Source organism: Mesotoga sp. BH458_6_3_2_1, from assembly GCF_003664995.1.
GTDB lineage: Bacteria > Thermotogota > Thermotogae > Petrotogales > Kosmotogaceae > Mesotoga.
This window is the reverse complement of record NZ_JFHL01000002.1, coordinates 230,687-288,357: the sequence shown is the minus strand read 5'-3', so window position 1 is coordinate 288,357 and position 57,671 is coordinate 230,687. Positions and strand designations below refer to the sequence as shown.

Here is a 57,671-nt window from a genome sequence, read left to right as displayed (position 1 = left end):
CATCAAGCTCTTGATACTCCTTATCGACTACACCGTATTCATCTATGGCTTCCAGATCAACGCTGCCAAGAAACTTTAGCTTGTTTTCGTAGTCGTCAAGCTCAACCTTGATTTCATGCAATTTCTCTTCAGAAAGGATCTGGACATCTCCAGCATCCTCGTCCAGTTCCTCTTTCACTCTCGAAAGCCTCATCTCACTCTCTTGAATATGCATCTCAAACTGATGAGCCTTATCTCTAAGCTTCTCTCTATCTCCTTTCATTTTGTTTATCTCTTCTTCCGCTTCCTGAAGCGACGACAGTCTCTGCTCCTTTCCCTCTCTCTGATTTCTTATACTTGAAAAGAGATTCTCTGTTTCTTTCTTTACTGAAGTCAATTCGCGTTCTTGATCACCCACTTGCCTTCTAAGCCTCTCAGTTTCAGACTCAACCTCAACCACTTCTCTTGAAAGCAGGTCTATATTCTCCTTATCAACCTTCTTCTTCTGAATCAAAGAAGAATGTTCTTTTGTATACTGCTCATGCTTCTCATACAGCGTTGAAAGCCTTAATCTTGTATCTACTATTCTCTCTTGAAGATGTTCCAGAGCCTTCTTCTGTTTCTTGAGCTCTTCTGACTCTGCTTCAACCGTTCTCTCGAGATTCAGGCGCTCTTCCTTCAATGAGGACTGCTCTCCGACGAGGATCTCCTTTTTTCTCGAATTCTCTTCCATTCTTCTTGTATACTCGTTTTCAAGTTTTGTCAGCTCAGATATCTCTTCCTCAATCTCCTGAGCAGATTTCAGAAGCTCGCTTATCATTCTGTTGATTGCAGCTCCTTTAGAAGCCAACTCATTCAACTCTTCCTGTAGAGCTTTGAGATACCCCCTTACTTCCCTTATTTCGTCCTTGAGCCTTTCGATCTGTCTATGGCCTAATTGAATCTGCTTTTCAAGTTCTGCCTCTCTTTCCATTAGCTGTTGAATCCTTCTCTTCCTTGAAAGCAGATCGGTTCGTGTCTCTTCACCAATGAATCCGCCCGTAATGGATCCACCGGCACTCAGCAACTGGCCATCAATAGACACTATTCTCCCCGAAAAACCGACGGCCTTTCTAATATCGATCGCATCATCTAGAGTTGCCACAACTATAGAGTTTCCGAAAAGGTATATAGGCAGCTTTTCAAAACCACTTGGAATATCTACAAGTCTCGCTGCATAGTTTATGAAACCCGGATGCGACTCTACTTTGGAAAAGCTTCTGAAATTGCCTTCTATCATGTCCATCGGAAGCAATGTTACTCGGCCTATCTTATATGATTTTAAAAATTCTATGATTCTCTTTGCCGTGATTGAGTCGTCGACGACGATATCCTGCATTCTGTATCCTAGAAGAATTGTTATTGCAGTCTCGTATGACTCAGGAACACCAACGAGATTTGCGACGACATCTCGCAGTCCTAAAAAGCTGTCCTTTCTTGAGAAAATCTCTCTGACAGCTTTTGAAAAACCCTGATACTCCTCTTGTTGTCTTTCCAGCAAACCTCTTTCCATTTGAGAGCTCCTCAACTCGCTCTCGTCTTTAGAGAGATTCTCTCTCGCCTTCTCTAAGTCAATGTCGAGCTCAGAAAGCCTTCCCTTCGATTCGCTCACATCGGCTTCAACTTTTCGTTGTTTCTCCGAGCTCTCTTTGCCTTGTTTTGCAAGAGACTCTGTTTCCTCCTTGAGGGTCTCAAATCGCTCTCTCTTTGACCCAAGCTGATTCTCTATAAGCCTGAGTCTCTTGTTGGTGTCTTCACGGCTGTTTTCAAGTCTCTCAAGCTCGTTTTCAATTTTGGAAAGCCTCTTGGAAATTGAATCAAAGGTCTCCTGATGTTTCAACCATTCGCGCTCTCTAGCGCTGTAGTTCTTTACGAGAGAGTCTCGCTCTTCCTCAGATGAAGACAGTCCGGTCTCTTCATCTGAGATCTGCTTTTCTAAAGTTTCGATGATCAGCTTGATTTCATCTTTTCTTTTGTCGAGATCCTCGATTCCCGATCTGAAGTTGTCTATCCTTGTTGATACTTCGATTAACCTGTTCTCTCTCTCGCTCAGTCTTCTGGTATACATCTCCTTGAGCTCCAGCAGATCGTTTTGACGCTTTTTGTACTCCTCAAGAAGCTTGGTGAACCCCTCAATTTCCTTGTCTACTTCTGAAAATTCAGCTCTCAAAGAAGACCACTTTGATTCACCTTCAATCAATTTCTTCTGCAAGTCCTTCAATTCGTCGCGCAATTTGTCAAAACCCGTACGCATCTCTTCAAGCTTCTCTTTCTCAAGCCTGGCAATATTTCCGTAAAAGAGATTCTTGAGCTCCTTCTGCTTTGCAGAATACTCAACAAACTTCTCTGCCCTCTTTGCCTTAAGGTAGAGTGATTTGCGTTGCTTGCCAAGTTCAAAGATTATGTCTTCCAGTCTGCTCAGGTTTTCTTCCGTCGATGCGAGTTTTCCAAGAGCCTCCTTCTTCCTCTCCTTATATACTGCGGTACCGGCTGCTTCTTCAATAAGTGCTCTCAATTCAAAAGGAGAAGCGGTTACGACTTTGTCAACTTGACCCTGGCCCACAATCGAGTAGATATCCATTCCCACTCCGGTGCCCTGGAATAACTCCCTTATATCTTTGAGTCTCGACTGTCTGTCGTTCACTTTGTACATCGATTGCCCATCTCTAGAAATCTCCCGAGCTATAGAAAAGGTCCCTTGTTCCGATTCAAACACTAGTTTCACTTCGGCAGAATTCGAAGGTGGAAACCTTTCCGAACCGTTGAAAATCACGTCCTCTCTGTTATCGGCTCTAATGTTCTTCATCGACTGCTCACCAAATATCCACCTTATTGCATCTACGACGTTCGACTTTCCACTGCCATTCGGTCCGACAACAGCAGTAATTCCAGATGAGACTTCGAATTTGGTAGGCATCGCGAAGCTCTTAAAACCTTTTATATAAACTGAGTTAAGTCTTAGCATAGGCTTCCCCCAGGATCTCTTCCCCGATAAGTTTCATATAAAAAGGTATATCAATATCTACTCCATCGTCACAGAAGTCTATCATAATCCCTTCTCCAGAAGCTCTTTCGAGGACAGCTCTTTTGTGACCCGTAAACCATTTTTTGTATTTCCTATCTAACTTAAGCGCATGCCGATCTATATCTTTAGAGCATCTCCTGATTACTTCAAGCATCAACCTGTCTCTGACTAACTCACCAAATGCCGGGTGGAATGGGCCTGCAACCACGTTTTCAATCTGCTCTCCGTAGATACAGATTCCCATCCTACTAACCTTCACATCTGCCAGCAAAATCAGTAAATACATCTTCCAAATGATCTCTATAGATTCCTGAAGTCCTTGGGGTGCAAATCTTCCATGTAAATACTCGTACTCAAGAAGCGATCCTTTCAAAACAACAAGAGGATGAATTCTTACGGATGATGCACCCACACGAATCGCTTCCTTTGTCGAATATATATCCTTCTCCTCGGAATCTCCCGGCAACCCTGTCATCAGATGAATTCCGAAATCAATTCCACTACTCCTTAACCGGTTGGCCGCTTCATACACTTCTCTGGACCCGTGATTTCTACGGCAATCTTTCAGCAGATCATCGTCAAACGACTGAACACCAAGTTCTATGAAACTGATGGAAGTTGATTTCAGAATAGCGATCATCTCTTCTGATATTTGTTCCGGTGAAGTGGAGAATCTGATCCCCTTAATAAGGCCTTTTTGAACAAGCTCTTCTGCAACATCTAGATACACTTGCTGGCGACCGGTTCCGGTGAATGTACCGCCATAAAAGGCCAGTTCTGTCTCCTCTGGATTCCTGAAATATCCTCTGTATCTTTTGACGGTCGACAAAACCCCTTCCTTATCAGGAAGCTTCCTGACTCCAGTTGCGGAGTATTCATTGCAGAATGTGCATCGCGTTCTGCAACCCTCATGTGGAACGAAAATAGGAACGATATTCATGTCTATATTATAAACCGAACGAGCGGTATTTATCAAAGAGCATTCAACAAATCTTAAACAGTTTGCTTTCTGTGTTACTTTCCAGGTGGTACAATCTATCATTCAGGAGGAAGAATTATGGTTAAAGCAGTCTCTGTTTCTAGAATTATGAAAGTCGATAATAATAGCTGGCCGGGATCGGTCAGTTAATCTTTGCGTTTAAGAAAGTAGAAGATTACAGGGCCGATGGAAAACCATCGGCCCTATTTTTTTGGAAGGGGTGAGAAAATGGAAAGCATAGGAAGAATGAGTACTAAAGTAATTGAACATCTTAGAGATCCTTTAGTGAAATCGGCAGTCAGGGTAAAGTCCGCAATAATGGGAGAAGCAGGCAATTTTCTTCGGGGAAAGGGATTTGTCGAACTACTTCCAACAATAATCTCACCGATTACCGACCCCCTGAATCATGAGGTCCACAACGCTAAGTTCCGTTATTACGATCAAGAGTATCGTCTAACCCAGTCGATGATATTTCACAAGCAATTGGCATGCAAAACATTCGAGAGAATCTTTATAGTCTCCCCCAATGTTAGACTTGAAACGTCGGAGAAGTCACTTACTGGAAGACACCTTTTTGAATTCAGCCAGATTGACCTGGAAATCCGAAACGCAAAGAGAGATGAGGTAATGTCACTGGTGGAAGGCCTCATTACTAAGCTTATTGCAGAAGTAAAAAGTAGTTGCAGGGAGGAACTGGAATTGCTTTCTTCGAACCCTTCCGTACCAACAACGCCCTTCGCAAAAGTAAAATTCATGGACGCTTACGAGCAGTATGGAAAGGACTTCGAGACCGTCCTATCTTCGAGCTTCAAAGAACCGTTCTGGCTGATAGATTTTCCCGTATGGGAAAGGGAATTCTACGACCTGTTGTCTCAAGACGAGAGAACGCTTAAGGACATGGATCTGATTCTTCCAGACGGTTTCGGGGAGACTCTCTCGGGGGGAGAACGAGAGTGGGAACATCAGAGGATCATTAACAGAATGGAGTTCAAGGATAATGATCCGGAAGAGCTTGCGTGGTACATGGAGATAGCGGAAGCCGGTGAGCTTGTGCCTACAGCGGGTTGCGGAATTGGCGTGGAAAGACTAACAAGGTATGTCTGCTCTCTTGACAGTGTTGCTAGAACCAGACTCTTTCCCAAGGTCCCTGGTCAGAGCTGGATATAGAAAAAAACTCCCCTTAACTGGGGAGTTCTGGCTCCAGCGGAGGGACTCGAACCCCCAACCGTCCGGTTAACAGCCGGATGCTCTGCCATTGAGCCACGCTGGAACACATTGATTATTGTAACTCGAATCAAAGTTTATTTCAAGTAGCCAATGCTACTGATTGGAAGTTTCGTTTCTTCCAACTGGTCGAGTAGCGACAAGTGAAGTTCCCTCACCGTCGATGTCATCTATCAAGACGTCCCCGATCTCCACAGGCGCCTCAACGGCAATTTTGCTTATTAAACTCATCTTTTCAAGTATTAGGGCTCTGTCAATTGGGCCTGTGGTCTTCGCTGAAGCTAGAGGGAGTGTTCCGTTCAAAACCTTCACGCTAGTTGCAAGTATTCTTTTCGGCATTACGAGTTCATTGAGTGCATATTCCTTTCCCCTAGAACATTTATTGCCCGTAATAGAGTATTCTTGACCAATCTTTTTCACCGAAATCCTACAGCCAACTGGACAGATTACACATGTGATGTGTCCTTCCATCAGCGCACCTCCACTGTAAGCCGACCTGCACTAAAGAGAGGCGCCAGCTTTTCTTTGTTTATTACTATTTGAATCATCTCGCTGGGTACACCATAAGAGAAAGCTTTTTCGAAGTCGAGCTCTTTGAGGACAACCGTGCCCTCATTCATTGGCTTCCTTAACCTAATATACAATCTCAAGTGCTCCTCCATGTCGACTATTCCCGGAACAAGAACTCCCACATTCTCACCCCTGAGGACGGGTACCCTGTCCCCTGAAGTGCTTTCTCCGAGGGCGAACAAAGCCGCGTGGCGCCCTGCTATCCAACCTTCAGCCGCCACATAATCCACAAGATCGAATATAGCCACATCGTTCCCCGCCGCAAAAACTCCCTCGATGCTGCTCTCACCTGTATTAGACACTAAGAATCCTTTGTTTATCGGATCAACTATCAAATCATTATCGAAATCTTCCACCTGTGGCAATAATCCCGCTGAGAGAATCAGTGTATCGGCTTTGAGACGTCTGGAGGTTCCGGGGATTGGCATGAATGATTCATCTACGTCTGAAATCTCTATCTCCTCAAGTCTTCCGTTGCCCATAACCTTCGTTACGGTTGTTGAAAGAAGAAGAGGAATTTCGTAGTCTTCAAGACACTGAACTATGTTCCTCGTTAGTCCACCTGGGTAGGGCATTCTTTCGACCACTCCAACAACTTCAACACCCTCAAGCGTTAGCCTCCTTGCCATTATTAATCCGATGTCTCCAGAACCCAGTACTACCGCCTTCCTTGAAGGAAGATAATTCTCAAGATTCACATATCGTTGTGCAAGTCCGGCTGGCATGATTCCAGATGGCCTATCACCTTGTATAAGAAGTGATCCAAATGGTCTTTCTCTGGCTCCTGTAGAAATCACAACAGCCTTTGATGAGATCTCGAAAGCACCAAGTGGTGACAAAACCATCGCCCTCTTTTTTATTACATCTATCTCTCGAACATATGATTCACCTATGACTGTCACTTTTTCTTGATTCATCTCGTTCTGGAGTCGAACAGCAAATTCCGGCCCTGTAAGCTCCTCTTGGTAGAACTGAAGACCAAAGCCATTATGGATGCATTGATTCAGTACGCCTCCCACCACAGGCTCTCTTTCAAGAAGGGTAACTTCAACTCCAGTCTTGGCCGCGCTTAGGGCACAAGCCATGCCGGCAGCCCCTCCGCCGATTACGAGCACATCAGTAATGAGTCTTTTCATTGCCTCACCTTCCCGTCAACCACCCAGCTTCCTTCGCTGTTCTGCCTAACGTCGCGCAAATCCTTATTCAACTCTCTGGCAATAATCTTTGCGATGTTCCAGCTACAGAAGCCTCCTTGACATCTACCAAAACCAGCTCTTGTTCTAAATTTGACTCCGTCAATTGTCCTTGCCCCGTCCCTGACTGCCTGAATTATCTCCGCTTCCGAAACTTCATTGCACTGACAGACTATCCTTCCATACTCGGGATGCCTTTTTATCAATTGCGAGACTCTTTCGAACGTGATATCCTTAATTCTCTCTCTTTCCTCCATGATTGGGACAAAATCATCCCTCTCAACAAGATTCACATCAGCTTCGGGAACGATATTTCTGACTACGTATTCGGCAATTGCGGGTGCCGCAGTCAAGCCCGGAGACCTTATGGCTCCCACTGTAATGAAATTCTTAATTTCCTCGGCTCTCTTTATGTAGAAATCCTTCTGATCAGTCTCCGGTCTTAGTCCAGCAAAGGACTTGATATACCAGCCTGGATTGTCTATTCCGGGAATCAGATACTCCCCGGAATCTCTAACAGAGACCAGCCCCTCAGCTGTAGTACTTAAATCTTCAGGTGTAAATCCCGGCAACTCGACCGAAGTGGGTCCAAGCAGAACGCCTCCGTCAACCGTTGGAACAACTAGTCTTCCTTTCCCTTCGGCAGTGGGGAGAGGAAAAACTATCCTACGAACAAGCGAACTTGCCTTCCTGTCCAGAAGTATGTATTCACCTTTTCTCAACTTAACTTTCGGTACATCTATCCCGAATCTTGATGCTACTTCTTCAAAGAAAAGGCCGGCTGCATTTATTACTAGATCGGACTTGATTCTTCTTCCTGAATGAAGGCAGACCTCTACAACCTTTCGCTCTACAATTCTTCCTCCGACAACCTCATCATTTATAATGACTTCCCCGCCATTTGACGCAAAGTTCATTGCCGAGGCAATAGCTACCATCCAAGGTTCGGTAACAGCAGCACTACCGCAAAAGAGAGCAAACTTGAAGTCGTCCGATATGTGCGGTTCCAGCTTCTTCAGCTCGCTCTTTCCAACTATCTTAAGATCTTGAACACCGTTTTTCACACCGTTTTCTAGAAGTTCCTTAAGCTTCGGCAAATCACCTTCGTTCTTAGCAACAACGATAGATCCAATTCGCTTGACAGAAAACTTAAGTTCCTCTGAGAGCTTTTTGAACATTGAATTTCCAGCTGCACAAAACCTAGCCCTAAGGGTGCCCGGCGGATCATCATATCCTCCGTGAAGGATCGCAGAATTCGCCTTAGTAATCCCTTGCCCTATGTCTTCCGATTTCTCAACCAGAATGACCTTCATTCTGTATCTGCTAAGCTCACGGGCTAATAGCGAACCGACAACTCCTCCTCCAACAACCACCGCCTGCATCCCGGCACCTCCAAAAAAAAACCACGCCACAAATGTATGGCATGGTTTTCTCATATACTCTACCACGTTCGGATAAATTATATCATAATCTAGATCCAGGCAAATAGCTGAAAACGGCTAGCTGAAGATCTTCTTTTCTCGCATCACTTTCATCAATTCTCTTCTCATAGTGTATCATCACTATATGGGAGGTAGTTTATGCTAAAGGGAATAATCGCAGCTTTATGGGACAGAAAGGAAAGACCTGAGTCAGTCATTCCGGATACAGTATTTTTCCTGAACGGTGGTCTCTTCGAAATTCAGGAGAGAATTGATCAATTCAAGAGTGCAGGGAAGAGAGTTTTCGTTGATATCGATTTCGTTTCAGGTTTATCAGGAGATGAAGATAGCGTTCTCTATCTTAAGAAGAGCGGGGTCGACGGCATCATCACCGCAAAGTTAAGGATCTTCAAGCAGGCCGTGAACGCGGGAATGTATGAAAGTCTTTTGAGATTCTTTGTGTTGGATTCAAGAGCAGTGGAAAAGGGCATTCAGCAAATCGTTTCTAATGGTGTAAGAAACATCGAAATATTACCGGGGATTGTATCAACCAAGATCGCTCCCAAGATAAGAGCTTATGCTCCGGACATAACAATTGTCGCAGCAGGATTGATTGACAGTGTCGATGAACTAGAAGTACTGAAGAAGCATGTGGATGGTGTATCAACGAGTTCCACATCTCTTTGGACTTACAGATGGTGATTACCTGTTAATTCTCGGATCCAGGACATCTCTAAGACCGTCTCCAAGGATGTTCAAGCTCAGAACAATGATTGCTATCATCAATCCGGGAAAAAGTACGATCCACGGTGCGCTTAACAGGTAAGATGTTCCCTGTCCAACCATCCCTCCCAACGTGGGTTCTGGTGGTGGCACCCCAAGACCTAGAAAACCGAGGGAGGCCTCAGTAAGTAGTGCTGTTGAAACGTTAGTGGTAAAAGTCACTATGAGCACAGAGGAGATGTTCGGGAGAATATCTCTTAACATTATCGAAATTTCCTTTTTTCCTAGAGCCTTAGACGCTTTCACGTAGAGACTGTCCCTAAGAGATAGGGTGGCTCCCCGAACAGTCCTCGCAAATATTGGCACGTATACGAGCCCTATAGCAAAGATGAGATTAGTCATGCTTGAACCAAAAAGCGCAATGATGAAAAGCGCTAGTATCAGAGAGGGAAAAGCGAAGAAACTATCCATAATCCTCATGATTATCAAGTCGGTTAGTCCGCTTAAGTAGCCCGATAAGAGTCCCAGCATGGTTCCGATTAGCGCTGAAATGGCAATCGCGCTGGAGGCAATGATTACACTCTTCTGAATCCCATACATTGATCGGGAGAAAACATCTCTACCAAACTGATCCCCTCCAAACCAATAACTGCCTGTTGGTCTGTTCATAAAGGCATCCATGTTCATCTTGTATGGATCGTATTGGGCAAAGACTCCGGGGAACAATGTCACCAGGATTACCACGAATATCACAATTATACTGACCGTGTAGATTGGATTTTTGATAAGTCTTCTCAAAACTCTAAGCAAAGTCGTTCACCCTACCGCAGTTCGACGCGAGGGTCGATTAGTGTGTATATTATGTCCACCACTATGTTCAACAAAACGATCAAGATTCCGATAAAAAGGACAATTCCCTGAACAACGGGATAGTCTCTTTCATTAACCACCTGCAAGAGCAACCTTCCCATCCCGGGAAGGGCAAACATATTTTCGATAACTATTGTACCCCCAAGAAGATAACCTAGCTGAATGCCGGAAAGCGTCACAACCGGAATAAGCGCATTTCTCAAAGAATGCTTAAGGATCACATTTCTTGTACTCACTCCCTTGGCTTTTGCAGTCCTTACGTAATCCTGATTAAGTACGTCCAACATCGAAGTTCGGGTAATCCTTAGAATCTGCGCTGCGACCATCAACCCCATTGTGAGTGAGGGAAGAAACATAACTTGGAGATTCGAAAGGAGATCGACTCCCGGCCTGACGTAGCCAAAGAGATTGAAATCTTGAAAGGCGCCGGAAAAAAGCACGATCAAAATCGCCCCCACCCAGAAGGATGGGGACGACAGGCCTATCAGACCAATTACCCTAACGAAGTTGTCGAGAAAGCCGTTCCGCTTTGTTGCAGATACTATTCCCATTGGAATCCCAAACAGAAGTGCGAAACTTAAGGACAAAATGGCCAACTCGAGAGTTATTGGGAATCTTTCTCTTATAAGTTCGGTTACAGGTCTTCCAGTTCTCAGAGAGGTCCCCAAATTAAAAGTGAAAAGATTCTTGACCCAGATTCCATACTGAACAATAAGCGGCTTGTCAAGCCCGTATTCCGAATAGAGCTCTTCAATTTGGCTTTCAGTAAGATAATTCTGAGTTCCCAACATGATATCCACCACATCACCCGGGACTATGTGAATTGCTATAAAAACCATGAATGTTACTAAAAGCACTGTTGGGACGGCTGAAAGCAGCCTCCTGAAAACGTATCCGAACTCCACTCTTCTTCCTCTTGCTACTTCTTAGATGTCTCTCTTAAGAAGATAAGGCTTTCATTCGCCAAAGATCTGAATCCCTCGACTGAATCATTGGAAGCGAATATAGTATTTGCTGAGTATAAGAAAATCATTGGAGAGTCTTCAACAAGCTTTTTCTGAAGTTCTTCATAAATTAGACGTCGGCTGTTAAGGTCGGACTCACTTCTTCCGCTGTCGAGCAGTTCGTCTACCTCAGTATTACTGTAAAGAAATACATTTGTGGATCCTCCAGTTCTGAAAGTCCTGTTGAACTGAATGTCCGGGTCTATAGAGCCACTGTTCATAGAAATGAATGAATCAAAGTCGCTTTCTCTCCATTTGCTGATAAAGATCCCCCATTCTACTATATTGATCTTGGCAGTAACACCGACCTCGGCCAGCTGAGCCTGAATTACCTGTGCAACTTTATCAAAATTATACCTCTGAGCAGCTACGATCTCAAATTCAAAACCATTTGGATAACCTGCATCTGTAAGCAACCGCCTGGCCTTTTCGGGATTGTAAGTGTACTCATCAAACTGGTCGGGCTGGATTGCCCAGAAATCCAGTTCCGGATTCAGCGGGCCAGTCACAGTTGCCTCGTCAAAAGCGACTGCCTTGACAATCATCTGCCTGTTTATAGCGTAATTTAGGGCATTTCTCACTTCCGGCTTGCTTAGGGCGCCTCTTGTTGTATTGAAGCCCAGTAGATAATAACTTAGAACTGGTGTTCTAAATATCTTGAATCTATCCGTCGACAACTGGTTCAAACTTAGTGGTTCGCCTATCTTAGCGAGATCAACATCTCCATTTCTTAGAGCAGATACTCTTGTAACCTCTTCTGGCATTATCATCATCTTTATCCCATCAAGATGCGGGAGTCCTTCAACAAAATAGTCGGAATTCTTCTTCAGTGAGATGTAATTGCCGGCTACAAACTCTTCCACATAAAATGGTCCAGTTCCATTAGTTACAAGCTGGAGATTTGCTCCAGACTGGACGAAACTCTTGGAAAGGATTGAGCTGTTGACTCCTGCAAAATTTGGAAGAAGAGAAGATGCCATGGGAATTTTCAACTTGAACTCAACCCTATTTCCTTCGAAAGATCTTATTGATTCTACTTCACCGTAATAACTTGCTGCGGGAGCCTTCACTTCAGGATCTCTTATCCTTTCAAATGTGAACAAAACGTCTTCGACAGTCAGAGTCTCTCCATTATGAAATTTCACTCCTTCTCTTATTTCGAAGACTATGGTATAAGGATCGACAACTTCGAAATCCTTTGCAAGATTCGGAACAAGGTTCATGTTCTCATCATACTTGAGAAGACCGTCGTAAACATTCTCCAGCACCCTGTGAGATGCAAAAGCAGTTACAAGTGTAGGATCGAACCCAACTGGTTCGGTTTCAATTGCCATTACCAAAACTTTGTCGCTGGCAGCAAAGATCAGTACTGACAAGGCCGCGACTAGAAGCACTGCAAAATACTTTCTCATAATCCACCTCCTATTGTGAGACTATTCATTCCTGCTCTCCAGTAAAACTGGATCGTTGGGTCTTTCTAAGTCGTAGATCAACATGCTGCTTCCTGACTTCACGACCAGTAGCTTTCCCGAAACCGAAATCTCATCGACCTGAGTAAGTTCCAGATCCCTCAGAACAACAGGCGATGATGGATCTCTAATGTCGACAATCGCAACTCCCTTATCTGTCGACGCATAAAGCAGGCTCCCTGAAACCTCTATTCTCAATACAATGTAGTATCTACCGACATTGCTCTTAAAAGACTCTTCGGCGTCTATAAGCTTTAGTCCACCGTCCATTCCCGCCTCTCCAGAAAAGACAACACCATCTTTTTCGGCAACTGCTCTCGAATATCCTTCGAGAGACACAGAGAAGCTTGAAGTACGATCAACATATCTTGCTCCATCTTTCTCAAGAATCTTTATTCCTGAAAGCGCGTCGGCCAGATAAATTCTTGAAAGATCCTTTGTCACGAACAAATCAACCGGTGTAGTCCAGTCCCTATAGACACTGTCAATACTTTCGGGAATTCCGCTCCTGTTAAGGGAGACTCTTATAACAGCTCCAGCACTCTTGGTATCTAGAATCCACAAATAGCCTCCCTCGAAAACCATCTTTTCTGGAGTAGTGTCAGTCAAGAGAGTGCCGACTACTTCCGCTCTACCAAAACTGGTATCAATAGCGGACAACCTTCCCGTTTCATCAATAACATAAAGGACATTGCCGTTCATTATCGGGGGAACTCCTCCATCGTACTGGTAAGGAATTTCAACGATCTCGAGGCCCGCGCTGCTAAGAGAGACGATATTGAAAGCCCCACCGAAATAGAGAACAGCTACGTCCCTATCTTCTACTGAGGTGGTTACCTCAGAAGATCTCGTAATGAACTGGCTAGCAGTCGTTGACGATAGGAGTCTTCCATCACGCCATAACTCGACTCTCCAGTAATAAGCTTTGTCGTTCTCAAGCTGACCTTGATATCGTAGCGAGTTGTCAGTCGTCGTTCCCAAAAGAGACATCTGCGACTGGGACTCGCCAAGAAATACTCTGTACTCTCCGCCGTTCATACCATCAGCTCGCCAGGTGAAAACGGGCGAAATATCGGAAGTTGACCCAGAAACCGGAGATACGGTCTCAAGATTAACCTGTCTGCTTATGGCATAGAAGGTTCTCATTTGGGAAGTAACTGAGTTCTTTTCGTCTGACGCTACAATATACCAGCGATAAGTCTCATCGATTAACAGACCGGATATTCTAATCTGATTTGTCTGCATAGATTCTCTGTATAGTTCCAGTTCAGGGCCCGTGCCAAAGTAAACCGAGTACGTCAACTGATCACCATCTGGGTCATAGGAAGACCAGACAAGGTCAACGTAAGACTGGATAACCGTTCCTCCATCGACTGGACTAATCAGGGATATTTCAGGGGGACTGTTATCGACAACAAATCCATAAGTATCGCTCCTTGTGGTAACACCGTTATCATCGGTTAACTGAACATACCATTCGTATTTTCTTCCTGAAAGTAGTCTTCCTGTCTCGAAGCTGTCGCCCACAGGAGTATGCCGCGAAAGACTGCCGGGCTCTCCAAAGTACAGTTCTTTCTGTCTAATAGTACCAATATCACCTTCCAAACTCCATCTAAGTACTGTGCCTGAAGCAGGCACTATTGCATCATTCTCCGGACTGTCAAGTTCCACGATGTAAGGGCGTCCAGATATGAAAGCAACAACCTCGCCCGCATATTCATCATTGTCCCTCAGGACTGAGACAGCCCAATAATACTGCTTGCCATCCTCGAGAGTCAACTCGGGTTTGTAAGTGTTGTTCTGAATGGCTTTCCTAACCAGTGGACTGAAGTCTGAATCGTAAAGTCTGAAAACGTATCCGGAGTTTTCCTGTAAGTATGACCAAGAGAAATCCCTATCTTCTTCGTAGAATCCTTCGATCGGATATTCGTAAATGAGCCCCGAGACTCTTGTCTTTATGGGGATTTCAAGCGTATTTCTTTCTCCTCCAGGGTCTTCTGCAGCAACTGTCAGGAGATAATCCTTGCCAGAAACGAGATCCTCTATTACATATCTCTGCAGGTTTCTACCTCGTGCCACAGGCGAGCCTAGCGATTCTTCGGAAGTATTCATAAAGACTTCCACATCGAGATCCTCGCCTTCGGGATCGTCCAACTTCCATTCGATCACCAGCGGTGTTATCACGCCTTCAAGGAACATCCTAGAAGGCTGACTCAGCTTAATGACCGGTTTCTGATTTCCTGTAATAAACGAATAATATGAGCTCAAGGTACTCTTTCCTCCGTCGTCTGTAACCTCTATCGCCCACTCATAACGGCGCCCGGGTTCCAGATTCTCTACTGTGTATGAGTTACCCGAGGCAATGTATTCTCTCTCGATACCGTCCGGCTCTCTCAAATAAACCTTTGCTGAAACTATATCCCCGTCAGAATCACTGGATTCCCATCTAAGTGTCAGATTTCTTGTTGATACTTCTGAAGCTCCATCAACCGGGAATTGTAGCTCAGGTACTTTCGGTGGAAGATTTTCGCTTCTGAAGGACCAGATTTCTCCCTGCATCTCCGAATCTTCTCTTATAACATCTACTCTCCAGAAATACTCCTTGTTACCGAGCAGATCCTGAGTCAACTCCAGATTTGTTTGAGTTAGTACCTGTTCAAACACTATGTTGTTCATCTGATCGTCAGTCGCAAGCGTAAATCTGTATGATAGTCCTTCGCTATTTCCATCGATTTCCCAACTGAAGACAGCATTTGAAATAGCGACTTCCTCCACTCCAGGTTTGGGTGCTATTGGAAGTGTCAACGCAAGAGACTTATCTCCTGTGCTAAAAGTTGCATCTTCACTTCTGGAGAAACCACCTTTCGAATCAATCGCAAGAACAAACCAGCGATAATCTTCATTCGCCTTCAGTTCTCTTGCAAAATATTCTTGAGAATCTATAGATTCGATGATTCTTGAATCGTCTCTTGATTGCAGGTGAAGCTCATATTGGATGGAATCACCATCCGGGTCCTCTCCAGACCATTTGAAAGCAACAAGCGACGGTTCAACTTGTTCCAGAGAAACCGGGTGTTCAGCAGAGACAGAAGGTGGTTCATTCCCAGGTGAAATTATGATCTCTCTCTCCGTTCTACCCTCATTGGTATCACTGGCACTAATGAGAAGCCTGTAACGTGTTCCTTCATCGAGAGCCGAAAGGAAAACCGATGTCATTCTTCCCGAAGCGATTCTCATTGGCTCTTCCCCTTCCTGTCCGAAAAAGACCTCACTTGTAACGATGTCTCCGTCAGGATCGTTTACACTCCAGGTAACTGGGACCGAGGCCTGGCCGGGAGGAACAGAGGGATATTCCATCTCAATTATGGGTGCTCTGTTCGAAGTCCTGAAGATCCACTCTTCACTCTTCTTTTCCTTGCCAGCTGAATCCCTTACCACGATGAACCAGCTGTATGTGGTATGACCTTTGAGAGAAGGAACTGGGATTTCAGTAGAGTTGGTAGTCCCTATCATTGAGTGTCTCGATTGACCTTCCGCCAGATAGACGTCAAAGTACAGCTCATCAAGATAGTATTCCAAGGGAAGAGAAGTCTTCCAGGAGAGACTCCCTATGCTCACATCGAAATCACTGGCACCGCTTCTCGGGTTGTCTGGAGTAACAGCCGGCAGGTCTGCCCTCATTTGAGTAGTGAAGCTTTCCGTATAAGAAACGGATTCACCTCCAAATGGATCTCTGGCAACTACCTTCCAGTAGTATTTCGTTGAGTAATCCAGTCTCTTGAGAGAAGAGACGTCTACTGTCGATTTCTCAGCTCCCATAATCAATATGTCTTTCTCGTCAAGTCTGGGTTCTCTCCCGAAAAAGACGTCATAAACCAGCTTGTCTCCATCGGGATCAGATGAATTCCAGTTGAGAATCAGATCTTTTAGCGGTACGTTCCCGAGATCACTACCCGGAGGAAGGAGTTCAGGTCGTTGGGGATATGTATTCATCAAGACGAAAGTCCAGATCTCACTTTCTGCCGATTTTCCACCCTCTGTGTAGAGCCTTACCTTCCACCAATACTGAGAGTGAGGATCCACTTCAAACTCGTGAGAGAAAGAGAATATGCCCTCTGTCGAAGACGTTAGCTCTCCCTGAAGATCGAGAGCCAGTCTCTTGAGGGTGCTTTTGTCCTTTCCGGCGAAAACCTCGGCCAGAAGACCGTGCCGGGGACGTTCATATACCGCTTCCCACCTGAGTATAACCTTCTCAGTATACTGAATTCTCTCCGCATTCTTGGGAACGGGTGATACATTTGAAATCAGTATCTTTGGTTCCGGAACGGGCCAGAGGAAAAAAGCTGCTACAACTGCCGCAACTATCACAAGCAGCAGGGTTATGATTATCGGCACTATTGTAGAACCTTTGTAATAGTGCAAAGTGGATACCTCCTCAGACTCGTAGTCCAATTTCGTGCGATACGGATCCCTCTGAATTCATCTCTATCGTATCTTCGGAAAGCCGTAGCCCACTGAGCTTCTTTATATGCTTAGATTGAACGAGAAATTCGTTCGAAATCATTTCTATGGTAATGTATCCCAGTTCGATTCTCCGTGCAAAACCATTTCTGGGATCATCGTCGATAATTTCTACAACGGGTTTCCATGTGCCGGTGTTGGCATAGAATTTCTCTTCTCCGTTGCTAGAAATCATCCTTAATACGTGGCGGTGATTATGACCCATGATGACTCCCTTCAGTTCACCTGGAACGATAGGAGGAGCTCCATCACCATACATAAGAAAATAATCGTTGTTCATGGCTTTGTGGAAGCCTTTCTTTCCTTCCGCTCCAAGCAATCTTCTTCCCTGCCTGTAAAGATTATCCGTTTTCTTGAACTTCCTGAAGGCCATAACCAACCGTACCATCAGACCCCCAAGTTTCATTCCTCCGTGTTTGTTGACGAAGAGTCCTTCAATTACCTTTAGCACCGGCCAATTTGCGTCTATCCATCGCTCAGCCTCATTACTCTTCAAGAGAAGAAGGAACTGTCTCGACCATTCTTCCTGAAGATCTGAATCGACATCGTAGACCCTCCTTATGTAATCGAACCATTCGAAAACATCAAGAGTCGGGTGAATATTCTGATAATCTCTTACGGCTTGCTCTGGAAGCTCTGTTCTCAGAAGATAACTATCGAAGTTCTTCATCATGAAACGGGCCATAAAATCCCCGAACGGCTGCAAGAGTTCCCCAGTTCTCCTGTCCCTGAAGAATCTATTCACAATATCATATTGATTGCCATGTAAAGCTATGGTCTTAAACTCTCTGTCAAGATAGTAGGGCACAATTTCAACTTTTCCAGTATCTCCAAGCATTTCCTTGAGCCTAATTCTGAGCTTACTGCTGAAAAGTAAAAGTGAATCGTGGTTTCCCACTACGTAAACTAATCGACCCCTCTCACTGAAGTCTCTAAACGCTTTAAAGACTTCCTCATGCTTCCTTTCAATTACTTCAAGAATAGACTCGTCAACCTCTTTAAGAAGCTCTTCAAAAGGCAACAGCCCTCTGCTTTTGACAAATTCTGAAGTCAGAAGCTCAAGACCATCCCCAACAATTACGATTTCGCTGAATTCCTTCTCCTTCGAACTCGATATCAGTTCCACAAGATCGGAATCAAACTTGAAATCATCTTTCAAGGTCCCATCACCAATATGAAGATCACTAAGGTATAGTTTTTTCACTGTGGTCCTCCTAAGTTCCATAATACCTCAAATCCGCAATCAAAATTCAATATTCTGTGAAATTGTATGTTCAAATATCATGGCAAAGATGAGAGAATATAACGATGAGCAGCCTTTGGTATTTGCTGGATTTTGCCTTAGCTTTGCCGCTCTTATTGAACGGTTTTTATGCGTTTTTCGCAGCTTTGGGCGTGAGTGTTCTAATTAGCTTTTCTATGCGCGGTTACGAGGGAATTACTTTATCCGATCCAGAGAAACAGAAGGCGTCGGCCCTTGGATCCGCCTTTATTGCTTGTTTGGTGGCTCTCATCACAATCTTCATTTGTCCGTTTGTTGCCCTGCCGGCGATCGTGGTAACGCTTTTCAGGTATTTCTTCCTTTACAGATTGGTGAGAACGACCTTTGTGATAGACATGTTCATGCTTGTCACGAAAGAACCAATACAAACCACCAAAGCATATGACAGGCTAAAGAGAATTCTGGATGTGGTTTTTGCCACTCTTATGCTTCTTATCTTAGGTCCAGTTATTGGAATAGTTGCGTTCATCTCACTTTTTACTGGGGGTAGACCTATCTTCATCTGTCAAACGAGAATCGGAAAGAACTGTGACAAATTTGGAATGTACAAATTCAGAACCTTCAAGACAGAAGATGGTAAGGAGCAAATCACCAAGTTGGGTAGATTTCTGAGACCCCTGAGGCTCGATGAGCTTCCACAGATAATAAACATTATTAGGGGAGACATGAGTCTGGTCGGTCCAAGGCCGGAGTTACCTTCCTTTCACAAGCTTGGAATGGAGAATATTGAGAATTACTCGCTGAGGCTTCTCGTAAAACCGGGGCTCACAGGCTGGGCCCAAATCAATTACAAGTACACTACTACTCTAGAAGAGTACAGAATAAAAACCGCTTTTGATCTATATTACGTAAAACACAGATCATTAATTTTGGATCTGAAGTGCCTTTTCAAAACACCATTTGCCGTCTTCATTACGTTGCTCAAAAGGGAAGGTTAAGAAGAAGAGGGGCTGCAAGCCCCTCAGTATTCTATTAATTTCAATCGCAGAATCAACCTTTTGCTATCTCTTCAAGCTCCTTCTTTCTTTGAATCACACTCTTGCTGTTGTCTCTATAGTGAGTGTGGAGAAGCTCATGAGATAGATGTCCAAGAGGCTTTCCCAGGTATTCTTCATAAAGCTTGAGAATAGCTGGATTTTCATGAGACTTTCTGATCTTGGAAGATTTATCAATGCTATAGATTGCTTCCATTCTCTTTTGTAGGTAGCCGGGCTCGCTTGATTTTGGCTGACCCCCACCACCGATACAACCTCCAGGGCAGGCCATTACTTCGACAAAATGGTAGAATGCCTCTCCTGAACGTATTTTGTCCATCAACTTAACTACGTTGCTTCCCCCGTGAACTACGGCCACTTTGACTTTGGTGCCCTTCATGTCGATTTCGGCTTCCTTCACACCGTCAAATCCGCGAGCGAAATCGAAATCAAGTTTTGGGAGCTCTTCTCCCGTATGAAGCTCGTATGCAGTCCTCAAAGCGGCTTCCATAACACCGCCTGTGGCACCAAAGATTACCGCAGCACCGGTAGAGATTCCGAGTGGATTGTCATACTCTTCCTCTTCAAGTGACTCGAATGGTATCTTGTTCATCTTGATCAGCTTTCCAAGTTCTCTAGTGACCAGAACAGCATCGGTAGACTGGGCACCTCTAACCTCTAGGGTTTCTCTTCCTTTCTCGTCCTTCTTAGCGGTGCAAGGCATTATCGAAACCAGATAAATGTCTTCAGGTTTCTTTCCGATCTTCTCCGCAAAGAATGTCTTGACAAGCGCACTCAACATCTCCTGAGGAGACTTTGCAGTTGAGAGGTTTTCGGTGAATTCAGGATACAGTTTCTCCATCATGTTGACCCATCCAGGACAGCAAGAAGTGAACATAGGGAACTTGCCCCCTTCCTTCACTCTTTCAAGAAGCTCCGATCCTTCTTCCATAATTGTTAGATCTGCAGAAAAGTTTGTGTCAAACACATAGTCGAATCCTAGCTTTCTAAGAGCAGCAACCATCTTGCCAGTGCTCACAGTGCCGGGAAGTTCTCCAAACTCTTCAGCCAAAGCGACCCTAACAGAAGGGGCGGTCTGCGCAATGAGAACCTTATCGTGTCTCTTAAGCTCAGAAACTACATCCCTGAATTCCATCCTCTCGGTAATAGCTCCCACTGGGCATACGGCCGAGCACTGTCCACAATTGATACAATCCGTCGCAGCTATTGGGGCTCCTAGAGCAGGCAATGGGAGAACATGGTATCCTCTGTTTACAGGCGATAAGATCGATAGACCCTGAAGTTCGTCACAAGCTCTTACGCATCTTCCACAGTCAATGCACTTATTCATGTCTCTAAAAAGAGAAGGGCTCGAAACATCGTAAGGCACATTTCTGAGCGTTTTTGGGAACATGTCTTTTACATCATACTGATATATCAGATCTTGAAACTCACATCTACCATTTGCATCACAGGTCATACATTCATTGGGGTGATTTGAAAGCAGAAGACCCAGGTTGAATCTTACGGCTTTGTTCACTCTTTCGGAATTAGTCTTGATTCTCATTCCGTCAGCGACCTGGGTTGCACAAGCCGGTGAGAGATTACGAGCTCCCTCAACCTCAACGACGCAGACTCTGCAAGATCCAACAACCGAGAGGGCAGGATGATAACAGAGAGTTGGAATACTTATTCCAGCTTCGCGGCAAGCATCTAAAATACTCTGATTTTCCTTTACTGAATAGTCTTTGCCGTTAATTGTAATTGTCACGGGCACCTAACAGCACCTCCATTCAAAATCTTCGGTCATTTAGCCAGAAGAAATTAGATTGTGATTTTTCTATCAAATAGATTCTAGCATATTGATTATCTCTTATGCCAGATATTAGGTTAAAATTTACCCACAGAGAAGCGAAGGAATAGCTACACAGTCCAAAGCTCAAAAACAAATGAAACCCCGAATTTCTTTTTTTAGAAGATCTTGGGACACATGACAAAAGAGCAAACCATTTTGGCATGATACATGAATAAGACTATAATAGAATTGATTATTATGGTCCTTATGGAGGTTATGCGGTATGAGAAAATGGTTCTTCTGGGCATTGTTGATGGTCGTGGTAGTTGTCGTTTTTGCAATTCGACTGCTCCCTGATATGCTTAACAAACCCCCTGTAATAAGTATCCCCGATATGATAGTTAACGAGGGTGACACTCTTTCAATAGATTTGCATGAATACTCTAGCGATGAGAAGGTTGGTTCTCTCGTATATAGAAAGTTAGAAGGACCGGGAGAAGTCAAGGACAATTTCTATACGTTTTCTCCTAGTTTTCAGCAGTCTGGGAAACACGCAGTTACAGTATCTGTAGCCGATCAGAAGGAACAGATGGCAGATTCTTCGTTCGTTGTAACTGTCAGAGAAGTCAATCGGACTCCTGAATTGTCCATACCTGACCAGATAATTGCGGAAGACGAAACGGTCTCCCTGGACCTCGATGAGTATGCAAATGATCCAGATCTCGATAGCTTGACCTATTCGCTAACAATGGGAAACGGACAGATAATCGGAAGTTACTATACCTACAGACCTGACCTCAGTACAAGAACCGAGGAGAAGATTACCATAACTGTTTCGGATGGACGCGGCGGGAGTATTGATTCGACATTTGCAATATTGAATGAAGCTTTCGCCATGACTACTACGGAACTTTCTTCCGAATCTGCACAAACCGAGCTAACCGATGCAGATACAACTGCAACAGACGCCACAGATTCTTCCACATCTCTTACTACAATCGATACCATGAATCTTTCGCCGACCGCAAATATCCCCGATCAAACCTTGGAGCAAGGCAGTCTGTTTGTGCTTGATCTGCGAAGCTTCATAAAAGACCCGGAAAATGATCCGCTCACGATAGCAATTACCTCGGGTCCTGGTGAGGTAGAGAGATCACTTTACTCATATGCAAGCCCTGAAAATGATTCAGGCTCCAAGACCGTCGTTCTGGAGATTTCAGACGGTAAGAATACTCTCGAAGAAAGCTTTCAAATAAGCATTTCTACGAGGAACAGACCGCCAGTAGCTTCGAACATTCCCGAGACAACGGTTGAAGTTGATGTACAACTGACGCTCGATCTCGCCAATTACTTCTCTGATCCTGACGGAGATTTGCTTTCGTACCAGCTTGTCAGCGGCTCCGGAAGAATTGCCGGTGGTCAGTATACTTTCCAATCATCCGATCCGGGAAGATACTCAGCGACCATAAGAGCCTCAGATGGGAATGGCGGATCGATCGACAAAACGGCAATCCTCAATGTGAGTCAAACAAACAACCCACCAACGATCTCGATTCTTCCGAGACGGATTTCTGAGGGAGAAAGGTTAACGATTAACCTTTCAGATCACGCTTCTGATCCTGATAATGATCCACTTAGCTACTCCCTGGTTTCAGGTCCGGGGACAATTCAGGGAAGAACCTATACTTTCGACACAGACTATGGGAGCGCAGGAGATTACGAAGCGGTTATTTCAGTGAGCGATGGGAAGGGAGGATCGACAAGAACGACGTTGAGAATCGATGTCAGGGAGAGCAACAGGCTCCCGGTCTTAAGCATACCAGGGTTTACGATAGCAGAAGGTTCTAGACTTGTTGTCGATCTAGACGAATACTCGTCCGATCCTGACAACGACAATCTTTCATTTGAAATAGTTCAAGGAATGGGTTCAATTGAAGGGAGCAGACTGATAATTGAACCGGGTTACGAGGATTACGGTTTCTACACAATTGTCGTAAGTACTTCGGACGGCAGAGGAGGCACGGCAAACGCTTCTTTCGACCTGCTTGTTACGGATACAAACAGGCCACCGGAATTCAGCGTACCCGATCAAACCACAATAGTCTCAAGGACTCTAAGGCTTGACCTGAGACAGTTCAGCAACGACCCAGACGGAGACTATCTCAGGTATGAACTGATCTACGGACCCGGAGTGTTGACCGGAAGCATATATTCCTTCATTCCTGAAGCTCTTGGATCAAGCACAGTGATGTTGAGTGCAAATGATCTCAAAGGCGGTGAAGCCACAACTACCTTCACGATAACAGTAAGATAGACCAACTCTTGTGGGAATTTTGAGTCAAGAATTTCGATAGCAACAATCAAGAAAGCACTCCATCGTCAAATATTGTTTTGTAAGCACGAAGGAAAAGCACCTACATGCAAATATCTGGCCCTTATCGAGTTCCCGTGGCGGAATTCGGTCGTTTCGATTCTTCGAGCTCCATTGTATAATGAGGCTGTGCTTTAATCAAACACTGTTAAGGAGGAATTCTGAATGAAGTTTTCAGGACTAACGATTGGTGTTCCAAAGGAGATTCTTGCAGGCGAGCTCCGTGTTGCAGTGACTCCTGATGTTGCAAAGAAGTTTGTTGAAAACGGTGCCAGGTTTGTCATTGAAAGTGGAGCCGGAGAGGGGGCTTTTTTCTTTGATAGCGATTATTCAGCCGTCGGTGCTGAAGTAGTCAGTACTGCGCAAGAAGTCTATTCAAGAGCGAACTTGATTCTAAAAGTCAAAGAACCGCAGTTCAACAATTCAATCGGAAAACACGAGGCCGAGTTAATCAATCGCGGAGCAACAATTGTTGCATTCTTGCACCCTGCACATGATGTAAATCACAAGGCCATAAGAATTCTGGCTGAAAGAGAGATCACAAGTTTCACCCTGGACAGTATTCCGAGAATATCAAAGGCTCAGTCCATGGACGCACTGACTTCGATGAGTACAGTGGCGGGCTACAAATCAGTTATCTTTGGTGCAAACAGAATCAAGAAATTCATTCCCATGATGCCTACTTCAGCAGGAATGATACCTCCTTCTGAAGTGGTTGTTGTTGGCGTAGGAGTGGCCGGTCTTCAGGCAATTGCAACTGCCAAGAGATTGGGGGCAAAGGTTAAGGCACTTGATATTAGACCGGAAGCAGCTGCTCAGGCAAAGTCACTTGGCGTCGAAGTAATTCCATTCGACGTCCCGCAGGAACTAGCCATGGGAAAAGGTGGATATGCTAAAAGGCTCCCAAAAGAGTGGTACGAGAAGGAAAGAGAGATCCTATCAAAGCATTTGCAGTCTTGCGACATCCTGGTCCTTTCTGCACTAATTCCAGGAGAGGTTGCGCCCATTCTAGTAACTGAACCAATGGTCACTTCCATGAAAAAGGGCTCTGTGATTGTTGACATCGCTATCGATCAGGGAGGCAATTGCGAGCTTACAGAAGAAGGTAAGGAATATGATTACAATTCAGTTTGGTTGATTGGAATGCTCAACATTCCGGCCACACTATCAATAGACTCGACAAGGATGTTTTCAAGCAATATCTGGCACTTCGTTGACAACCTGGTGAAAGATGGAAAGATCGATGCCGACTCTGATGATCAGATTGTGAAAGAGACACTTGTCACTCGTGCGGGATCAATTGTTCATCACGGTGCTTTGTTGGCAATGGGAGAGATAAAAGAATAATTTCTACTGTTGAATAAGAGGAGGATTTCTATGCTCTTTGCTTTGATAATTTTCCTGGTCGCCTGTGCCATACTAGGTTACAGGATAATATCTTCAGTACCCTCGCTTCTTCATACTCCTCTTATGTCGGGTATGAATGCATTGTCGGGTATTACCATTCTGGGTGCAATCGCTGTCTTTGCAACTGTTGATTCGGGAATCGTCCAATTTCTTAGTGGAGCTGCTCTTGTCTTAGCAATGATCAATGTTGTTGGAGGATTCTGGGTAACCGATCGTATGCTGAAGATGTTCGATTCTAGTGTTAGGAGAAAGAACAAATGAGTGTTATTATCATTGCAGCAATATTCATAGTTGGGTTCATCCTTCAGATCCGATTGATGCAGTCTCCAAAGACAGCTCTTCTTGGCAATCGGATTGGAGCTGCCTTTATGGGCGCCGCGATAATATACACAATAATTGCCTACGGCGGCATGGGGAATGCATCCCTATGGCTTTGGTTAGTTATCGGAGGCTTTGCCGGTGTGTCACTCGGTCATGTAGTCAAAATGATTCAGATGCCACAAATGGTTGGAATGCTGAATGGATTCGGTGGCGTTGCCTCGGCGCTAGTTGCAATTGCTGGAAGCAGTCTGTTTGTTAGCGGTGCAAGCTGGTACTTGTGGTTAACGGCTTCTTTAGCATTGTCCGTTGGTGTATTGACTTTCACAGGAAGTATGGTTGCAGCGATGAAGTTGCAGGGTATCATTTCGGGAAAACCTGTCAACCTTGACGAGAGCGGTAAGTTACAGCAAATACTTCTCTTAATAGCTGCTGTATTAGTCTTGCTAAGCACCTTCATAACAGGAATTTATACGGTTTGGGTTATTCTCCTTATTGTAATCGCGGCAGTCTATGGAGTAATAATGGCTCTTAGAGTTGGGGGGGCAGACATGCCCGTAGTAATCTCTCTGCTTAACTCTTTTTCCGGCGTGGCTGCCTCGATAACCGGGTTCGCTGTTGAGGACCCTCTTCTCGTAGGAGTAGGGGCAGTTGTTGGAGTCTCAGGTCTGATTCTGACAAGGATAATGTGCAGGGCAATGAACAGGAGCCTAAGTGCCGTACTGACTGGAATGACCACGGTTTCTAACTCAAAGAAGGCGGAGAATCTTACGCACGTCTCAAATAGCCTTGAAGAAGTCCATGAAAAGAAAACGCGGGGCACGGATATGGGAAAAATCATAAACTTGTCCAAGAAAGTGATAATAGTGCCTGGATATGGAATGGCAGTAGCACAGGCGCAGGGCAAAGTCAAGGATCTTATTGACTGTATGGAGAAGGCTGGAAAGCAAGTCAAGATTGGAATACATCCAGTGGCCGGAAGAATGCCTGGACATATGAATGTCTTGCTTGCGGAAGTGGGTATTGATTATGACAAGTTGTACGATATGGATACGATAAACCCGGAGTTTGAAAACACCGACTTAACGATCGTGATTGGTGCGTGCGATGTTGTTAACCCTTCTGCTAATACGGCCGAAGGCACTCCCATATACGGAATGCCGATTCTCGAAGTTGAGAAATCCAAGAACGTAATTGTATGCAACCTCGATGAAAAACCAGGTTACTCTGGTGTAGAGAATACTCTGTACTCAATGGAAAACGTCATAACAATTTGGGGTAATGCTTCGGAGACGGTGCCTGGAATAAGCGCGCTGATCGGTAAATCTTCTTCACCGACTGGCAGAAGAGATGAGAAGGTCGACGAAGACTTGCCTTCCATAATTTCCAAAGCAAAGAAAGTGATAATAGTGCCTGGATATGGAATGGCAGTAGCACAGGCGCAGGGCAAAGTCAAGGATCTTATTGACTGTATGGAGAAGGCTGGAAAGCAAGTCAAGATTGGAATACATCCAGTGGCCGGAAGAATGCCTGGACATATGAATGTCTTGCTTGCGGAAGTGGGTATTGATTATGACAAGTTGTACGATATGGATACGATAAACCCCGAGTTTGAAAACACCGACTTAACGATCGTGATTGGTGCGTGCGATGTTGTTAACCCTTCTGCTAATACGGCCGAAGGCACTCCCATATACGGAATGCCGATTCTCGAAGTTGAGAAATCCAAGAACGTAATTGTATGCAACCTCGATGAAAAACCAGGTTACTCTGGTGTAGAGAATACTCTGTACTCAATGGAAAACGTCATAACAATTTGGGGTAATGCTTCGGAGACGGTGCCAACTATTACTGAAGCCTGCTGATAAGAAGTCGTTGATTTTCACAGACGCCTTAGGGCGTCTGTTTTTTTGTGGCTGTTGATCTCGCATTATGGTATATTCATTTGGGGGTGGGACTATTGAATAATGCGGTTTATGCGCAGTCAGGTGGCGTAACTTCTGTAATTAATGCATCCGCCTATGGAACTCTTGTCGCAGCGCTTGAGAGTGAAGAAATCGACAGCGTATTTGCAGGGATAAACGGTATCAAAGGTATCCTCAACGAGAACCTCATTGACTTGACAGGAGAAACACGAAGTGAGATAGACAAGATTCCCTACACTCCGGGTGCCATATTCGGCTCCTGCAGAACGAGAATCGAAAGCGATGAGGATTTTGACAGATTGTTCAGAGTCTTCGACGCTCATTCCATTCGTTACTTCTTCTATAACGGTGGAAATGATTCAATGGACACGGCTCACAAGATTCATCTTAGAGCGAGAGAGAGAGGCTTTCCACTACAGGTGATAGGAATACCCAAGACTGTCGATAATGATCTTTTGGAAACCGATCATTGTCCTGGATATGGCTCCGCTGCAAGATTTACTGCGATCTCAATAATGGAGGCGACGAGAGACCTGAGATCAATGTACAGTGATTCCACAAAGGTCTTTATTATGGAATCGATGGGACGACATTCTGGCTGGCTTGCCGCTTCTGGTTCGCTTGCAAGTAGCGACAGACTCCATGGTCCGCAGATTATACTTCTTCCGGAAGTGCCTTTCAAAGAAGATTCTTTTATTGAGAAAGTAGAAGATGTAATCAAGAAGGAGGGCTATTGTTCGATCGTCGCATCAGAGGCCCTGAAGAGATCCGATGGATCATACATTTCTACTGCCGGATACTACGATGCCTTCGGAAATGTACAGCTCGGGAAGATAGGACAGTACCTCGAAAAAACAATTCGAGATTCCTTGAATTGCAAAGTGCATCTCGCTCTTCCGGACTATCTTCAGAGATCTTCAAGACACATCGCAAGCTTGATTGATTGGCAAGAAGCAGTCGAGGTAGGAGCACTGGCAGTCAGGGAGGCGCTAAGAGGCAGAAGTGGAGTAATGGTCTCAATTCTCCGATTAAGCGATAGGCCTTATCTAAAGAGATACTCCACAGTTGATTTGGAGAGGGTTGCTAACGGAACAAAAAACCTCCCCAGAGAATTCATCTCAGAGGACGGATTCTACGTTACTGAGGAGTTCAAATCATATGCACTACCACTAATACAGGGCGAAGCTCCGAATCTCTATCTACATGGTTTGCCCATGTACGAGAATCTCGCAAGAAGAAAGGCAAAGAAGCTTCTCTGATACGAAGCTGTCCTTTGCACAAATAGACTGCTAGCGAGCTTTCTCAACTCACCAGATCTCGGAAGAGCTGAAGATACTGATAAAGGTGTCTCGTACTGAGAAAGTCCTTTTTCACAATCTCGAAACCCTTTGCGCCCATTTCTGCTGCACGACTAGGGTTCTCAAGTATCCTTCGTGTACACTCGACAGTCTCTTCCACACTTTCCACAAGATATCCGTTTACTCCATGATGTACCTGAAGAGGGATCCCACCCACATTACCTCCTACAACAGGTGTCTTCTTCCACATAGCTTCGCTCATAGTTAGAGCAAAACCCTCTCGAAGCGATTTTTGAATAACTGCTTTGCTGACTCTCTGCGCTGCATTCACCTCTATATCACCAATTCCCTGGAAGTTCGACAAGACCTTGACATCATAATCCATGCCAATATACCTCAGCAAATCTTCATAGATTTTCCATCCCTCAGGATCATCTGAAGCCATAGATCCAATTAGAAGAAGCTTAATATCCTCAAACTTCCTCTTCAACTTTCTATAAACATCGACAACACCAATCGGGTCCTTCCAGGGGTCGAATCTAGATACTTGAGTGATCACCGACTCCTTATTCGAAATTCCCAGCTTCTTCAACGCCTGCCTCATCTCAATATCGGAAAGATCTCTGTTCTTGTTACTCAACGGGTCGATTGAAGGTGGAATCTCATAGATTCTATCGATAGAAATTCCGTCTTTTGCGTAGCTCTTGAGAGTGAAGATTCCTGCATCATATTGAGACAGGAAGGAGTTTAGATAATCCCAGAAGGTCTGGTTGGGTGAAGACGTATCTATATGACACCTCCAGACTAGTTTACAGTGACCGAAGTCTGCAAAGGAAGGCAGACCAACGGGCTGCGGGTCATGGATGACCACAATATCGTATTCGTCTGGTTTGATTAAGCGAGCGTTCTCCTCTTCCACACTTTCGAAGAGTCTCTTGTCTTCATCTGAGAGAGAATCTTCCTTTCCCTGAAGCGCGTTGTGCATCCTCTTACTCAGGTCGAAGAAATTCGAAGGGGCGTCAATTACCTTCCAGTCAACCTTTAGTCCGCAGTCTTTCATGAGGGGAATCAAAGTGTGAAGAATCTCAGCTACTCCGCCACCGAAAGAAGTCGCGTTGATATGCAGGACCCTCAGTCCACGAAGATCTCCGGAAAGCTCATGAATGCTCTCAATCAAGCTCTTTTCAGCAAAAGGTTCATAATCTTTCAGCTTTTTTTCCATTACTTGCGCATTCTTCATTTCACACCTTCTCTTACTTAATTAGGGGGAGACGCTGGCCCCACGAAGGGACCAGCCTCTCTGAGCAAAAATCTGTCTAGAATCCCCAGACGACCTCGAATCCAGTCAAATCTTCGAGATCGAGGGCAAGCTCTTCAAGTGCGTTCTGTGCATCCGCTGTTCCGGAAAGGACACTGTGAACGGCCTTGAAAAACAGAGTAGATACTTCATTATATCGCGGAGCAGTTGCTGTTGATGGTCTAGCGACAGCGTTTGTAAATACGTAATAAAGCGAGCCAAAGAATGGATTCGCTTCAAGCACTTCGTAGTCTGCGTAAAGAGCTTCAATCGTAGGATTAAAGGAACCTTCAACAGCTCTCATCTTCTGCATTTCGTAACCGGCCATGAACAATGCGAAATCCGCCGCAATTTCGGGATTGTTACTGTACTTGCTTACTGAAAGCTGCCAACCACCGAGCGTAGCGGCTCCGTTCCCACTCTTCCCTGCCGGAAGAGGAGAGACATCGAACTTGCCCGCGACGGCGCTGTCCTCGCCCTTACTTAGACTGTATGCATAAGGCCAATTTCTCATGAAGGCAGCGTTTCCAGTTTGCCAAACCGCTCTGGCATCCTCCTCAGCGAAAGTCAAGACTCCGCTGGGGGAGATGGTTCCAACCCAACCAGCTACCTTTTCAAGAATCTCGACTGCATTGGCGTTTGCTATTGTGATCTTCTTATCAGGGCTGATAATTGATCCTGCATCATTTGATGCGAGCCATTCAAGCGCATCGCATGTCAAACCTTCGTAAGCATTACCCTGCCACACAAATCCCCAAAAATCTGGATTTGTCTTCCTTTCGCCTTCCTGGATAATTTTCGATGCTTCTTCGAGTTCGTCCCACGTAGTCGGTGGGTTAAGCCCATACTTCTCAAGAAGATCAGTTCGATAGTAAAGAAGACCCGCATCTGTGAACCATGGTATGGCAACGAGCTTTCCATCAACAGTGTTGTTTTCAACTATTGCAGGGAAATGCATAGATACAACCTTGTCGGCGTTATACTCGTAAAGATCGACAAAATGCTGGGCAAGATCACCCGGCCATATAACATCTACTTGATAGACATCGATCTCGGAACTTCTTGCTTCCAGAAATTGAAGATAGAGTCCGAGTCTATCCTGGACCATGTCTGGTGTGTCCAGAACTCTCACAGTCACATCGGGATGAATCTCCATGTATCTTTCCGCTGCTTTCTTTGTCAGTTCAAGCTCCTGACCAACGGCCCCTGCCGCAACAGTGATAATTGTCTCTGAAACTGCAACCAGGGCGAATAACGCTACCATAAAAGCCAATAGAACTTTCTTCATAATACCCCTCCTTTAAACAAACTTCTTGAGAACCATCTTCTCTGAAAACCTAATCTACTTCCAAAACCCTTCAGATCACCTCCTGTTATCATCAGACCACCTACGGTATCTTCCTTAACAAATTTTTTTAGCCCTTCACGGCGCCCGCAGTCAAACCCTGCACTATTCTTCTTTGAAAGATGAAAACAAGAGCGACCACAGGAACTGTTACTATGACAGCTCCGGCCATGATCTCCCCAAATGGCACTTGCCTTGAAACCGATCCTGTGAACAGTGAAATGGCGACTGGTATCGTCCTTGCTTCTGGCGCAATAGTAGTAAAAGTGAGAGCGAAAATATACTCGTTCCATGCTGCAATGAACGCAAGTAAACCAGCTGTAACAAGTGCAGGAGCAGTCAGAGGCAACAATATCATATAGAAAGTCTGAAAAGGTGTAGCACCGTCAACCCATGCTGACTGCATAATCTCCGTCGGTAGCTCCTTGAAGAAGGCAGTGAGGACCCAAGTTGTGAAGGGCAACGTAAATATCATATATGAGAGGATTAAGCTCATTCTTGCCCCTAGGTTGAGTGTTGTAATAACTGCATACAATCCTGAAAGTACTGTAATCTGGGGAAACATTGTGAGAGACAGTATGAGATACAGAGTTAGTCTCTTTCCTTTGAACCTTAGCTTGCCCATCGCATAGGCTGCGAACGATCCTACCCCTAATGCTAGAACTGTAGTAAGACCCGCGACAATAGTGCTGTTCCACAATGCTCTGACAAAGGTTCCGTCATTGAAAATTGCGACGTAATTCTGAAGCGTTGGAGCAAACTTCCCATTCCTGTCAACGGGCAAAAGAGTCGCCGGAGTCATCTGGAGCTGAGCCTCGGACTTCAGCGATGAATTCACTGCCCAGTAGAAGGGGAAGAGCATGTAGAAGAAGATAAATATAATAAGTATCCAGAACGCGATCTTACCCACCAACCAAAGCGATCTATTCTTCTTCATTCTTTATCAACTCCCATAAGCCTCATGTACAGAACTGCAAAGATTCCAATTACAAAGAAGATGATCACACCTATTGCAGAGGCAAGACCCATATTCCTGTTGCCAATCAATTGATAGTAGTTATAGGAAGCCATTGAATACATTCGGTTTCCCATAAGTACCTGGAAAACATCGAACACTCTCAATGCATCAAGTGTTCTGAAGATAAGTGCAACGGCAAGCGTAGGTTTCAGAAGAGGCATAGTAATGGAGAAGAACTGTCTCAATCTATTTGCTCCATCAACTCTCCCTGCTTCGTATAGCTCTTTTGGAATGAGTTGTAGGCCCGCAAGAATCAGCAGTGCCATGAAAGGGGTTGTTTTCCAGACGTCAACGGCAATTAGAGTAGGCATTTGTAAAGTCGGCATGCTCAGAAATGAGAGCCCTCCATCACCCCAACCCAGCCTGCTCAGGACCATATTGAAGAGACCTGCCCTCGTCGGCTGAAGCATCCACTCCCATATCCTCGCGGAGACAACTGTTATTACGGCCCATGGGACAAGCATGGTTGCCCTCATTAAACCTTTCCCTTTGAAATTGCTGTTCACTACTAGTGCTACCCCAAGTCCTAGAATAGTCTCGAGAAAGACCGAGATAACGGTGAATACAAGTGTATTCCAGATAGCCTTCATGAACTCGGGGTCTCTCGCACCCACTACATACCGCCGTCCGAGGAATGAAAACTGAAACCACTCTCTATATCTGACCGGACTTCTTGGCAGAACTCTTATTGCTCTTTCATACATAGTCACTCCGGTTGCTTCGTCAACCAAGGGATCTCCTGTCGTTTCATCCATAATAGGCGGCAACTCCTGAATAGTAAGTCCGAGAAGACTCTTATAGTTCTCAATACCTATGAACTTCGGTGCCTCGTCAGTTCCGGAAGCAAACACCTTGTCAGTAAGACTGGTATAGAAGACCTGAAACAATGGATAAAATGCAACAGCCGCTAAGATCAACAGAGCTGGAACAAGCAGTTTGTAGGCAGTCCTTTGTTCTTTCTGAGCCAAAGTCAGCTTATCTTTCCTGGCCATAAATCCTCCTCATGACTGGGGATAAAGTCAGGCCGTCCTCCTGCGCTTCATTTTGGGCAGGAATTTTACAGGCTGAATGTATTGCCCCGGAGCTTCTATCTTCTGAATTATCAATTCCGCCGTCTTTCTTCCCATATCTTCCATCGGCTGCTCGATGGTAGTTAGACCCGCTCTTTCGGTCCAGCTTTGATTGTCGTAACCGATGAGGAAGAAATCCTTACCGGGTATCTTCTTCAAAGCCGAAGCTGTTTGAAGCACCTCAAGGGCGAAATTGTCTGCCAAAGCGAATATTCCAGGCTTGTCGTGTTCAGTAAGTATCTCGGCAATCTTTTCATGCGCAGTTTCGAAGAAGAAAGATGAGTACACGAGATTCTCCTGAATGAATTCATACCCCTTTTTCTCTAGGACAGCAGTAAAACCCTCTATCCTCTTCTCAAAATTCTCTGTTGCGAGAATCGTGTTCTCTTCCTCAAAAGAGATAACGAAGAAATCACTCGAGCCACATTCTATAAGTAACTCCGCAGCCATCTTACCTCCCATGTTGTTATCCAGGTAAACACAATCAGAATCCTCTGAATGTGCTTCAAAGAACACAATGTTGGATCCGAAATCTATGTAGTTCCTTGACAAAAATTCTGTGTTCATTGTGCAAATTACTGCTCCATCTGAGCCCTCAAGCAAAGAAGAATCCATCTTGAGTCTGTTTAACCTTCTGTCGGAAAACACAGGGTATATAACCATCTCGTAATTCATCATATCTAAAAAATCATCAAACGATTTCATTACTCTCCAGTGAAACTCCGTCCGCACTTCGGGCATCAAGAAGAGAATTCTTCTCGTCTTTCCGCCCGCGAGTGTTCTTGCCATCTGGTTCGGCTGATATCCAAGTTTTTCAATGGCTTGAATTACCTTGATTCTCGTTGTCGCCTTAACGGAACCGCCATTCAAAACTCTAGAAACGGTACCGGTTCCAACTCCGGAAAGAGATGCAACATCTTTTATGGTGGGCTTTTTCAAGCCAATCGCTCCTCAATATTATGTTATAATGGAATCGCTTCCATTATAACAATATGATTAATGAAATCAAAGCAAACCTAGAATCGATCTGAAGTCATTTTGAGTAAATAATGAACGCAAGAGACGATAAGGGGCGGTTTTCTCTAAAATACTTCTGTTATTATTGGATTACTCTTTCATGCTCACACATGGATCGATCGTTTCACTTTCCAAGTGATTTATTCGACTTTGCTTTTTCACTAGTGCCAGAACGCCTGGAGACCAAGCGCCTATTTCCTTTCTAAGCAATTAGTGCACCTATTCCAATTATTCCCTTTCCACCGTGAACAAGAATTCCAGACGATAGCTCTCCAGTGAGTAGAGTCTCCGATAGAGAAGAAATCCTTTTTCTCGCCCAGTCGACAAGGGATATGGTTTCCCTCTCGTCACCGGAATGATATAGCGCTAGACAAAGGACTTTCTTGCCCTTTACGGCATCCATTAGCCGATCCACCATCTTCTCAACTGCTTTCTTCATACCTCTAGCCTTTCCAGAAAGCGTAAAGACTCCATTGCTACTGATTGTGCCAATAGGTTTCACATTTAGAATCTCGCCCACTGAACCTTCAAGCCTACCAATTCTTCCACTCTGCTTTAGGTACTTAAGCGTCGGCAAAACGAAGAAGACGATATTCTTCGTTCCGGCTCTGCTTTTGAGATCAGAGGAAATAATCCAAAGAGAGTCTCCCATTTCTTTCATACTAATAGCCTTGTAAATAAGCATTGCGATACCGCCAGAAAGGGAGAGGGAATCAACATACTCAATAGCCACCGATTCATGAGTGCTGGCGAACTGCTCTCCTGTCGTTTTGAATAGATTGTGAGTACCGCTAAGTCCGCTTGAAAGATTCACGACAAGAAGTTCATCATACCCTCTTGAATACATTGTTTCAAAGGCTTCCAAAACATCGCCCGGGCTGGGCAGTGATGTTCTGGCGAAGTTGTTCTCCAGATAATCGGCAATTTCGGCTCTGCTGATCTCGACACCTTCGCGAAAGGATTTTTCCCCAAGGACTACCATTACTGGAACAACGTATACGTCATCTCTTTCAGCCAGCTCCACAGGAAGATCAACTACTGAATCACAGATAATTCCCAGCATAATTTGCTTCCCCCTCATCAACAACTGTGTTTCTTTGCAAACCAAGATTAACTTTGCCATCTGAAGAGAATATTCTAGACTCAATGATGTCTCCGGGTTTCAAGTACCTTCCGCTTTCCTCTTGATCTTTAATAAACAGCTCCCATCTCTTCGATTCTGAAAGAAGCCTCCTGAACCAAGCACGAAATCCCTTTTTCTGACTTAGCGCAGTCCCCTTGGGAGTGCCGGTTAGAATAACATCTCCCGGATCAAGGTCGGAGAAGTGGCTCAATTCCGACAGTGTCTCATGAGGTTTGTAAATCATATTTGAAGTCGAAGCACTCTGCTTAACTAACCCATTTACCTTCAGTTCAATAGTGAGGTTTTCTATGTACTTCATGTCTTCACCATCGACAATCGCCATGAATGGCCCTAGTGGGCAAAATGAACGATAACTCTTCCCCTTGAAAAACTGGCTTTGAGGTAACTGAATGTCCCTTGCCGATATGTCGTTTCCAATAATTAACCCGCCAACATACTCCTGCAATTTCGAGGAATCGATTTCTATCTTTCGGTTTACCGGAGCTTTAATGACAAGGCCTAGCTCGATTTCATAATCAAGAAGTCGAACTCCTACCGGCCTAAAAATAGGTGAACCGGGGCTTACAATCGATGCCGATGACTTGTTGAAAAACATATTGAACTGTTTATCTTCTTCTCTTATTCCTGTGTCCAGAAGATGATCCAAATAGTTCTTCCCCTGGCATATAACCCTGCAGGGCTTGGTGATCGGTGAAAGGAATTCAAGATCCGAAAGATCAAAGCTTTCATCAGACAAAAAATCTTTAATCTTGTATGAGCTCCCCATTACTCTTTTCAAGAAGGCTCCCGTCGAATTAAAATCTACATCAATTGGTCTCACAAAACCCTTCTCGACTATTCCCCAGAAATCCTTCTGTCTGTGATGCCTGAATCTTCCAACATGTACTATCAAAAGCCACCCTCCTCAATTTATTATACCTGTTGTCCCATTCAAATGTCTTTCATCTTCTATTACAGAAAATTCTAAACTCTGGATTCCAACTCTCAGTCAGACCTAGATCATTCTTCTTGAGCGAAAGCAAATTCCGACTGTGCTAAAATTGCTTCGAGGTGATTGAATGAGAAAGCCAGAATCTGGACGCTCGGTCCTTCTTTACTGTGATGAAGAGTTAACGTCTTTGGTTCGGAGTTCCTTGAATAATGTCACTGTTATTGATTGTATTGGAATGGAGAATAGCACCTTGAGAGAGATCCTGGAAAAGGAAGCTGTCAGTCAGAATGGCAGAGCAAAAAATCGAGAACACTTATGTTATGCGATCTTCAACGGATTTGAAAATAGTACTATTGGAAGCACAATCAAAGAGATTCGTCGGCTTTTGCAGAAAGAATGTGTATTCGCTACCACGACTGAATCAAATCTGAACTGGAAACTGGAAGACTTGCTGGCAGAACTGACCGAAGAACATGACTACTTCAAGAAGGTGAGGCGAGTTGAGCTTGAAGAATAATTCTTTCCAAAAACTTCATGAATTTTCAAAAGTGGAAATTGTGAACCTTTTGAATCTGATCTTTTCAGACTATGTTCTTAGAATGCACTGGACTCTAGAGAGCTTCGAAAAGGATGTCAGAGAGAACAACATCTCTCTATCGGATTCATTCGTCTCAACTATAGAGGGGAGAAATGCCGGAGCAGTATTGCTGAGCTTCAGAGAGAAGAGAGCAAGAATTGACCTGATGGGAGTTACTCCATCCTTTAGAAGAGGGGGAGTTGGCTTCAGGTTGGTTGATGAAGCAGTAAGGATTGCCAAGTGGAAGGGTTGCGAACAAATAGTCCTTGAAGTCCCTGAAAAGGACAACAGAGCGATCAGTTTCTACGAGAAGTTTGGATTCAGACAAAAGCGCAGCCTTACAACCTTCTTCATCAGAAACCCTGGAACAAAGGGTTTCTCACTGAGAGACTCGGATTCAGGAAGAATAATAGAATGTGCTCTCTTTGTGATGGACAGATTCAAGCGAAATCCTGAATGGGAAAGAGAGCCCACGGGATTCAATCATCTCGAGCAATATACCTTCAACTCTGTCATTAATGAAGCCGGGAAAGAAATCGCCTACTGCATCTGGCAGGAAAGGGATTCAGTATTCTATGTGAGGGACGCGGGACCGACTAAAGACTTTTCCTTCAAGGAGACAATAGGCGGTCTGTGTGGAATTGCAAAAGATAGAGGACTCACCCCTTTGTTTCCTACGGTGCCAGAAGAAGATCCCCTGTTTCTGGAAGCCCAGTCTTTTGAACCTGAGATCCTCCTCAAGCAAAGCGAGATGACTTTCAAAATTCACTGAAAGAACTCAGTAAGCGCCGGTCTGTCTCATGTATCCTAGAATGTATTCGACCATCTTGAATCCATCTTGAGGTGACTTGTTTATCAAGTTCTGAACGAGTCTATTTCTGTCCACCAGTATGTACTCCGATTTTCCTTTGGCAATTACAGTTGCATCCCATTTGCTCTTCGAAAGAAGCTGAACCTCGCCAATGGAATTTGGAGACCTAAGAGAAAAAAGCACCGAATCCTCGTCACCGCGCCTTTTCAGAAGAATCATCTCTCCCCTCAGAAGGAAGATGGCACTTCCACACTTTCTGCCCTCTTCAACCACGATTTGATCTGAAGATACTTTCCGAACTCTTCGCGAATCTGCTCTCAATATCCTGAAGAGATCTGCGCTGTAGTCTGGACCGTTATATAAAAGCTTGAAGCCAGATTCATAAAGGCCCATGTTGCAGACGAAGAATCTCGCTATCTTAGAGATCTCATCTTCTTCGCTCTCCAGAATCTCCATTATTGTTGACAAAGCCTCTTCTAAAATGCTGTTCAAGAAGCAGCTAACCGAATAGAACATCTTCACGGGTCTCGATAAAGGAGAGTTCTTGTACTGATCGAGATAACTCTTCAAAACCTCTTGAGCGGCCGGATAGTCCTTCCTCTCAATTAGCTTAATGCCCTTCCTGTAAAGGGATTTCTCACCAAAAAGCAGTGGGGGAAATTCTCTAAGCCACTGCTGCTTCCTGGAGATGATTGTGTAAATCAGATCCTCCAGATCACACGCCTTCTTTCGAGGATAAAGTTTCAGCTCTTCTTCAATATCGAAGAAAAACCTTTCTAGTCTTGAAGGCCTTGAGATTAGATACTCCTTCAACTCATCTTTGTCGCCAACAAGAATTGAAGAATCACCCACGGAAAGAAGATCTCCACTGTGCTCTCCACCAACTATAGAAAGCGGGTCAGCGAGATCTCCCTCCATGTAAACCCTGTCTTCAGAATCTGATCCCTTGAGGATGAGACCGCCAGACGATACTATGTAGTAAGCATCAGCCTTTTCACCACAGACGGCGAGCTTGGTATCACCCTCTAATACTATCTCCTTTATGACCCTTCATCACCTTTCACTCTTCCCAGAGTTTCAGTTCCTTCAATCCTTCTTTGACAATTTTACGTGTGTCCCTTGAAATGACCAGTTCTTCATTTGTAGGGATCACGAAAACTCCGACTCTTGAATCTTCTGTAGAAATAACCATTTCCTTCCCTCTAACTTTGTTCTTTTCCTCATCTATTGTTATACCAAGATAACCAAGATACTTATTGATAATATTGGCTCTCAGGTATGGGCTGTTTTCTCCCACTCCTGCCGTGAAGACAATCGCATCGACTCCATTCATCGCAGCCGCGTATGCTCCAATATACTTTGCCAATCTGTACTCATAGACGTCATGAGCCCTCTTACATACAGGCTCGTCCTTCATCGCCAGATCCTCTATATCCCTCATATCACTGAACTGTCGGTCTGTAAGTCCATACATACCGCTTTCCTTATTTAGCAGACTGTTGACTTCTCCTGCAGATAGGCCTTCTTGCTCCTGTAAGAAAGGAACGATTGCGGGATCAATGTCGCCAGACCGGGTCCCCATAACCAGTCCTTCCAGAGGTGTGAAGCCCATTGAGGTATCCACAGATCTACCGTTCTTTACCGCCGCGACAGATGCGCCGTTGCCTATATGGGCAGTAATTATTTTAAGGGATTTCAACGGTTTGCCTAGCAAGGAAGCGGCCCTTTCTGCAACATATCTGTGACTTGTGCCGTGGAAACCATATCTTCTTATCCTGTATTTTCTGTAGAGCTCATAGGGTAATGCATATAAATATGATGATTCAGGCATGGATTGATGAAACGCAGTGTCGAAAACTCCGACATGGGGTACGGACGGGAGTATCTTCTTCGCCGCCACTATTCCTTCAATATTCGCTGGATTATGAAGAGGGGCAAGGAAATTGTTTGCCTCGATTTCCCTTACAACTTCATCGTCAATGAGAACCGAAGAAGCGAATCTTTCTCCTCCATGAACGACACGATGGCCAACTGCCTCAATTTCATCTATGTTCTTCACAACACCTGTCTCTTCAGCCTGCAATACATTGATTATTAGTTCTAGCCCCTCAGTGTGATCGGCAATATCCTTCTCAAACTCAAATTTCTTGTCGCCCTTTTTGTGAGATAGTTTTGATCCAGATATGCCAATTCTTTCGAGCAAGCCTTTGGCCATTACATTTTCACTTGCGGCATCCAGAAGCTGGTACTTGATTGAGGAAGAGCCGCAATTGATTACAAGAATCTTCATTTGACACCCCCGTCTATGCTTTATTAGAACAACCTAGAAGTCTCAACCTGGCTTTTATCACATTCTTTACTAATTCCTTCGGTGTCTTGAAGTATTTTCTCGGATCGAATTCACCGGGATTCTTTGCAAGAAACTCTCTTAATGAAGCAATGAAGGCCATTCTCAAATCTGTATCAGTATTTACTTTGTTTATTCCAAACCTAACGGATTCAGCCAGAATCTCCCCCGGAACACCCTTGGCCCCTTTGAAATCGGCCCCATATTCTTCAGCGAGGTTCTTTACCTCTTCAGGAACACTGGAAGCCCCATGAAGAACAAGCGGAAGATCAGTAAGTTCCTTCACTTTCTTGAGCCTTTCAAAGTCAAGCTTTGCTTCTCCTTTGAACTTGAAGGCACCGTGACTCGTACCAATAGCCGGCGCAAGAAAATCAATTTCAGTCTCTTCGACAAACCGTTTCGCCTCATCCGGATCAACAAGTGCTGCCTCGTGAGATTCGACCACAACGTTGTCTTCTATTCCAACCAACCTGCCCAATTCTGCTTCAACCGATACCCCCAGACTGTGGGCGATCTCCACTATCTTCTTAGTCTCTTTCACATTCTTTTCAAACGGATACTCCGAAGCATCAATCATTACTGATGAATAACCCGACTGAATTGCAGCCATAAGAATATCGAAGTTCTTTCCATGGTCAACATGAAGTGAAACAGGAATTTCCACTGTATCGGCATAGCCTTTCACCATTGAAACAAATAATCTCGCTCCAAGTTTAGCATCCCCATTTCCCGCGTACTTAATTGCTCCTTCAGAGGTCTCTATTATCACTGGAGAACGCTCTTCAACTCCGGCATCAATAATTGCCTGAAGAAACTCAAGATTGTTAATATTCAGAGCCGGTACAGCATAAAATCCTTTATTTGCTTTCTCCAGTATTTCCTTGGTATTTACGTACGGCATTTTCTCCCCTCCAATCTCGTTTCAACATCTACATTTCATCAAGATTATACCAGCTCAAATCCACTAAGTTCTATTCCAACGCCCGTTTTCCTCGTAAACGTAACCTCCCAATTGCAGATTTGTCAGTTCAACAATCAGATCCTTGCTCGATAAGTTTGCTCTCAGAAGGAGTTCTTCGAAAGTAAGAGAACCGTCTCCCAGAACTTCCAGAACTTGTGATTCTATTCTTTCTTTGGAAACCTCGCGCATGAGTATCTCGGGAAACTCTTCCACTATGTCTTTGCATTCGGAAACCAGTTTCGCTCCGTTCTTAATCAGCCAATTAGTCCCTTCTGAGTTTCTCCTACTTATGTCCCCTGGAATAGCGAAGACATCTCTTCCGTTCTCTATAGCAAGTCTCGCTGTAATCAAAGAACCGCTTCTCAGAGTAGCCTGCACTACAAAAACCGCTCTAGATAAGCCGGCAATGATTCTATTTCTCCTTGGGAAGTTATGTTTTAGCGGAGGAGTTCCGGGAAGATACTCAGAAAGGACACAGCCTCTTTCCATCACCAATCTTATAAGTTGTCTGTTGGTTGCGGGATAAGCAATATCGATCCCCGTTCCAAGTATCCCCACTGTTGAACCGCTGCCTTCGAGAGCTCCTAGATGGGCTTGTGCATCGATTCCGACGGCGAGACCACTGACTATCGTAATACCGGTTTCGGAAAGTGATCTGGAGTATTCCTTCGCAATCGAGACACCATACCTGTCTGCTTTTCTGGAACCCACAACGGCTAGAATACTCTGCGAATTGATGAGCGAAAGCTCTCCTTCATAGAACAGAACAGCAGGCGGTTCAAATATGTTTCTGAGGGCATCGGGATATTGTTCATCATTGAAAGTAATGAAGTTCCTGTATTTCGAAATGGTTTTTACCACGGAAGAAAAATTCTTGCAGTAATTCTTCAATTTGCTTCTGCTGAGATCTATTTGCGAATGAAATAGTTGAGAGCTACTAAGCCCCACGCTCTCTATCTTACACATCTCAGAAGGTACGAAATCACCAGAAAGAGCTATTGCAGCATATTCTGTTCTTTCCATTACAGTATGAAAGCGCTTAAGTCCTCATCGGCAGCTATCTCGCCGATCTTGTCATTAACGTACTTCCTGTTCACTATGAGTTCTTCTGGAACTTCTGGTGCGTTGAATGAAGTCTCCTCGAGAACCTTTTCAACTACCGTGTAAAGCCTTCTCGCTCCAATGTTTTCGATCTTCTCATTCAGATTGTGAGAAACCCTGGCTATCTCTCTCAAACCGTCCTCTTCAAAAACCACTCTTACCCCTTCGGTTTCCAGCAACGCAGCATACTGCTTTGTTATAGCATTCTTAGGTTCGACTAGAATCCTCAAAAAATCCTTCTGAGTAAGGGCATCAAGTTCAACTCTTATTGGAAACCTCCCCTGAAACTCCGGAATCAAATCAGACGGCTTCGCAGTATGGAAGGCTCCCGCCGCAATGAATAGTATGTAGTCAGTTCTTATCTGCCCGTGTTTAGTAGTAACGGTCGTTCCTTCGATAATCGGTAGAAGATCTCTTTGAACGCCTTCCCTTGAGACATCAGGTCCGTGGGAACCACTTCTGAATGTGATCTTATCAATTTCGTCTACGAAAACTATTCCGCGATTCTGCACTCTTTCAATCGCTTCCGCCACAACTTTATCCATATCAAGAAGCTTCTCTGCTTCCAAAGGCAGAAGAGTTCTTCTAGCATCGGCGATTCTCATTCTGCGCCTCTTTGTCTTTTTCGGTACCATTCCTCCCAGAACTCCCGACATGTCTATTCCCATATCCTCCATTCCAGGAATCATTATCATTGGTTGACTATGGTCTTCGACTTCGATCTCAATTTCCAGTTCTTCGAGATCTCCACTTCTCAGACGTTCTCTGTAGTCTTCCCTGCGGCTTCTTATTCTATCGATTTCTTCCTGACTGGGTTTTGGCTGCTGCTGACCTTGGAAAAGCTCAAGAATGTTCCTTGCACCACTTCCCTTACTCTGTGGCCCGGGAACAAGAGATTCGAGGATTCTCTCTTCTACTTGATAAGTTGCTTTACCCTCTACTTCACTCATTTTTTCCTGTTTGACCATGTTGACACCGACTTCAACGAGTTCCCTTATTATCGACTCAACGTTTTTACCCACGTAACCCACTTCAGTAAACCTAGTTGCCTCAACCTTAGTAAAAGGAGAACCAGTGAGTTCTGCCAGCCTTCTTGCTATCTCGGTCTTCCCTACTCCCGTGGGACCCATCATAAGTATGTTCTTTGGTATGACGTCTTTTCTCATCTCTTCCGGAAGCTTCTGCCTTCGAATTCTATTTCTCATCGCAACAGCAACTGCCCTCTTGGCCTTTTCCTGTCCAACTATGTATTTGTCTAGTTCCTCGACAATTCTTTTCGGAGTCAAGTCGTCCAATTCTTCTCTATTCATTGCTTTTCTCCTCCAAGTGTTTCCAGAGTGAATTTCGTGTTCGTATAAATGCAGATTTCGCTGGCAATCTCCATCGCTTTCGTCGCTATCTCTTCCGCCTCAAGACTACTGTATCTTATTAGTGCCCTTGCAGCTGCGAGGGCGTAGGAGCCACCAGATCCTATAGCAAGAACATCTCCATCTGGTTCTATAACTTCCCCGTTGCCCGATACCAGAAGAATGCTATCCTTGTCGGCAACCAAAAGAAGTGCCTGAAGATTTCTAAGGACCTTGTTTGTCCTCCACTCTTTGGCTAGGTTTACGGCCGCTCTTTTAAGATTCGCGTTGACTTCCCTCAATTTCTCTTCAAATTTCTCAAAAAGGGTCATTGCATCGGCCACAGAACCTGCAAAACCTGCCAAAACCGAACCGTCGCCAAGTTTTCTGACCTTCCTGGCTGTTCCTTTCATAACGGTATCTCCGATCGTGATCTGACCATCTCCTATCATGACCGTCTTCTCATTTTTCCTAAGAACAAGTATGGTCGTTCCGTGAATATCCTGCATGATTACCTCCTGTTCCTTCTTTCAGCTACCTCAACCACGCCGCCGACAACATCTTCGATACTCATTCCCACTGCCCTCGCAGACATTGGAAGATCGCTTAAGTCAGTCATTCCGGGTATGGTATTTACTTCAAGAAAGTAAAACGTGTCTTCCCTGAGTATACCGTCGATCCTCGAAAGATCACGGCAACCTAGAAGCTGGTATATGGCGACCGACTTCTCGATGATCGCTTTTTGAACACTCTCTTCTAAAGGAGCAGGTACCACAAAGTCTGTAAATCCCGCTATGTACTTAGCTTCATAGTCATAGAAACGCTTCTTGGGTCTGATCTCAAGAATTGGAAGCACTACAGGACCCTCTTTAGAATCGATTACCGATACTGTCACTTCTCTTCCCGCGATATGTTCTTCTAGAAGAAGAGAATCGTAAGCGGCTAGCAGTTCTCCGGTTCTCTCCTCAAGAATCGATTGATCATCGCAGATGTAAACCCCTATGCTGGATCCTTCTCTCACAGGCTTTATAACGCACGGGAATATCTCCCACCCCTCAACGTCTTTTACCCTTTCAACTCTCTTCCATACTGGCAGGTCTGCAGTTCCATCGACCAGTCTGTAGGTAATCTCCTTATCAAAGCAAATCGCACTCGTTATTGAGTCGGAACCGGTATAAGGAAGACCCGCAAGTTCCAGCATGCCTTGAATAGTCCCGTCTTCGCCAAACTTGCCGTGGAGAGCAAGGAAAAAGAGATCGGTCTTCACTTCAAGGAGGTCGGCAATTGTGTCTCTCTTAAGATCAAACGGCAAAACCTCAACTCCTAACCTTTCCAGAGACTTGGCAATGTTTATTCCACTCTTGATTGACACATCTCTCTCGTTTGAAAAACCGCCGTAGACAACCGCAACTTTCTTGGTCATCAACCTTCCTCCATTTCGAACTCTTTCTTGCACTTTTCGCAGTAATGGACCTTTTTTCCTCCCCGCTTGATTTTGAGAAAGAGACGAGAATCACAGATTTCGCATTTCTCCTTTGCGGGCTCATTCCAGTAAAGCTCTCCACATTCTGAACACTTGTAGTAATTCTTACCTTTCTTGCTACGGAGTTTCTCAACCACCCCTCCGCACTTGGGACATGGGGCGTCTATTCTCACGTTTCTTGTGTACTTGCATTTCGGGTAAGCCGAGCATGCGATGAACTCACCGTACCTGCCCTTTCTCTTAACAAGAGCGGAACCACATTCCGGACACTTCTCATCTATCTCCACTTCCATTTTCTGATTGGCTGCAACATCCTTCAACAAGACTTTCCCGTCTATCACGCAGGTGAAAGAGGTCATATCGACAGATTCGTTCTTTTCACATGATTGACACTTCAAATACCCGCCATACCTTCCGAAGACTATCTTGAAATTGCCGCCACAAGAGCATTCTTTGTCTGTCAGGAACTCAATTCTAAGCTCCCCCTTCTTGATCTTCTTATCAATCTGATCCAGATCCGTCTTGAAGCCGCCATAGAAGCCCTGGACAACATCTTGCCACTTCTTGGCACCATTTTCTACATCGTCAAGTTCTTCCTCCATGTTTGCGGTAAAATTCATGTCAACGACATCAGGAAAATAATCATTGAGAAACTCATTTACAATCGAACCTAGTAGTGTTGGCCTTAACTCTCTGGACTGTCGAAGTACGTATTTTCTGTCTAGTAGTGTGGAGATAATTGTCGCATAAGTTGAGGGACGACCGATTCCTCTCTTCTCGAGTTCTTTTACTAGAGAAGCTTCGCTAAATCTGGAGGGCGGTTTGGTTGTATCTTCCTCGAATTCTATCTTAGAAGGCTTGATCTCTTCACACTTCTTGTAATCGCGACCAATCTCACTCTTCGATGATCTCGAGATAATTCTTTCAAAGCCATCGAACAGTCTTCGTTCACCGGTTAAGCTGAGTATATACTTCTTGTTCTCGTCTTCTAGCTGTACATCTGTCACTGCATATTCTGCACTAGCCATCTGAGAAGCGATGAACCTGTTCCAAATAAGCGTGTAAAGCCTCAGATTATCACCGGATATAAGCTTCTTAGCTGTCTCCGGATCGTTTTCGGGATAGGTGGGCCTTATCGCTTCATGTGCATCCTGAATCTTCTTGCCCTTCCCGGCAGATCGTACCGAACCAACGTATTCCTTTCCAAATTTTCTAGTGACGATCTCTACAGCCTTTTCTCTCGCCACGCTAGAAATTCTAGTAGAGTCAGTTCTCATGTATGTTATAAAGGCTATCTGGCCCTTATCAGTTTCTATTCCTTCATATAGTTGCTGTGCAATCTTCATCGTCTTGCTCGCACTCCACCCGAGCTCGCCAATCGCGCCTTGCTGAAGAGTTGATGTAATGAAAGGCATCGGAGCATTTCTTTTCGAAGTACGCTTTCTGACATCTTTTACACGGAGATTGGCCTTTGAGAGCTCATGTACTACCTCGTCTCTCTTCTCTTCGCTTGTTATAGATTTATTGTTAAACTTCTTGCCATCAATCTGCGAAAGAGAGAATCGATCTTCGCCGACCTGGGCAAAGATTTTGAAGAATTTATGTGGTACGAAGACAGCGATCTTCTTCTCAAGCTCGACCATGAACTTCAAGGCTACAGACTGAACTCTTCCGGCACTCAATCCCTTTGTCATCGTTCTCCAGAGAATTGGACTAATTTTATAACCCACAATTCTGTCGAGAACTCTCCTGGCTACCTGAGCCTCGACTTTCGACATGTCTATTTCTCTCGGATCCAGTATTGCACTTTTTATTGCCGATTCAGTAATCTCATTGAAGACTATTCTATTCTTTTCGTTTTGAGGAAGACCCAGAAGCTCAGAAATATGCCATGCGATTGCTTCGCCTTCGCGGTCAAGGTCAGAAGCAAGAAAGACTTTCTTGCCTTTTGATTTCTTCGCGAGTTCTTGAACTACCTTCTCTTTACCTTTCAAAACCTCATATGTCGGCTCAAAGGTATCAGGATTCAATCCCAAATTCGATTCTGGCAGATCTCTGACGTGTCCCTTGGAAGCGGTAACTTCGTAGTTCTTTCCTAAGAATCTACCAATTGTCTTCGCCTTCGCTGGCGATTCAACGATTACAAGCTTGTCTGGCAAGATATCACTCCTACTTCTTCAGTCGCCCGATCTTCGATTCTTCATGAATACTCTTCTATTCAGGAACCGGTCATAGTTGCTCCAGGAAGACGTAGAACCATTGAACTCTCTCTCTTCTATCTCTCGAAACTGGGCAACCTTAGAATCCAAATCATCGGCCATGTGAAGGACAATCGCTTCGGTCGTTTTTGGAATAACTGGAGAACCCCACTCCATCTCTCCATGATGAGAAAGAAGAAGATGTTTGATCTCCGTTTGAAGATAACGCGGAAAACCCTGAATCTTAGAAATGGCTCTGCCAATCATCTCTATGCCCATCGCGATATGCCCGACCAGTTCACCGTCATTGGTCCTGTCAATTCCTGACGGAGTGACAGCGTATTCGTATACTTTGCCAACATCATGCAATAAGGCGCCGGCTATCAAGAGATCTTTGTCTACGGACTCATTGTACTTAACTGCGAAAAAGGCACACAGTTCTGCAACTGACATTGTATGTTCCAGAAGGCCTCCCTTATACGCGTGATGAACCTTTGACGCAGCGGGTGAGATTATGAACTTCTCGATGAATTTCTTGTCGTTCTCAAACATCTCTTTGAGCAGTGTCCTTATGTACTGGTCACTGATACTGTTGATAAAACTGAGAAGATCATCGTACATCTGGGGGATATCCTTCGTTGTTACAGCCATAAACCTTTCGGGATCGTATTGTCCTATCTCAAGAACTTGAATCCCTTCCGAATCAAGGTTAAGCTGCTGCCTGTCTTCATAAACAACTACACGAGCCGAAACTCTTACAACAGTTCCCTGTTCCAAAGCGCTGTCGTTCTGCTCAGCATTGAACCAATCTATAGCCCTAATGGCGCCCGTCTTATCGGAGAGAGTGAGAAGCAAGAATTTCTTCCCATCTCTGGCCTCCTGAATTCTCTTCGAATGCACTTTGAAAACAGACAGCACGGAACTTCCCGGACGAAGATCTGAAACAAAGGGAAATCCATCCTTGTTGGTCTTATCCTGATCAGCATTTATCTGATTCAAAATCTCATTTCCAATAATATCGCGGAGTTTCATCAATTTTCTCCTTTCCGATAGATCCTTGGAACTCTTGAAGAGATCGAGCAGACAACCTCGTAGTTGATGGTGCCGCAAAGATCCGCTATCTCCTCAGCCGTGATTCTCTCCCCTTCCTGAGAACCAATGATAACCACTTCATCTCCTACGGAGAGCTTTCTCTCTATGTGAGAGACATCGACCACAAATTGATCCATGCAAACCCTGCCTAATACCCTGCATCTCTTGCCCGCAATGATAACATAACCCTTGTTTGATAAGAGTCGACTGTAACCATCGGCATAACCAACCGGAATCGTTGCCACCAGCATATCGTGGTTGGCAAGGAAGGTCCTACCATAGCTAACCGAATAACCGGCATGTATCTCCTTCAAATAGGAGATACAAGTCTTCCACTCAAGTATTGGCTTGAGATTATTATCTGCAATAATCGAGGGTTGCAAGCCATAGGTAGCAATTCCCGCTCTCACATAGTCGTATCTCGAGTTGTCGAGAAAAATAGTCCCGGCGCTGTTAGATATGTGAGTTTTGAAACCGCCAAATGGTTTTTTTCCTAAACCTGCCAGGAATCTATCAAAAGAATCTTGCTGCTCAGACACAAAGTCACTCTCTTTCTCATCTGCAGTAGCAAAATGCGTGTACGCGCCAGTGATTCTAATTCCTTTCGAGATGGCCGACTCATATAATCGCAACGAGTCCTCCCACTCCATACCGAGACGCCTCATTCCTGTGTCCACAACAATATGAAAATCGGGAAGCGACACTTCGAGGTCAACAATTTCCTCAAGCTGGCCAAATGAGCAAAGAGTTGGTGTCAAGCCGAATTTCCTGGCGATAGGGATTTCGTGTCTGTCAACATAGTTCAGTATAAGAATTGGCAGATCGACCCCACCTTCTCGAATCTTGATACCTTCTTCAAGAAAAGCGACTGCTAGCTGCTCAATGCCGATATCCCGAGCGGCCCTCGATAACTCCACTGCGCCGTGACCATAAGCGTCAGCTTTCACAACAACCATCAACTTCGCCGGAGATGCTTTCCTTGACAAATAATGAAGATTCTGCATATAAGCAGACAGATCGATCAAAGCGAAGGTCTTTCGACTGTTCATGACATACCTTCTTAGCGAAAAAAGCGCGCCACGCGCGCTCCAGCTATATTGCTCTCGTCACTTTTCCAGCTTTGAGGCACTTCACACAAACTCTTACTCTTTTCACCTCGCCATCAATCATGACGCGTACCTTATGAACATTTGGCTTCCACCAGCGCTTGGTTTTTTTATTTGAGTGGGAGACCATATTTCCTGTAGTTGGTGCCTTTCCACATATTTCGCAAACCTTGGACATGAGTCGTGTCCTCCTCTCAATTTACAATACACTTCATTATAGTAAAGAAAGACCAGCTTTTCAACTCTGGAGTTTTCGGATTCTGGATTCAGCGTCATTGACTTTCCTGTCCGAGGCAAGCATAATCTTGGTTAATGAAGAGACTTCTGCTAATGTTATTGTCAATTATGTATATGGTGGCAACGGTATATTTCTATTTAAAACCAGGAGCACCCAGGTTTGTAGTCGGAAGCGACAAATTTCTCCATTTCGTTGGCTTCTTCTTCGGCGGACTCCTCTTCCTGCTTTGTTCGAAGATTGGAGTGAAAGGGTTCATAAAAATTCCGTTTATCTTGTTCCTCGTTATAGGTCCGATTGTCCTCGAGTTTCTCCAGATTCTATCTCCGTACAGACATTTCGATGCAATCGACATTGTGTTCAATTATTTCGGTTGGATGATTCCCGTACTCATCTTCTTATTCATCCGGCGCCTGCAAATATTTCCGGAAGACAGTAGTTCTAAATCATAACTGAACTGAGTCGAATCATTCCTTCTTCGTGAGAAGTTTCAAAATACATTTATCACAAGGCCGTGATGATATACTTTTTTTGACCATGTGATGGGAGGTGTGTTATTTGGTCGAGAAGAACTTATGGAGTACGGCGTCTTTGATGTTCCTATTTCTTTTCATTTCCTGCCTTTCCCCTTCAGTTATTCTGGCAGATTCGTGGACCATGGACGAACTCCACTATGTCTCCCTTAATGCCACGACATCAGGATTTTCGGGATTGATAGTTGGTACAGTGAATAATTTCGATCTCATGATTTTGAGAGAAGGCACCCTCCTGAGATTTGTACTGGCTGGGCTTGATATTCCCCAATATGACTCGTCAGAGCTCTATAGCAGAAGGCTTCTGTCCTTCTTGAGAAGTACGATTGGACTTCAAGCCGCCGTTCAAAGAGCCTCCTCGTCAGAAGGTACTGCTGCTTACATCTGGATTCAACTCGATGGGGAATCCTATTTGATTCAGTCGATCGTTGTTTCCAGCGGCCTAGGACGAGCAGTTGGCGAAGGAGAAATCGATCTGTCCAATGCTGAAGAGTATGCCTCCAAAAGAGCTCTCGGCATTTGGGACGAAGAGCCGGACGTAGTTAAAGCGACAATCCAGGAAGATGTTCACCAGGCTGAAACAAAGGAATCGCTCCAGAATCATTCCCTGCTTGACGCGAAATTGGTCATATCTGAAATAGATATTTTCGAGAATGGTGAGTACGCGATGATTGTTCTCACTGCCTCAGAGGGTGGGCGTTTCGACGGCTCTACTCTATCAATTGTCTCCAGATCAGAAAGTCGTCTGGATGAAGACCTTTTTTTCTTTGCATCTGAAGGTGTTCTAGAAATGCAGGAACAGCTTAAAATATTCGTTACACTCGATCGATCCCGTCAAGTTACTTTTGATTACGATTATCTATGGGAAAGCTACCTCGATCCCAGAGGCGGTTATATCAGAATCAGAGGTCGAGACGGAATCGAGACTCTCTTCGAATATGAATATGACAGAAGGATAAGTGGCTTCATTGTAACCCCACTCGATTAAGGGAGGCTTTATAATGAAAAGGGTGTTGTTCTTCTTATTCATCATCTTCGGAGCAACAATTTTTGCTTTTACGGGAGAAAGTATGGGAAAAAACGCAGCAGATTATGATGCAGGAACTGTATTGATTGTTCATTATCACAGGTACGACGAAAACTATGATGGCTGGAATCTCTGGATTTGGCCCGATAAGCCCAAAAGTATGGATGGAAAGTCATATGCTTTCGACAGAACAGATGATTTTGGAGTGTCCGCAACCGTAAAACTTGACGAAAAACACTCTAGAGTTGGTTTCATAGTGAGGCTCAGAGAGTGGGAGAAAAAGGACGTTACTGTCGATAGATTTGTCGACATTCCCGAATCAGGGGTGGCCGAAATTTGGGTAATCGAAGGCGAAGAAGAGTTTCTGTTCAGTCCAGAGAAGATTGATCTCACTCCTAGAGTGAAGATCGCTTTTTTAGATTCATTGAGTGAGGTATTTGCATCTCTTTCGGCTCCCGTTGACACCAGAATAGTAACCCCTGAAGTCTTTGTGAATGGTTCTCCCATTGAGATTGAAACCTTCGAGAAGGCTGATCCGACCGATATATCTGTTACTAACTATGTTAAGATAAAGCTGGCAAAACCGCTTCCCGCAGAATCTGTTTGTGAAGAGCTTTCCCTGAATATTGAGGGTTTCCTTTCAAGTGAGATTATTGTCAGGAAGGCGCTTGACGACCCGCAATTCTTCTATGGAAATCAGCTCGGAGCAATTTACTCAAAGAGCGAGACCGTTTTCAGAGTCTGGTCGCCCGTGTCTTCTTCAGCATCGGTGCTTCTATTTGAAGATCTCTTTTCCGATGGTTACGTTGAACTCCCCATGAGTAGAGGAAAGAACGGAGTATGGGAAACAGTCGTTAAAGGAGATCAGCATCTTAAAGCCTACAAATACAAGTTTTCTTCCTACGGTAAGGAAAGAAGCACTGTAGATATTTACTCACACGCGGTAACAAGAAACAGTGAGAGATCAGTCGTAATAGATCAAGAGAAGGTCGTTTTCGATGGTTGGAACGATCATAAAGTGCCACCCTTGGAGAATCCGGAGAACGCAATAATATACGAGATTCATGTTGGAGACATGACCTCCGATCTGAATACAACTGTGGAGAATAAGGGCAAGTATCTCGGACTTGCAGAAACGGGCAGGACAGGCCCAGAGGGTGTGTCTGTTGGACTGGATCACATTGTTGAACTTGGCGTAACCCATGTACACATAATGCCCTTTAATGATATTCATTACATAATCGAGGGAGAAGAGGGACAGTACGGCTGGGGTTATGATCCTTATCTATATATGGTTCCTGAGGGACATTACAGCATCGATCCTTCCGATCCTCTTAGCAGAATAATCGAGTCTAAGATAATGATAAAGAAATTCCACGAAAACGGGATCAGGGTCATTCTCGATACTGTATTCAATCACACGGCGACAACTGGCTCTTCTTCACCCTTCGATCAGACGGTTCCCTATTACTACTACAGAACAGATAGAACTGGAGCCTATTTGAACGGAACAGGAGTCGGTAATGAGATAGCTACCGAAAGACCGATGATGAGAAAGCACATTCTCGATACTCTGAAGATGTGGGTTACTGAATATAGAATCGATGGGTTCAGATTCGACCTTATGGGTCTAATAGACAGAGAGACAATTCTTGCAATAGACCGGGAGCTTCACGCCATCGATGAATCGATTCTCCTCTACGGCGAGCCCTGGGGAGGTTGGGGAGCGACTATTACTTTTGGAAAGGGTGATCAGAAGGGAACCGGCGTAAGCGTGTTCAACGACAACCTAAGAGACGCTATCCGAGGAAGTGTTTTCGATGAGAAGGTGAAGGGCTTTGCCCTTGGAAGCAGGGCAAAAGAGCGGAGGATAATGCGTGGTATAGTGGGTAGCATCGAATACAGTAACGACATTAAGGACTTTGCAGACGATCCGGCAGAGACTATAAACTACGTTTCGGCCCACGATAATCAGACCTTGTGGGACAAAAATAGCGCTGCGATGCCGGATGCCCCAAGAGATCTTCTCTTGAGTGCGCAGAAGCTTTCAAATGCAATAATTATCCTTTCACAGGGAATTCCCTTCCTTCACGGAGGAGTAGATTTCGCACGCACGAAGTACGGGAACGAAAACAGCTATAACGCCGGAGTAGAGTTAAATAAAATGGATTACTCTAGGAAGGCCGAGTTCATTGATCTTTTCACCTATTACAAGGATCTAATAGCCCTGAGAAAGAATCATCCAGCCTTCAGGATGACTTCATCTGAGCAGATCAGCAACAATCTTACATTCCTTGACGCACCAAGAAATATAGTTGCGTTCACCATAAATGGAGAGTCGGCCGGCGATTCTTGGGAGGAAATACTGGTAATCTTCAACGGCAATCTAGAACCTTCTGAGATTACCCTCCCTGACGATAGCTGGAATCTCGCATCAGACGGGGTCAGAGTCTCGGATGCCCCGCTCGAAAGGCTCTCAGGCAAAGTCACACTTGAACCTATATCCACCTATGTCTTCTTCAAGTAAACCCGGAGGTGTGGTATGTATAGCTGTAAGATAATTAGGATACTTGAGTCTGGTTTTTTCGATGAAATCTCTGAATCGATAGAGATTTCAAAAAGGATTCTTGAAGATCATGGTTTTACGTACACAGGTTCTACTGATGTTGACCCAGTGATGAGTGACCTTAAAGAAGCAATATATGCCGATTCCTGTTCAAATGACATAGTTCTAGTTCTTGGAGGAACTGGGCTTTACAGGGAAGACATAGGACCCGAAGTTGTCTTGTCTCTTGTCGATAAAAGGGCGACAGGAATTGAGACGGCAATGCTTAGGAATGCAATTGTCGCTGACCCTTCTCTTTGCCTATATCGGGTTGGAGCAGGAACCATTGGGGATTCAATAGTACTCTCTGTTCCCGGTTATCACGAAACTGTCCATTATTACCTGGAATCCGTTCTAAACTACTTGAAACCCTTTTTTGACGGGCTAAGAGCATCTGAGAGAATTCAGGATATAAATAGCTAATTATGGTCGATATCTACGCGACCGGCAAGTTCATTCTTTAATGAAAGAGATTGGCACTGTTTGGAGGCGAGATATCCATCATCTCTTTCAGAATTGGAGCAGTGAATCTGGATGATGTTTTCTAATCTAAGCGGAAAGTTTGTTTCTGTGGAAGGAGTAATAGGAGTTGGTAAGACAACCCTTGTTAAAATTCTCTCTAGAAAATACACTATGCCAACTGTACTGGAAGTTGTCGAAGAAAATCCATTTCTTGCTCGTTTCTATGAAGATATGGAAAGATGGGCTTTTCAAACTCAGCTCTTTTTCTTGATAAGTCGGTTTGATCAGCAGTCGAACGTCAAGAAGGCAGCTTCGCAGGGACAGGGAGTGGTCTCTGACTATGCTTTTATAAAGGATCATTTATTCGCATCTCTCAATCTCAAGGGGGAACAATTCAGACTATATGAGAAGATATTTAATGCTCTTAAAGAGCAGGTTCTTCATCCAGACCTTATAGTCTATCTATACGCAGACATCGATACCCTAATGAATAGAATTGCTCTTAGAGATAGACCGTTTGAGAGAAGAATGGACAGGACCTACATCTCGATGCTAGGTGATGCTTATGAGAATTACATGAAGAACGTGGCCGAAAGCCAGGTTCTCAGAATTGATACTTCGAACATCGATTTTGTGAGAAATCCCGAAGACCTCAAAAGGGTTTTTGAGAGAATCGAGGCGATCTTATGATATTGGGAATATGCGGAAACATCGGAGCTGGGAAATCATCTCTCACTAATTTGCTGGAGGAGGAGCTTGGGTTCAGAGGTGTCTACGAAGCCGTTGATGAAAACCCTTTTCTTGAAGACTTCTACTCCGATATGAAAAGCTGGGCCTTTCATTCGCAGCTGTTCTTTCTTGTCAAACGCTTTGATTTCCTCAAGAGAGTTGTTACTGAGGGTGCGGTGATTTTACAGGACAGAACGATATACGAAGATGTGGAAATATTTGCCCGCAACCTACAACTAATGGGCTACATCAATGAAAGAGACTGGAGACTCTATCTTGACACTTATGAGACACTCTCAGATCACCTAACAACTCCAGACGGAATTGTGTATATAAAATGCTCGAAGAATGTGTTGTTGAAGAGGATAAAGAAGAGAGGTAGAGGCTTTGAGAGCGATGTAAGTGAAGAATATATCGAAAGACTCAACGGATTATACGATGCCTGGATAGAGAGAGTTAAGTTTTGCAGAAAACTAATCATTGACGGTGACAAGTACGATTTCATTGAAAGCGCTCAGGACAGAGCTGATGTCCTTCACCTGATCTCGAGATTCACGGCAGAACTAATGGCGGGAGTACAGTCTAGGTTGTTTTCCAGATAGACTGAATTGAAGAGACGTCGATGTATTCGATTCCAACATCTGAGCAAACACCATCCATGCTCATGTCATTTCCGATCATCACACAGTTGCTTGCCTCAAGACCGTTGACCTCCAAAATCTCACGATAGTATCTTAAATCGGGCTTAACGTAATGTGAGTTTTCCATGGTCGTCACGTAGTCTAAGAATTTCTTCTCCACTCCGACCCATTCAAGTCTCTTGTTGATAGCCTTTCCCGGAAAAATTGGATTTGTTGCGATGATAATTCCTTTCCCTGCCTTCCTCAAATCCTTCAACACCTTTACTACATTCTCTCGGGGCGCCACCAGTTCTTCCAACTTGTTGTAATCACCGTCGTAGAACTCATTGAAAAACTGTTCATACCAATTTTGATCATGATCACCCATCGATTCTACAAACCTCTCCATGAAAAGGTCATAATTATTCTTGAAGTTGTCTCTATCGCCAAAAAGAGCTTTGAGTGAGACCTCCAAAGCAGACATAAGTTTTTCTAAGACGACTCTCCCTTCTGCCGAGCTGAAAACAAGTTGAAAATATCGCCTTGCGAAATCCTCATCAGAAACAGCGCTTAGTGTACCGTCAAGATCAAACAAATATGTGATACGTTCCTTCACCAAAACACTCCCATCATAGACATATTTTCCCCGCTAATCCTTCCCAAGGAGACTCTCTGTTGTATGAACCGAACTCAAGAACCTGAATTTATGCTCGTTCTAAGAATATCACGCACATTGAAATACTTCTACTGTGTAGCCATTCAACCAACTGGAAATGAGCATGCCTGAAGAACCGATTCTCACTACAGCTGGATTTGAATTCAAACGTTCAGATTGGAATCCGTTTTATGGGACTCGATTTGTGAAAAGTCTTAGAATCGACAGTTATGATTGAACTGACTTCACCAGGACAATTTCTTCGGAATCAAGTGAAGACTTTTTTAGCTAGGTTTCCGAGAGAATACGTAACAAATGTTACCGATTAAATCGTTCAATTTTGGTAGACTTATAATCAGTATGGGAGGTGTTCATATGGGAAGGAAGATTACCGATAGTGTAACTTGGGTCGGCAAGATTGACTGGGAACTGAAAAAGTTTCACGGAGAAGATTATTCAACTCACAGAGGGTCGAGTTACAACGCATATCTAGTAAAAGACGAGAAAACAGCTCTGATAGATACGGTCTGGGCTCCTTTTGCAGAGGAATTTGTGGAGAACCTAAAAAAAGTCATTGATCTTTCAGAGATTGACTATGTCATAGCGAACCATGGAGAGATCGATCACAGCGGTGGACTTGTGGCATTGATGAGAGAGATTCCCAACACCCCGATTTACTGTACGGAAAACGCAACAAAATCTCTGAAAGGGCAGTTTCATGAAGACTGGAATTTTGTCACGGTAAAAACAGGTGATACTTTGAGTCTTGGTAAGAAGACTCTTACCTTCGTGGAAGCACCGATGCTTCACTGGCCAGATTCGATGTTTGAGTACCTGGATGGTGACGCGATTCTTTTCAGCAACGATGCGTTTGGGCAGCACTATGCCACCGAACTTATGTATAACGATCTTGTAGACCAGGCAGAACTTTATCAAGAAGCGATCAAGTATTATGCTAATATTCTCACTCCTTTCAGTAAGCTCGTTGTGAGAAAGATTGAAGAAGTCCTGTCCTTCGATCTTCCATTGAACATGATCTGCCCAAGCCACGGTGTGATCTGGAGAAAAGACCCTGCACAAATAGTGAAGAATTACTTGAAATGGGCAGACAATTATCAGGAAGACCAAGTGACTATTGTCTACGATACAATGTGGGAAGGCACTAGAAAGATGGCCGAAGCTATTGCTGAAGGCATTGACAGTGCGAGCAAAGGTACGCCGGTCAAACTCTACAACGCGGGGAAGATGGACAAGAACGACATTGTGACGGAGATATTCAAGTCAAAGGCCGTTCTGTTTGGCTCTCCAACTGTGAACAAGGGGATTCTCGCACCTTTGTCAGGTATGCTTCACGAAGTGAAAGGCCTCGCCTTCAAGAACAAGAAGGCAGCTGTATTCGGTACGTACGGTTGGAGCGGCGAATCAATAGATGTTCTCGGCAAAATGGTTGAAGAAGCCGGATTTGAGATCATACAACCCGGTTTGAAGAAACTCTGGTCACCAGATGACCTAAGCCTTAACGATTGCAGAGAATTCGGCAAGGCTTTCGCTTCGAAGCTGTGAGGAACTAAACT

The 57,671-nt window shown here is 44.5% G+C and carries 48 protein-coding genes and 1 tRNA gene (2 of these 49 running past the window's edge); 17 read left to right on the top strand and 32 right to left on the bottom strand.

Going from position 1 to position 57,671, the window contains the following annotated elements; all coding sequences use genetic code 11:
* Together smc and Y697_RS01655 are read right to left on the bottom strand one after the other, a co-directional pair.
* A protein-coding gene (gene smc / locus Y697_RS01660; protein ID WP_121549969.1) for a chromosome segregation protein SMC crosses the window boundary here: on the bottom strand, nt 1-2,983 show its 5' portion. Its footprint begins 542 nt before the window's first position; 2,983 of the gene's 3,525 nt are visible here — the first part of the coding sequence; the start codon lies at nt 2,981-2,983; its stop codon lies beyond the left edge, outside the window.
* The gene (locus Y697_RS01655) at nt 2,970-4,085 is read right to left on the bottom strand and encodes an elongator complex protein 3 (RefSeq protein WP_121549968.1); all 1,116 of its coding nucleotides are present in this window, start codon (nt 4,083-4,085) and stop codon (nt 2,970-2,972) included. Before Y697_RS01655 ends, smc begins: the two co-directional genes overlap by 14 nt.
* Nucleotides 4,086-4,250: 165 nt before the next feature.
* On the opposite strand from Y697_RS01655, the gene Y697_RS01650 reads away from it, so the two are divergent.
* Nucleotides 4,251-5,189 (top strand): asparagine synthetase A, encoded by a 939-nt coding sequence (locus Y697_RS01650; protein WP_121549967.1) that lies wholly within the window; start codon nt 4,251-4,253, stop codon nt 5,187-5,189.
* Nucleotides 5,190-5,217: 28 nt separating this feature from the next.
* On the opposite strand, the gene Y697_RS01645 is transcribed toward Y697_RS01650, so the two are convergent.
* The 4 genes from Y697_RS01645 to Y697_RS01630 form a co-directional block, all read right to left on the bottom strand.
* Nucleotides 5,218-5,292: transfer RNA gene (locus Y697_RS01645), tRNA-Asn, on the bottom strand.
* A 50-nt stretch (nt 5,293-5,342) separates the two neighbouring features.
* Nucleotides 5,343-5,717, bottom strand: coding sequence for a DUF1667 domain-containing protein (locus Y697_RS01640; RefSeq protein ID WP_121549966.1), 375 nt, complete (start codon nt 5,715-5,717; stop codon nt 5,343-5,345).
* Entirely contained in the window at nt 5,717-6,952 is a 1,236-nt protein-coding gene (locus Y697_RS01635; RefSeq protein ID WP_121549965.1) for an NAD(P)/FAD-dependent oxidoreductase, read from the bottom strand. The genes Y697_RS01640 and Y697_RS01635 overlap by 1 nt, the downstream gene beginning before the upstream one ends.
* Nucleotides 6,949-8,391, bottom strand: a complete 1,443-nt coding sequence (locus tag Y697_RS01630; protein ID WP_121549964.1) for an NAD(P)/FAD-dependent oxidoreductase — start codon at nt 8,389-8,391, stop codon at nt 6,949-6,951. The genes Y697_RS01635 and Y697_RS01630 overlap by 4 nt, the downstream gene beginning before the upstream one ends.
* A gap of 198 nt (nt 8,392-8,589) precedes the next feature.
* On the opposite strand from Y697_RS01630, the gene Y697_RS01625 reads away from it, so the two are divergent.
* Nucleotides 8,590-9,132, top strand: coding sequence for a glycerol-3-phosphate responsive antiterminator (locus tag Y697_RS01625; protein ID WP_121549963.1), 543 nt, complete (start codon nt 8,590-8,592; stop codon nt 9,130-9,132).
* On the opposite strand, the gene Y697_RS01620 is transcribed toward Y697_RS01625, so the two are convergent.
* From Y697_RS01620 to Y697_RS01600, 5 genes are read right to left on the bottom strand one after another with little or no spacing between them, the layout of a single operon-like run.
* Nucleotides 9,133-9,963: an ABC transporter permease gene (locus tag Y697_RS01620; RefSeq protein WP_121549962.1), complete on the bottom strand. Its 831-nt coding sequence runs from the start codon at nt 9,961-9,963 to the stop codon at nt 9,133-9,135.
* An 11-nt stretch (nt 9,964-9,974) separates the two neighbouring features.
* On the bottom strand, nt 9,975-10,928 hold the full coding sequence (locus tag Y697_RS01615; protein WP_121549961.1) for an ABC transporter permease: 954 nt from the start codon (nt 10,926-10,928) through the stop codon (nt 9,975-9,977).
* Nucleotides 10,929-10,942: 14 nt separating this feature from the next.
* Entirely contained in the window at nt 10,943-12,439 is a 1,497-nt protein-coding gene (locus Y697_RS01610) for an ABC transporter substrate-binding protein (protein ID WP_121549960.1), read from the bottom strand.
* A 21-nt stretch (nt 12,440-12,460) separates the two neighbouring features.
* Nucleotides 12,461-16,918, bottom strand: coding sequence for a fibronectin type III domain-containing protein (locus tag Y697_RS01605; RefSeq protein ID WP_121549959.1), 4,458 nt, complete (start codon nt 16,916-16,918; stop codon nt 12,461-12,463).
* A 13-nt stretch (nt 16,919-16,931) separates the two neighbouring features.
* Entirely contained in the window at nt 16,932-18,221 is a 1,290-nt protein-coding gene (locus tag Y697_RS01600; protein WP_121549958.1) for a hypothetical protein, read from the bottom strand.
* 104 nt (nt 18,222-18,325) lie between these two features.
* Here Y697_RS01600 and Y697_RS01595 point away from each other — a divergent pair, with 104 nt between their 5' ends.
* The gene (locus tag Y697_RS01595; protein ID WP_121549957.1) at nt 18,326-19,237 is read left to right on the top strand and encodes a sugar transferase; all 912 of its coding nucleotides are present in this window, start codon (nt 18,326-18,328) and stop codon (nt 19,235-19,237) included.
* 52 nt (nt 19,238-19,289) lie between these two features.
* Here the strand turns inward: Y697_RS01595 and Y697_RS01590 are convergent, their stop codons facing one another.
* Nucleotides 19,290-21,050 (bottom strand): NADH-dependent [FeFe] hydrogenase, group A6, encoded by a 1,761-nt coding sequence (locus Y697_RS01590; RefSeq protein ID WP_121549956.1) that lies wholly within the window; start codon nt 21,048-21,050, stop codon nt 19,290-19,292.
* 301 nt (nt 21,051-21,351) lie between these two features.
* Between Y697_RS01590 and Y697_RS01585 the strand changes: the two genes are divergently transcribed.
* The 5 genes from Y697_RS01585 to Y697_RS01565 all read left to right on the top strand — a co-directional run bounded on the left by Y697_RS01585 (nt 21,352) and on the right by Y697_RS01565 (nt 28,348).
* Nucleotides 21,352-23,382: an Ig-like domain-containing protein gene (locus Y697_RS01585; protein ID WP_121549955.1), complete on the top strand. Its 2,031-nt coding sequence runs from the start codon at nt 21,352-21,354 to the stop codon at nt 23,380-23,382.
* A gap of 222 nt (nt 23,383-23,604) precedes the next feature.
* Nucleotides 23,605-24,786: an NAD(P) transhydrogenase subunit alpha gene (locus Y697_RS01580; protein WP_121549954.1), complete on the top strand. Its 1,182-nt coding sequence runs from the start codon at nt 23,605-23,607 to the stop codon at nt 24,784-24,786.
* Nucleotides 24,787-24,816: 30 nt separating this feature from the next.
* Complete coding sequence (locus Y697_RS01575) at nt 24,817-25,107, top strand: NAD(P) transhydrogenase subunit alpha (RefSeq protein WP_183083678.1); 291 nt, start codon at nt 24,817-24,819, stop codon at nt 25,105-25,107.
* Nucleotides 25,104-27,029 carry an NAD(P)(+) transhydrogenase (Re/Si-specific) subunit beta gene (locus tag Y697_RS01570; RefSeq protein WP_121549953.1) on the top strand — a complete coding sequence of 642 codons (1,926 nt, stop codon included), beginning with the start codon at nt 25,104-25,106 and terminating at the stop codon, nt 27,027-27,029. Before Y697_RS01575 ends, Y697_RS01570 begins: the two co-directional genes overlap by 4 nt.
* Before the next feature lie 95 nt (nt 27,030-27,124).
* Nucleotides 27,125-28,348: a 6-phosphofructokinase gene (locus Y697_RS01565; RefSeq protein ID WP_121549952.1), complete on the top strand. Its 1,224-nt coding sequence runs from the start codon at nt 27,125-27,127 to the stop codon at nt 28,346-28,348.
* Nucleotides 28,349-28,391: 43 nt separating this feature from the next.
* On the opposite strand, the gene Y697_RS01560 is transcribed toward Y697_RS01565, so the two are convergent.
* The 7 genes from Y697_RS01560 to Y697_RS01530 all read right to left on the bottom strand — a co-directional run bounded on the left by Y697_RS01560 (nt 28,392) and on the right by Y697_RS01530 (nt 36,170).
* Entirely contained in the window at nt 28,392-29,627 is a 1,236-nt protein-coding gene (locus tag Y697_RS01560; RefSeq protein ID WP_121549951.1) for a glycosyltransferase, read from the bottom strand.
* A gap of 76 nt (nt 29,628-29,703) precedes the next feature.
* Nucleotides 29,704-30,972, bottom strand: a complete 1,269-nt coding sequence (locus Y697_RS01555; RefSeq protein WP_121549950.1) for an ABC transporter substrate-binding protein — start codon at nt 30,970-30,972, stop codon at nt 29,704-29,706.
* A gap of 127 nt (nt 30,973-31,099) precedes the next feature.
* Entirely contained in the window at nt 31,100-31,966 is an 867-nt protein-coding gene (locus tag Y697_RS01550) for a carbohydrate ABC transporter permease (RefSeq protein ID WP_121549949.1), read from the bottom strand.
* Nucleotides 31,963-33,039, bottom strand: a complete 1,077-nt coding sequence (locus Y697_RS01545) for a carbohydrate ABC transporter permease (protein ID WP_121549948.1) — start codon at nt 33,037-33,039, stop codon at nt 31,963-31,965. The genes Y697_RS01550 and Y697_RS01545 overlap by 4 nt, the downstream gene beginning before the upstream one ends.
* A gap of 27 nt (nt 33,040-33,066) precedes the next feature.
* Nucleotides 33,067-34,056, bottom strand: coding sequence for a LacI family DNA-binding transcriptional regulator (locus tag Y697_RS01540; protein ID WP_121549947.1), 990 nt, complete (start codon nt 34,054-34,056; stop codon nt 33,067-33,069).
* Nucleotides 34,057-34,336: 280 nt separating this feature from the next.
* Nucleotides 34,337-35,197, bottom strand: coding sequence for a DegV family protein (locus Y697_RS01535; protein WP_121549946.1), 861 nt, complete (start codon nt 35,195-35,197; stop codon nt 34,337-34,339).
* Nucleotides 35,178-36,170, bottom strand: a complete 993-nt coding sequence (locus Y697_RS01530) for a fumarylacetoacetate hydrolase family protein (RefSeq protein WP_121549945.1) — start codon at nt 36,168-36,170, stop codon at nt 35,178-35,180. Before Y697_RS01530 ends, Y697_RS01535 begins: the two co-directional genes overlap by 20 nt.
* 166 nt (nt 36,171-36,336) lie before the next feature.
* Here Y697_RS01530 and Y697_RS01525 point away from each other — a divergent pair, with 166 nt between their 5' ends.
* Entirely contained in the window at nt 36,337-36,726 is a 390-nt protein-coding gene (locus Y697_RS01525) for a DUF3783 domain-containing protein (protein ID WP_121549944.1), read from the top strand.
* An 82-nt stretch (nt 36,727-36,808) separates the two neighbouring features.
* Nucleotides 36,809-37,558, top strand: a complete 750-nt coding sequence (locus tag Y697_RS01520) for an N-acetyltransferase (RefSeq protein ID WP_259462260.1) — start codon at nt 36,809-36,811, stop codon at nt 37,556-37,558.
* A gap of 6 nt (nt 37,559-37,564) precedes the next feature.
* Here the strand turns inward: Y697_RS01520 and Y697_RS01515 are convergent, their stop codons facing one another.
* From Y697_RS01515 to rpmB, 11 genes are all read right to left on the bottom strand, one after another.
* A complete protein-coding gene (locus Y697_RS01515; protein ID WP_259462259.1) occupies nt 37,565-38,515 on the bottom strand; it encodes a cyclic nucleotide-binding domain-containing protein in 951 nt (316 codons plus the stop codon).
* A 142-nt stretch (nt 38,516-38,657) separates the two neighbouring features.
* Nucleotides 38,658-39,887, bottom strand: a complete 1,230-nt coding sequence (locus tag Y697_RS01510; RefSeq protein WP_121549942.1) for an acetate/propionate family kinase — start codon at nt 39,885-39,887, stop codon at nt 38,658-38,660.
* 13 nt (nt 39,888-39,900) lie between these two features.
* A complete protein-coding gene (fba, locus tag Y697_RS01505; RefSeq protein WP_121549941.1) occupies nt 39,901-40,845 on the bottom strand; it encodes a class II fructose-1,6-bisphosphate aldolase in 945 nt (314 codons plus the stop codon).
* Between the two features lie 63 nt (nt 40,846-40,908).
* Complete coding sequence (gene dprA, locus Y697_RS01500; protein WP_121549940.1) at nt 40,909-41,928, bottom strand: DNA-processing protein DprA; 1,020 nt, start codon at nt 41,926-41,928, stop codon at nt 40,909-40,911.
* Nucleotides 41,928-43,316 carry an ATP-dependent protease ATPase subunit HslU gene (hslU, locus tag Y697_RS01495; protein WP_121549939.1) on the bottom strand — a complete coding sequence of 463 codons (1,389 nt, stop codon included), beginning with the start codon at nt 43,314-43,316 and terminating at the stop codon, nt 41,928-41,930. The genes dprA and hslU overlap by 1 nt, the downstream gene beginning before the upstream one ends.
* Nucleotides 43,313-43,861, bottom strand: coding sequence for an ATP-dependent protease subunit HslV (gene hslV, locus Y697_RS01490; protein WP_121549938.1), 549 nt, complete (start codon nt 43,859-43,861; stop codon nt 43,313-43,315). The genes hslU and hslV overlap by 4 nt, the downstream gene beginning before the upstream one ends.
* A gap of 2 nt (nt 43,862-43,863) precedes the next feature.
* A complete protein-coding gene (locus Y697_RS01485) occupies nt 43,864-44,775 on the bottom strand; it encodes a D-alanine--D-alanine ligase (protein ID WP_121549937.1) in 912 nt (303 codons plus the stop codon).
* Nucleotides 44,775-46,994 (bottom strand): type I DNA topoisomerase, encoded by a 2,220-nt coding sequence (gene topA, locus Y697_RS01480; protein WP_121549936.1) that lies wholly within the window; start codon nt 46,992-46,994, stop codon nt 44,775-44,777. Before topA ends, Y697_RS01485 begins: the two co-directional genes overlap by 1 nt.
* Before the next feature lie 18 nt (nt 46,995-47,012).
* Nucleotides 47,013-48,065, bottom strand: coding sequence for a 3'-5' exoribonuclease YhaM family protein (locus Y697_RS01475; RefSeq protein WP_121549935.1), 1,053 nt, complete (start codon nt 48,063-48,065; stop codon nt 47,013-47,015).
* On the bottom strand, nt 48,065-49,174 hold the full coding sequence (alr, locus tag Y697_RS01470; protein ID WP_121549934.1) for an alanine racemase: 1,110 nt from the start codon (nt 49,172-49,174) through the stop codon (nt 48,065-48,067). Before alr ends, Y697_RS01475 begins: the two co-directional genes overlap by 1 nt.
* A 43-nt stretch (nt 49,175-49,217) precedes the next feature.
* Nucleotides 49,218-49,409, bottom strand: coding sequence for a 50S ribosomal protein L28 (gene rpmB, locus Y697_RS01465; RefSeq protein ID WP_121549933.1), 192 nt, complete (start codon nt 49,407-49,409; stop codon nt 49,218-49,220).
* 134 nt (nt 49,410-49,543) lie between these two features.
* Here rpmB and Y697_RS01460 point away from each other — a divergent pair, with 134 nt between their 5' ends.
* The 6 genes from Y697_RS01460 to Y697_RS01435 all read left to right on the top strand — a co-directional run bounded on the left by Y697_RS01460 (nt 49,544) and on the right by Y697_RS01435 (nt 55,424).
* Entirely contained in the window at nt 49,544-49,918 is a 375-nt protein-coding gene (locus Y697_RS01460; protein WP_121549932.1) for an antibiotic resistance protein VanZ, read from the top strand.
* Between the two features lie 106 nt (nt 49,919-50,024).
* Nucleotides 50,025-50,987, top strand: coding sequence for a hypothetical protein (locus Y697_RS01455; RefSeq protein WP_121549931.1), 963 nt, complete (start codon nt 50,025-50,027; stop codon nt 50,985-50,987).
* Nucleotides 50,988-51,069: 82 nt separating this feature from the next.
* Nucleotides 51,070-53,553, top strand: a complete 2,484-nt coding sequence (gene pulA, locus Y697_RS01450) for a type I pullulanase (RefSeq protein ID WP_366144342.1) — start codon at nt 51,070-51,072, stop codon at nt 53,551-53,553.
* A gap of 15 nt (nt 53,554-53,568) precedes the next feature.
* Nucleotides 53,569-54,054, top strand: a complete 486-nt coding sequence (locus Y697_RS01445) for a molybdopterin-binding protein (RefSeq protein ID WP_121549929.1) — start codon at nt 53,569-53,571, stop codon at nt 54,052-54,054.
* 114 nt (nt 54,055-54,168) lie between these two features.
* Entirely contained in the window at nt 54,169-54,783 is a 615-nt protein-coding gene (locus tag Y697_RS01440) for a deoxynucleoside kinase (RefSeq protein WP_259462258.1), read from the top strand.
* Entirely contained in the window at nt 54,780-55,424 is a 645-nt protein-coding gene (locus Y697_RS01435) for a deoxynucleoside kinase (protein ID WP_121549927.1), read from the top strand. Before Y697_RS01440 ends, Y697_RS01435 begins: the two co-directional genes overlap by 4 nt.
* Here the strand turns inward: Y697_RS01435 and Y697_RS01430 are convergent.
* Nucleotides 55,405-56,058 (bottom strand): HAD family hydrolase, encoded by a 654-nt coding sequence (locus Y697_RS01430; RefSeq protein WP_121549926.1) that lies wholly within the window; start codon nt 56,056-56,058, stop codon nt 55,405-55,407. The two genes, Y697_RS01435 and Y697_RS01430, sit on opposite strands and share 20 nt — an antisense overlap.
* 414 nt (nt 56,059-56,472) lie before the next feature.
* On the opposite strand from Y697_RS01430, the gene Y697_RS01425 reads away from it, so the two are divergent.
* The gene (locus Y697_RS01425; RefSeq protein WP_121549925.1) at nt 56,473-57,660 is read left to right on the top strand and encodes an anaerobic nitric oxide reductase flavorubredoxin; all 1,188 of its coding nucleotides are present in this window, start codon (nt 56,473-56,475) and stop codon (nt 57,658-57,660) included.
* A gap of 4 nt (nt 57,661-57,664) precedes the next feature.
* On the opposite strand, the gene Y697_RS01420 is transcribed toward Y697_RS01425, so the two are convergent.
* A protein-coding gene (locus Y697_RS01420; protein ID WP_121549924.1) for a DUF5700 domain-containing putative Zn-dependent protease crosses the window boundary here: on the bottom strand, nt 57,665-57,671 show its 3' end. Its footprint extends 965 nt past the window's final position; only the last 7 of its 972 coding nucleotides appear in the window; the start codon falls outside the window, past its right edge; the stop codon is at nt 57,665-57,667.

Bases quoted from the DNA above. Each gene is read 5' to 3' on its own strand.
- Y697_RS01655 (WP_121549968.1), bottom strand. From the start codon at position 4,085: ATGATAGATTGTACCACCTGGAAAGTAACACAGAAAGCAAACTGTTTA.
- Y697_RS01520 (WP_259462260.1), top strand. From the start codon at position 36,809: ATGCACTGGACTCTAGAGAGCTTCGAAAAGGATGTCAGAGAGAACAAC.
- hslV (WP_121549938.1), bottom strand. From the start codon at position 43,861: ATGCAGGATATTCACGGAACGACCATACTTGTTCTTAGGAAAAATGAG.
- Y697_RS01550 (WP_121549949.1), bottom strand. From the start codon at position 31,966: ATGAAGAAGAATAGATCGCTTTGGTTGGTGGGTAAGATCGCGTTCTGG.
- hslU (WP_121549939.1), bottom strand. From the start codon at position 43,316: ATGAATAGAGAAGAATTGGACGACTTGACTCCGAAAAGAATTGTCGAG.
- Y697_RS01485 (WP_121549937.1), bottom strand. From the start codon at position 44,775: ATGACCAAGAAAGTTGCGGTTGTCTACGGCGGTTTTTCAAACGAGAGA.
- Y697_RS01635 (WP_121549965.1), bottom strand. From the start codon at position 6,952: ATGAAAAGACTCATTACTGATGTGCTCGTAATCGGCGGAGGGGCTGCC.
- Y697_RS01640 (WP_121549966.1), bottom strand. From the start codon at position 5,717: ATGGAAGGACACATCACATGTGTAATCTGTCCAGTTGGCTGTAGGATT.
- Y697_RS01460 (WP_121549932.1), top strand. From the start codon at position 49,544: ATGAAGAGACTTCTGCTAATGTTATTGTCAATTATGTATATGGTGGCA.
- Y697_RS01440 (WP_259462258.1), top strand. From the start codon at position 54,169: ATGTTTTCTAATCTAAGCGGAAAGTTTGTTTCTGTGGAAGGAGTAATA.
- Y697_RS01580 (WP_121549954.1), top strand. From the start codon at position 23,605: ATGAAGTTTTCAGGACTAACGATTGGTGTTCCAAAGGAGATTCTTGCA.
- Y697_RS01525 (WP_121549944.1), top strand. From the start codon at position 36,337: ATGAGAAAGCCAGAATCTGGACGCTCGGTCCTTCTTTACTGTGATGAA.
- pulA (WP_366144342.1), top strand. From the start codon at position 51,070: ATGGGAAAAAACGCAGCAGATTATGATGCAGGAACTGTATTGATTGTT.
- Y697_RS01425 (WP_121549925.1), top strand. From the start codon at position 56,473: ATGGGAAGGAAGATTACCGATAGTGTAACTTGGGTCGGCAAGATTGAC.
- Y697_RS01445 (WP_121549929.1), top strand. From the start codon at position 53,569: ATGTATAGCTGTAAGATAATTAGGATACTTGAGTCTGGTTTTTTCGAT.
- Y697_RS01610 (WP_121549960.1), bottom strand. From the start codon at position 12,439: ATGAGAAAGTATTTTGCAGTGCTTCTAGTCGCGGCCTTGTCAGTACTG.
- Y697_RS01510 (WP_121549942.1), bottom strand. From the start codon at position 39,887: ATGAAGATTCTTGTAATCAATTGCGGCTCTTCCTCAATCAAGTACCAG.
- Y697_RS01435 (WP_121549927.1), top strand. From the start codon at position 54,780: ATGATATTGGGAATATGCGGAAACATCGGAGCTGGGAAATCATCTCTC.
- Y697_RS01585 (WP_121549955.1), top strand. From the start codon at position 21,352: ATGAGAAAATGGTTCTTCTGGGCATTGTTGATGGTCGTGGTAGTTGTC.
- Y697_RS01625 (WP_121549963.1), top strand. From the start codon at position 8,590: ATGCTAAAGGGAATAATCGCAGCTTTATGGGACAGAAAGGAAAGACCT.
- dprA (WP_121549940.1), bottom strand. From the start codon at position 41,928: ATGGAAAGAACAGAATATGCTGCAATAGCTCTTTCTGGTGATTTCGTA.
- Y697_RS01560 (WP_121549951.1), bottom strand. From the start codon at position 29,627: ATGAAGAATGCGCAAGTAATGGAAAAAAAGCTGAAAGATTATGAACCT.
- rpmB (WP_121549933.1), bottom strand. From the start codon at position 49,409: ATGTCCAAGGTTTGCGAAATATGTGGAAAGGCACCAACTACAGGAAAT.
- Y697_RS01555 (WP_121549950.1), bottom strand. From the start codon at position 30,972: ATGAAGAAAGTTCTATTGGCTTTTATGGTAGCGTTATTCGCCCTGGTT.
- Y697_RS01630 (WP_121549964.1), bottom strand. From the start codon at position 8,391: ATGCAGGCGGTGGTTGTTGGAGGAGGAGTTGTCGGTTCGCTATTAGCC.
- Y697_RS01545 (WP_121549948.1), bottom strand. From the start codon at position 33,039: ATGGCCAGGAAAGATAAGCTGACTTTGGCTCAGAAAGAACAAAGGACT.
- Y697_RS01515 (WP_259462259.1), bottom strand. From the start codon at position 38,515: ATGGAGGGAGATCTCGCTGACCCGCTTTCTATAGTTGGTGGAGAGCAC.
- Y697_RS01595 (WP_121549957.1), top strand. From the start codon at position 18,326: ATGAGCAGCCTTTGGTATTTGCTGGATTTTGCCTTAGCTTTGCCGCTC.
- Y697_RS01650 (WP_121549967.1), top strand. From the start codon at position 4,251: ATGGAAAGCATAGGAAGAATGAGTACTAAAGTAATTGAACATCTTAGA.
- Y697_RS01475 (WP_121549935.1), bottom strand. From the start codon at position 48,065: ATGAAACTCCGCGATATTATTGGAAATGAGATTTTGAATCAGATAAAT.
- Y697_RS01570 (WP_121549953.1), top strand. From the start codon at position 25,104: ATGAGTGTTATTATCATTGCAGCAATATTCATAGTTGGGTTCATCCTT.
- Y697_RS01575 (WP_183083678.1), top strand. From the start codon at position 24,817: ATGCTCTTTGCTTTGATAATTTTCCTGGTCGCCTGTGCCATACTAGGT.
- Y697_RS01535 (WP_121549946.1), bottom strand. From the start codon at position 35,197: ATGCTGGGAATTATCTGTGATTCAGTAGTTGATCTTCCTGTGGAGCTG.
- fba (WP_121549941.1), bottom strand. From the start codon at position 40,845: ATGCCGTACGTAAATACCAAGGAAATACTGGAGAAAGCAAATAAAGGA.
- alr (WP_121549934.1), bottom strand. From the start codon at position 49,174: ATGAACAGTCGAAAGACCTTCGCTTTGATCGATCTGTCTGCTTATATG.